Genomic DNA, 57,671 nt, shown 5'->3' on the forward strand with positions numbered 1-57,671 from the left:
GAAAGTTGAGGGTTCTCTTGTGTTTTCAGAAATTATGAGTATGTCAGTTTTCTGGTTGTGGCAGCTGACGTGTATTCATCGGGAGTAGCTGATGGAAGCGTGATGTGGGGATATATCTGCACCGGAGGGAAAATCAACTTTCTTGCCTTCAGTATCTTTAGAATCTTTTCTGAAAAAATCCTTAAAACCTGTGAGTCTTTCGAATAATTCATCGGGTTTTTCAGGTGGCTTTAAACGCTTCTTTTTGGATTGGTCAAAAATACCGCTGGTGTTTGCAGGTAATGCATGGGGTAACTTCAGGTGGCAGACGGCCTCATCAGATGAAATAGCAGCAATGTTTTTACTTATAAGGTCGCGATACTCCCTGGCATAATCAGTTGCCGCCCCAGCTGCTTGAGACAAATGAATGGGAGCCCGAGCGGGGGATATACCTACGCTAAAGGGACCAAAATTGGCTTGCCCGCTTGCAATATCTTGCCCGCTCTCAGTAGGTTGAGGACCTGTACTGAAACAATTAGTAGGATCAGCGCAGAGGCTGATATTATTGAAATCCATTACAACTATCCTGAAAATTAATCGTTATTCTAAAAACCATGACTCTGCATGACGATGCCAGGAGTGTGACATAGCTGGTAGCACACCCAACTTTATTGCGTCCATATCTGCCTTTCCTTATCAGTATTTACGTTGTTAAGGTTATCTGATATCAGATTCTGTATGAAATTCTGAATCATAGATATTTCCACTGATAGTTAGAGCACTAAAGTTCTTAATAGTTTCCCTCTTTTATAAATTTTCATTAAGAGATTACACAGATAAAAAAGGACAGCTCTCAAGAGAACTGGCCTTTCTGTAACATTAGCTGTTAAATCATAGGTTTAGCCACCAAAATCATCCAGCAGGATGTTTTCAGGCTCTACGCCCTATTTCATAAACTGCCCCGAATCTCGCGCACGACCACATGGATGGAGGAAATAGAGCAATCCTGTGAACTTGATACCCGCAAACAACAGCAAGTGTATCAAGGCATGTCTGGTCAGGTGCTGAACTCTCCTTTTCCTGTTTACAATAGTCAATCATATATACACCAAAATGAAACAGGCATTCTTAAATCGTTGAGTGAATACAACATTGTATCTCTGGCAGACTTCAATGCAGAAAACTCTTTTGGAACGGATATTCCTGAGATACCAAAATCAGCTCTTGATAAATATGTGCCCTGAAATTCTGATGATGAAGTCATTAATAATGGGATATCATCAATATCAAATTTCCCCTTTGATCAGCAGGGATGCTTATCGGTTAGTGAGCCTGACCCAATACCTTTCAGGCATTTGTGTCCAGATGGTCAGTTAACTCATCCTCATGCCGTTCTGTTTAACCGACAGGATTTATCACCTGTTACTTTTGTTAACCCAATAAACCTGGACCAAACAAAAAGTGATACGCAAACGATCCCACGGAAAGAAGTTGCTGATAGTTTTCTTTTTAAGCACCAAAGAAAGCGAATGCAAGACGCCGAAAAAAGAAAAATGATAAATCAGCGAAAAAGGGAACGTTATAGAGAAATGATGAAAGATCCTGAAAAAAGAGAGTTGACAAAGCAACGCCAAAGGAACGAATGCAAGACCCCGAAAAAAGAAAACTGAAAAATCAGCGCCAAAAATGGCGGTTTAGAGAAATAATGAATGATCCCGAAAAAAGAAATCTGAGAAATCAGCGCCAAAGGGGGCGAAGGCATGACCTCAAAAAAAGAAAACTGAATGCCAAAGAGTATCCCAGGACAGAGATCACTGTGTTGTATCTGAAACGCGGGCACTCCTTCCCTGAAATAACCTGGTCTTTATTTGTTCAATACATCGCTTTATTGAACCTTGGTTCAAAAGCTGGTTAACCGGGATTTCAATGACCTCAAATCCTGCTTTTTGCAGCAGTGCGATTTTAAGCAGAGTCGAACCATCTCTGGTTTTGAAATCACCACCCACGTAATGTGACGGTCCCTGAACTTCAATCACAATGTTGTGATCTGGCAGTAGCAGGTCAACCGGAGGCAGTGAGTTCAGACTTTGTTCTTCTTCAATCTTCAAAGAGGGAATGCATGATTGCAGTTGATTGCGGACGATGATTTGAGGCTTTGAAATGATTATCTGGTAATGGGGGACCACCGGACACGCTCTCCCAAGCCAACTTGCGGCCATGGTAATGATGGATTGTTCCTCTTCATTGTCTGGAGGGGAGGTATTTTCCAGGCGAGTAAACAGGTCATCCATGTGCGTTTCAAGCACACTATTTTTATTGGCATTGCATTCCAGAGACAACCTGGCACAGCATACCATTACTCCCCAGAGAGACATTGATATCTCTTGATGAGAGAGCTGAGGGTGTTTACTGGTTCGGCAGACAAGGGATTCAAACGTGGATGTAACCACGTTCAACTCCACAAATTCCCCCAGTTTCGCCGTGGCCCACAGCAGATTGGCGAGACCCAGGGCATTAAATTGGTCTTTCTGTGCGTTCACCCGGGGCAACAGCGCGGCCACGGCCTCATTGAGCCCTGGTATCAGCTCCTGTCCATTATCCAACAGTTTCGCCATGGCCCACAGCAGGTTGGCTATGCCTTGGGAGTTAAATTGGTCTTTCTGTGTGTTCACATGGGGCAACAGTGCGGCCACGGCCTCGTTGAACTCCGGTGTCCGCTTATGCCCATTGTCCACCAGTTTCGCCATGGTCCACAGCAGGTTGGCGATATTTTGAGGAATAAATTGGTCATTCTGCGCGCTCACGAGGGGCAACAGTGCGGCCACGGCCTCGTTGAACTCCGGTGTCTGCTCCTGCCCGTTGTCTACCAGTTTCGCCATGGCCCACATCAGGTTGGCGATACCCTGGGCATTGAATTGGTCTTTCTGTGTGTTCACCCGGGGCAATAGCGCAGCCAAGGCCTCTTTGCGTTCTGGTGTCCGCTCCTGCCCGTTGTCCACCAGCTTCGCCAGGGCCCACAGCAGGTTGGTAATACTCTGGGCATTAAACTGGTCATTATGTGCGTTCACGGAGGGCAACAGCGTGGCTTCAGCCTCGTTGAGTTCTGGTGTCCGCTCCTGACCGATGTCCACCAGTTTCGCCATGGCCCACAGCAGGTTGGCGATACCCTGAGCACTAAATTGGCCTTTCTGTGCGCTCACGTAGGGCAAAAGCGCGGCCACGGCATCGTTGAGCCCTGGTGTCCGCTCCTGCCCGTTGTCCACCAGTTTCGCCATAGCCCACAGCAAGTTGGCAATTTCCTGCCGTGTAAAGTGAGCTTTCTGTGCGTTGATGGTGGGCAAAAGCGCGGCCACGGCATCGTTGAGCCCTGGTGTCCGCTCCTGCCCGTTGTCCACCAGTTTTGCCATGGCCCACAGCAGGTTGGCGATATGCTGAGGAATAAATTGGTCTTTCTGTGCGTTTACCAGGGGCAACAGCGCGGCCACGGCATCGTTGAGCCCTGGTGTCCGCTCCTGCCCGTCAGACACCAGTTTCGCCAGGGCCCACAGCAGGTTGGCAATCTGCTGAGGAGTCAATTGGTCTTTCTGTGCGTTCACGTGGGGCAGCAGCACGGCTACGGCCTCATTTAGCTCCGGTGTCTGTTCCTGCCCGTTGTTCACCAGCTTCGCCATGGCCCACAGCAGGTTGGCGATCTGCTGAGGAATAAATTGGTCTTTCTGTGCATTCACGCGGAGCAACAGCCCGGCCACGGCCTCCCTGATATCTGGTGTCTGCTTCTGCCCGTTGTCCACCAGCTTCGCCATGGCCCACAGCAGGTTGGCGATACCCTGTGGTTTAAAGTTGGCTTTCTGTGCGTTCACGAAGGGCAATAGCGCGGCCACAGCCTCGTTGAGTTCTGGTGTTCGCTTCTGTCCGTTGTCCACCAGTTTCGCCAGGGCCCACAGCAGGTTGGCAATTTCCTGTGATTTAAAGTTAGCTGTCTGTGCGTTCACGTTGGGCAACAGTGCGGCCAAAGCTTTGTTGAGTGCTGGTGTCAGCTCCTGCCCGTTTTCCACCAGTTTCGCCAGGGCCCACACCAGGTTGGCGATACCCTGGGCATTGAATTGGTCTTTCTGTGTGTTCACGTGGGGCAATAGCGCGGCCACGGCCTCTTTGAGCCTTGGTGCCCGCTTCTGACCGTTGTTCACCAGTTTCGCCATGGACCACAGCAGGTTGGCGATATCCTGCGCATTAAATTGGTCTTTCTGTACCTTCACGCAGGGCAACAGCGCAGCCACGGCCCCTTTGAGCTCTGGTGTCTGCTCCTGTCCGTTGTCCACCAGTTTTGCCATGGACCACAGCAGGTTGGCGATACCCTGTGGCTTAAAGTTAGCTTTCTGTGCCGTCACGCAGGGCAACAGCGCGGCCACGGCCTCTTTGAGCCTTGGTGCTTGCTCCTGCCCGTTTTCCACCAGTTTCGCCATGGTCCACAGCAGGCTGGAAATTTCCTGTGGTTTGAAGTTAGCTGTCTGTGCGTTCACGAGGGGCAACAGCGCGGCAACGACCCGTTTGATCTCTGATGCCCACTCCTGCCCGTTGTTCTCCAGTTTCACCATGGCCCACAGCAGGTTGGCGATACCCTGAGGTTTAAAGTTAGCTTCCTCTGTCACGTGGGGCAGCAGCGCGGCCACGGCCTCTTTAAACTCTGGTGTTCGCTTCAGCCCGTTGTCCAGCAGTTTCACCATCGCCCACAGTATGTTGGCGATATTCTGAGGAATAAATTGGTCATTCTGTGCGCTCACGTGGGGCAACAGCGCGGTAACAGCCTGTTTGAGCTCTGGTGTCAGCTCCTGCCCATTGTCCACCAGTTTCGCCATGGCCCACACCAGGTTGGCGATTCCACGGGCATCAATATCCCTGGCTTCAGGTTTTTGGTTGCACTTGAATATTACTACATCAAGTAGCGCTGACAATAAGACAGCTTGAGTACGTTTAAAACGCTCATCCATGGGTTTATGAGGGGTAAAAACACCTGCTGAGGTCAATGAATGAAATGTTGTCGTCAGGCTCAGCCAATTCCAGCTCCGCGTTACTGTAAAATTTTGCAGCAGACGTATCAGCTGGCTTTGTTCATCCCGATTTAAAGGTCTTTTAACAACTGACGTGTATTTTTTAATTGAACTGGCGTATCGACCATGATTTCTCCCGTCATAACGATGACCGAAATGATCAGATTTACTCACCAGATCAGCCATTATTTCCTGTTTGATGAGGGCATTAAAATCTTGAGCAGGGTTTACCGAACGGCACTGTAGATGTTGAGAAGAGCGTACACCAGAAGAATGGCAAAATTCATTACCCCCCGTGCGGGGGGGATTATTCCATTGTCTGACTGTGGCATGTCTATATCGCCCATGCCTTGAAGAAGCGGCATGGCCATCCGGTCGGTTGTAATCATTGTTTGATCTTGCACATTTACCACTGATACCACCAGAACTTCTATCCATAATTATATTTCATTAATTCATGAAAATATAAAAAGCAGACTGTTGTGCGGTTCATAAGTTCATTTTGCTGAAGTGTTTATCAGCTACCCTGGCAACGGTCCTGCCACATAGGCAGGTGTCGAATCAGCGTTTTTTTCTTTTTTTCCCAGGCTTGGGACCAAGCGGGTCTGGCAAAAGATCATATTCTTTTTTCAGGTATTCTTGCAGCTGAGTCCGGTGATGATCCTTCGCCCGATTTATCAGGGGAATGTAGTCACCACGGGTTCGGATGTAACCGCCCTCCTGGAGCAATTCCTGAACCAGTTTGATGCTTCCGCCCATGGCAGCTGCCGAGATGAGGGTTTCATGCTTTGTGCTGTTTTTTTCAAAGGTTGCCCCTGCACGGCGCAAGTCATTGACCAACTCGTAGTGACCGGCCGAGGCCGCTGCCCAGATCGGGGTAAGGCTGCCGACACTGTTGGCATTCACATCCGCACCCAGTTCGAGCAAGTACTTGACCAGATTGCGGTCACCGGCCAGGGCCGCAGCAAGAATCGGGGTCCCATAGCCGGTACTGTTGGCATTCAGATCCGCACCCTGTTCGAGCAAGTACTTAACCAGCTCATGGTCTCCAGCTCGGGCCGCAACCCAGATCGGAGTATCGTATCCTGAACTGAATGCATTGACGTTAGCACCCTTTGCAACCAGAAAACTCACAATATCAGGGTGGCCTTTTTTGGCCGCAATCCAGATCGGGGTGTTACGGCCTGTTTTGCAACCGTCAAGGTCAGCACCGTTCTCAACCAGTAATGCCACTATATCAAGGTGTTTCGAACTGGCTGCCAGGTAAAGGGGAATGTTAAAGCTTTTCATAGAGCCGTTGACGTTTACACCGTGTTCAATAAAGTACTTCACTACGTCAATGTGCCCCCCAACGATGGCTGCATCGATCGGGGTGTCGCAGTTTATGCAGATATCTTCACTGACGCCTGCCTGATGCAGGTAACTTACAACGTCAACATGGCCATATTTGGCTGCTTCCATGATCGGTGATGCAAAAAGCTTGTCGGTCCTTGCGCCTTTCTCATGGAGGTAGCGCACCAGCTCAAGATGACCCTCCCCGGCTGCTGCGGCAATGGGACATTCATGTACCTTCCAGTTCATATTGATATCCGCGCCCTGATCAAGCAATGCTTCCACGGCCTCCTTGTTGCCAGTTCGGGCCGCCTCAACCAGTTGCTTGCTCAGCTTTTTCTGTTGCTCGCTCAACGCTTTGGAGGTGGTCAGGGTGGACGACATCATGGGCTCGACAATTTTTTCCGGTACGATCATCTTTCTTGTTTTTTTACCCGTTGCGGGCTGGCTGGAATGTTCAACCGGGTGTGGTGTTTCGCGTTTTGCTGCCGTTTTTTTGCGTTTGTTTTTTTTGTCATTGGCTTGAGCAGGTGCCGGAGATGAAGAGCTGGCAGCAGTAGTGTGTTCACCTCTGATATTCATGGTCTTGAAACCTCTGTTTGTATTTACTTACACAAGACAATCAAATTTTGTTTTTTATCCCGGTCAAGCAAAAAAAAGCCTGTCGCTCGGCAGATCCCAAGGATTTATTGAAGAGTGATCTTTGTTAAGACATAGCTCATGGAGGTAACCCTAATCATAAATCTTGAATCGCTTCAAAAGATAAAACCAAGCCAGTTTCGGCTTCCCTTGTTTTGCGTTAAGAACAAAGACCCCAGCTTTCATTTTGCCTTACTTCTTGAAGACCAGGCTACATAGGGTTTACCGGGTTCGTAATATTTACCTTTTTCCCAAACTCCATCCCATACCTTATAGACCTTGGGCAGCTGGTATTTCATTTCCTCATAATTACTGAACAACTTCAGAAAACGTTCCAGTTCCTCTGTCTTGTAAGTGCGCAAAAGATGGGCTATTGATCTTCCACTTTCAACGGATTCAGCGATGTGCTCTGGTAATGGTTTGTCAGGATGGACTGACAGATGCTCAGGAAAGTAAGCCAGTGTCGCTTGATCATCCAAATATTGCAGTGCCTGATAGAGATGTCCTGTTTCCAGTCCTCTCTCGGATTGAGCCAGTATCCGGGACAACTCAGAAGCAGCAAGACTGAGTTCATTTGCCGATACCCTGAAGTCTACTTTGGTTTTTTTGCCAATATGACTTAGCTCATCCGGTGACAATCCCATGGTAAGACCAATCAAATACCAGTTGTGGCTCAATGGCAAACACCTCAAAAAATCCAGCGTCAGCGGTTTCGAACCGGTCATCTCCGGGTCTGTGCCATCATTGTGCACATCCTGCCAGAAGAGCGGTTTGAGGACGGGAGGCTTTTCAGGACTGGAGACGCAAAACCAGGGATAACGTTTTATTTTTCCAGCGATCAAATCCTCTAATCTCTCAACACAGTTGCTGGACTTAACAGCTTGCGACGAAGCATACGCAACATGTTCCGAAGTAAGTTGGGGCAGACAACGGAATGCTGCATGCAGTAATTTTGTGATATACAGGTAGCCGGGTTCTTTTTTACAAATTCTATAGAGAATTTTCTGGATTATGTGCAGCGGCAACCCAAGTGCACGACCGAAAGATTCAGCATCCACTCCTATCATTCCAAGATCATAGGCATAATGGTGAATCTGATTTCTCAAACTCAAACTGTGTTGTTCAGAAAAATTAAAACGAGGTGGAAACCCTTTCAGGGATTCAATTAACTGGTGTGCAGTATTGATGGCCATAATTTCAGGATTGCTCAATATTTTTACCAGCTCATTTACGGTCATTCGCCCCTCTTTGGTATCCAGAATTTTTTTCAGTAGCAGGGGGGTTGACAGACACTTGTCAACAATAATGGAGCGTTGTCGCAAATCCTTATCCTTCATCAGTTCCGGGTATCCAGCGCAATAAGCCACGGTTGCGGTCGGGACAGAGCGGAGGTATTCATCACCAATGAAGATTTTGTGCAACTTGAAAAAATCCAGTTCATGATTCAGTGCAGCATTGTCGTCAACAGCCCGGACACCGGCAGGCCATTCACCGCAGAACTGTCTTTGATCAACGGCAATACCAAAGATGTCACAGTACCGTGCAACCAGATCGGGCCTTGAGATCCCCCCCAGCATGGTCAGCAATTTGCCATGGGGTATGGTAAGTTTTTCCCGGGCCAGTCCATGCTGCTGTGAATACCAGGACAAATAATCAAATTTTTGTGTTGAGTGCTCAAGGTTGTGTTGTATATTTTTTTTATTGATTTCCGCTATGGGTAAGCCCAGATATATAGCAAACAGAAGGTGATGACAGGGTGTTAGTTCCTGCTTGATTTGCGGCGGCAACTGAGACCAGGAAACAAGATCATCAAGGTGTGGTTCAGGTAATGAGGCAGGTTCAGAAGTGGGTTTTACACTCCTTGCCAATATTGCCATATCTATTACGGTCGATGTCGACTCCGGTCTCATATCTATATCTATCACAGTTGATGCCAACTCCGGGGCTATATCTGTTACGGTTGATCCCGACACCGGGGCTGGGTGGGTAGCTTCGGCAAGAGTGACCGGCTTTCCGTTAAAAGCAAACTCAGGATCTTTAGTGGTTACATCCTTTTTTGGTTGATGAACTTGTGCGAGACAGCCGGGCTTATCAAGTTGGGGAGGCCGTTGATTATTGGTTAAATTGATCATCTTTCAGCTCCTCTGACAGTAATGTTTTAACGTTGCTTTGCTCTGCCCCGGCTAATGGATGGACAGATAAAGACTGATGCAATCAGCAGGCATGAAAACTGGTGGGCAATTGAAGTCTAATAACCAGAACCAGCTGAACAACCATGAATTAAGACAAAAAAAGTGACAAACCGTTCATTAATTGCTCACAGCTCCGGACTTGAAGGTCTCCCTTATCCGGCTCTTCCTATCCAACCGCTGACACAGCCCGGTCTTTCCCTGGCGATAATCCCTGCAAGCCAAAATATCTCTGCTACGCTTCTCTTGCCTTCCCATGGTCATCCACCATTAGTCAGGAGATCTGATGAATACTGCTATTTCGCCAGCCCCTGCCGTCCCTTTCGTTTTAAATAATTCCTGCCCCGTGTGCCAGCAGACATTTGCTGATCAACAAGAAATCACCGTTGCCACTTGTCAGCATCGATATCATGAACAGTGCATCACTCCCTGGCTGAACAACTCTAAAGGGATTGCCCAGCGCAGTGTCGATGTTGTGCAGCAGGTACCTGGCCATGGCAGTGCAGCTGAACCACTGCTTGACCAGGCCGCTGTTCTCGATGCACCCCTGCAATGCTGTCGTTCCGGGGATATGGAGGCGTTGTCTGGCTGGCTGGATCGGGAGCCGATGCTGGCCCGTCAGAGCTTTTACTCAGCATTTTACGGCGGCCATGTCACGCTGCTGCACATTGCTGCCCAGACGGGCAATGAGGCGTGTGTACAGATGCTTGTTAACCATAATTCCAATGTCAATGCCGTCTCCTCTGCCGGCGTGACACCCCTGCACTTTGCCGCAGGATATGGCCACGAGCAGTGTGTCAAAACATTGATCAATAATGGTGCCAATATGAATATCCGGGACAGTATGGGCAGAAGCCCCCTGCACAGTGCTGCCCTGCATGGTCAAGTGACGTGTGTGGAGCGTTTTCTTGAATTCAGGGCGGCTGGCAATGAAATTGACCTGTTTGACACTACCCCCCTGCATCTCGCAGCTATGATGGGGCATGATGCCTGTGTGGCAGCCATACTCTTCACCGGGCGCAGAGAGAAGCACGGTGAGAGGAGTGAGAGGAGTTGGGTGAAGTATGAAGAGAATATAGATGCCACCTGTGATCACCATCATACGGCACTGCACCTTGCCGTTCTTAATGGTCATGGCAAGTGTGCACAAATCCTGCTCGATCATGGTGCCAATGTGAACGCCATTCTGGACAAGGGCAAGACACTCCTGCATGTTCTCACCCGCAGTGGCCCCATCGATTTCTTGCAAGTGCTCCTTGATCAAGGGCTGGATGTCAATGCCAAAGACGACAATGGGCAGACAGCCCTGCACATTGCCGCCCTTGGTGGCGGTGTGAATTTTATGGAACTGTTGCTCAATCGCAATGTCAGCCTGCTTGACGCCAGGGACAACGACGGCTCTACTCCCCTGCACCTGGCAGCCCTGGCTGGCAAGGCCCGGTGCGTGGAATTACTGCTGAACCGGCAGGCAAACGTCAACTGCCGCAACAACAGGAACCTGTCACCCCTGAGCAACGCTGCCCATCAAGGGTATCCAGAGTGTATAAAACTTTTACTGGCTCATGGTGCCGGGTTTCTTGAAGCCAGCACCATCCTTGGCTGGTCGCCACTGCACAGTGCCGCCGACCATGGACACGTTGAATGTGTGGAGCTTTTGCTTGGTGCCGGGCACAACGTCAATGCGGTCAACCGTGACGGTATAACCGCTCTGCACCGGGCCACCCAGACTCCCCAGCGGAATTCTGTGGACATCCTGATCAGGCATGGTGCCAATATCCATGCCCTCACAGAGGGCCACAATACCCCCCTCCATAATACGACCCTGTTCGACAGTGTGGAGTATCTGCAGACCTTGATCAGGCTGGGGGCTGATATCAATGCCAGGACTCTTTATGGCTTGACGCCTCTGCATATTGCTGCCCGGGAAGGGAGTGTGAAATGTATGAAAGTCTTGCTTGAGCATCAGGCGCTGATCATAAGCTCCCAACGCGGTGGGGGATGGACGCCCCAGCATTTTGCCAGCAAACATGGTCACAGCGAATGCCTTCGGTTGCTGTTGATGGACAAAAGGGCGAGCATTAATCCAAAGGATGGGATGGGCCATACCCCCCTGCACATCGCTGCCCAGTTTGGCAGGATTTCCTGTATGACTGTGCTGTTGAATCACAAAGACTCGGTGTATATCAATGCCAGGAGTAATAAGAAATTGAGCCCCTTGCATATAGCCGCACAGTTGGGCCAGTTGGAAAGTGTCGAGCTTCTTTTGGCTTACAAAGCGGATATCAACTTCAAGAATAAACGTGGCCAGACTCCCCTGCACCTGGCCACCATAAGCGATCAGAGGCATTGTGTGCAGGTTCTGGTCGACAACAATGCCGATATCACTACCCTGGATGACAACAACTACTCACCCCTATGCCACGCTGTCCGCCTTGGTTATACCGCATGCATGGAGCTGTTGCTTGATGCGATGGAAAAGACTGGAATTTCCCTCAGTCAGTTGCAGGGAGGGATATCTCTTTTGCATATCGCTGCCCAGTGTGGCCAGATCGACTGTGCCCAGATCCTGGTTAACAAAGGGATAGATGTTAATAACAGGTCGGCTGCAGGCTTTACGCCCCTGCACATGGCCATAAAGAAAGACAAGGTAGAAAGTGCACAATTCCTGCTCTGTAACGGGGCAAATATCCATGCGACCACCAGCACAGACGAGACGGTGCTGCATGTTGCGGTTAAGAGAAATGCCGTTGGGTCTTTGCCCGTCCTGATCGATAGCGGCGCTGATATCCATGCCAGGGATTGCCATGGCCAGACACCCCTGGAACTGGCCAGGAAGAAACAACGTAAGCAGCTGATCTTGATGCTCGAAAAGGCAGAACAATCCCTGGGCCGAAATCCTGACCATGATGAATGGCAATTGTCGTGCATTGCTGATTGCTCGCGCTCCCGGGAATCCGTTGTGGATGAAGTGCTTTCAGGCCATTCCCAACCACAAGGCCATCAGCCGGGTGATTTCTGTCAGTTCTTGTTGACTGAGTGAGCCGATGGTTTTGCCGATTCTGTCTGCTTTTATAGTGGTGATTTTATCAATCATCACTTGAGAGGTTTTGTTGAGCCCGTTTTCTTTACATTCAAACAGGGTGTAGCGGAATAGGGGCACATCCCTCAACTCTCCTGTGATTGGCAAAAGAGTGACCGAAGGGTGTTCTGGAAACAGGTTGGATTGGATGATTAAGGCTGGCCTGGGTTTGCCACAGTCTCCCTTGATTGAGACGGTAACGATGTCGCCGCGCTTCACGCCCAGCCCTCATCGTCGCTGGTTTGTTCAATCCAGTCCATGGTGTCGCGTTCCAGTTTATCGGACTTGAGCATGGCAGATTGTCGCTGACACTCCAGACCGAAGCCCTTGATCCGTGTATCAGGAACCCAGATCTGTAAAGGGCGCAAACCAGCCTGACGCAGTGTTTCTCTGTGACTTTCTACGCGTTCCCGGGTGGTTTTGGGCTGGTTCGTGTTGGTAGACATAACGCCTCCGTGGCTAAGTTTTCATAATGGTGATTATGTTACATGTAACGTAGCAGGCAGGGCATTAATGTCAAGTTACTGAAAAAGACGAACCACCGAAACGTCCGGATCACGGCTGGCACCGGCATCCCTCAGAGCCTGCAGATACTCATCCCACATCGTTTCTTTGTTATGACACAGCTCATGGAGGTAACCCCAGTCATAAATCCCACTGTTATGCCCATCATCAAACACCAGCTTGATGGCGTATTGGCCAACCATTTCCACGCCGGTGATGGCCACATTCAGTTTACCGGTCTGCAAAACAGGGTTGCCATGACCACGAACCTCGGCAGAAGGGCTTAATACCCGGAGAAACTCCGCTTCCAGCTGGAACGTGTCATGACCAAACTGAATCTCCAGGGTTTTGGAGCGTTTATGCAGTTTAATGGCGGAAGGAATTGGGGTAGTCATTTCGGGCGGGGGTTCCACTCATATAAAAGAGTAAGAGAGTGAAAGGAGTGACCAACTGACCACTCCCTATCCAACATCAGAGAATATAACGACTCAGGTCTTCATCCTGAACCAGTTCACCCAGGTGTTTATCAACATAAGCCGCATCAATCTTCAGTGGCGCGCCATCCTGGGCAGAGGCCAGATCTGCTGCACCAAAGGACACTTCTTCCAGCAGACGTTCCATCACTGTATGCAGACGGCGGGCACCGATATTCTCAGTACGCTCATTCACCTGCCAGGAAACCTCTGCCAGGCGGCGAATGGCATCCTCGGCAAACTCGATATTGAGAGACTCTGTGGCCATCAGCGCCTGGTATTGTTCCGTCAGAGATGCATCCGGCTCGGTCAGAATGCGCATAAAGTCTTCAGAAGAGAGCGCTTTCAGTTCAACACGGATGGGCAGACGTCCTTGCAGCTCCGGAATCAGATCAGAAGGCTTGGCCAGGTGGAACGCACCGGAGGCAATAAACAGAATGTGATCTGTCTTCACCATGCCGTATTTGGTAGAAACGGTACAACCTTCGATTAATGGCAGCAGGTCACGCTGCACACCTTCACGGGAGACATCGGCATTGGAAGCCGCGGAGCGCCTGGCCACTTTGTCAATTTCGTCAATAAAGACGATACCGTTCTGCTCAACAGCGTCAACCGCCTTGGTCTTGAGCTCGTCTTCATTAACCAGCTTGGCCGCTTCCTCTTCCTGAACCAGACGCATGGCATCCTTGACTTTCAGCTTCCGCTTTTTGGATTTGCCGGTATTCAGGTTCGAGAACATGTTCTGCAGCTGGCTGGTCATCTCTTCCATGCCCGGAGGAGCCATGATTTCAACACCCATGGCCGCTTCACGCACATCAATCTCAATCTCTTTATCGTCCAGGTCACCTTCACGGAGTTTTTTGCGGAACACCTGACGGGTTGAGTTGTCCTGAGGCTGAGACGACTCTTCACCAAAAGAACGGGGAGGCGGCAGCAGGGCATCCAGAATGCGCTCTTCAGCGGCATCCAGCGCACGGTGACGAACGCGCTCCATCTCCATCTCACGGAGCATTTTGATGGCAGCATCCATCAGGTCACGGACAATGGACTCGACATCGCGGCCCACATAACCCACTTCGGTAAACTTGGTGGCTTCCACCTTGATAAACGGTGCATTGGCCAGTTTGGCCAGACGCCGGGCAATCTCGGTTTTACCAACGCCGGTGGGGCCGATCATCAAAATATTTTTCGGGCTGATCTCGTTACGCAGATCTTCATTCAACTGCATTCTGCGCCAGCGGTTCCGAAGGGCAATCGCTACAGCGCGTTTGGCCTCGTCCTGGCCAATAATATGTTTGTCCAGCTCATGGACAATTTCACGGGGTGTCATATCTGACATATCAGAAACTCGTTAGATCGCTATTGTTTCAAGCTGCAGGAAGCTCTTCGATGACTTGGTTTGAGTTGGTGTAGACACAGATATCTGCGGCGATACCCAGACTCTTTTCAACGATATCCCGGGCACCCATTTCTGTGTTATGAAACAGTGCCTTGGCAGCTGCCTGGGCATAAAAACCACCGGAACCGATGGCCAGGATGCCATCTTCCGTCTCCATGACATCGCCATTACCGGTGATGATCAGGGAGGCCGTGGCATCAGCAACAATCAGCATGGCTTCCAGACGTTGCAGGGCCCGCTCGGTTCGCCACTCTTTGGCCAGCTCAACCGCTGATTTGGTCAGTCGTCCCTGGTGTTTTTCCAGCTGGGCTTCAAAACGCTCAAACAGGGTGAAGGCATCAGCGGTACCACCGGCAAACCCGGCAATCACTTTACCTTTATACAGTCGGCGTACTTTGTGGGCGTTGCCCTTGATTACGGCATCACCCAGCGAAACCTGGCCATCACCACCGATCACCACACTGCCGCCACGACGTACCGACAGAATAGTTGTGCCACGATACTGTTCCAAGGCTCGCTCCTTAATAAAAAACGGATAACAGGGCCTTATATGGGGCAGGGAAATAAATTATCAAGAGGGGCGGAAGAGAAAACCCGCCCGCAATGGTGCTTTTTCTATTTCAACTGTAACAAAAGACTATCAATGTTTTTGCTGGCCAGCACTTCCTGGGCATTGTGCAGTGAGGCCCGGTCGGCAAATGGTCCCAGCTGCACCCGATGCCAGGTTTCCCCTGTGCCAACACTGACTTTCTCGACTTTGGGACTCAAACCTTCCAGCAGCAATTGCACCCTGAGTCGCTCGGCATCCTTGTCGCTGCGGAAGGAACCGGCCTGCAGCAGATATTTTTTAGCGCTGGCGGCCGGTTTCTGATCCGGCTTACTCTCTGGTTTTCTGGCAGAGACTGGTTCCGGTTTCAGTTCCGGCTCCGCAATGGATACCGTCACTTCCGACTCAGGCAGCAGGGTATAAAAATCAAACACCGGCTGATTATCTTTTTTCTGTTCATCCCCGGACGATGACTGGACCTGCCCGGCGACGCTGCGCACATCTTTGGCAGAGGGCGTCAGCCCTGCCAGAAAAGCAGCAAACACACCAATAACCAGACCTGCCAGCAACCAGGCCCAGTTGGGCAGAGACACACCGGCAGATTTACCGGCATTGGTCGATTTACTGGCTCCCCGCCTGCTATTGTTTGATCTGGATGTCATATCTCTCAACTTATCTATTGTCAGGTCTGTGTTTGTCCGGCTGTTTATGAACACACCCGGATAAAGATACCATTATCTCCAGCCTTACTGGTATAAGTTCAAGCACAGCGATTGCTTCTATTGAGACACATGGCCTTTTTCGATAGCATTCCCGCCATTTAAATTCCAGCGAGTTTTAACCAAGGACTCATGCATGAATATTCTCAAGCTGCTTGAAGACAAAGTCATCAAAGCGCTTATTGCTGCGGGTGCTCCAGAGGGGACCCCGGCCATGGTTCGTCCCGGCGCACGGGCGAACTTTGGTGATTACCAGTGCAACGCCGTGATGGCTGCGGCCAAAAAAATGGGGATGAACCCACGGGAACTGGCACAAAAAGTGATCGACAATCTGGATCTTGATGGCATTGCCAGCAAGGTTGACATTGCCGGACCCGGTTTCATCAACATTCATCTCGCCCCCCAGTGGCTGGCCAGCAGTCTTCAGTCTGCCGTCCACGATCCCCGGGCTGGAGTTGCACAGACCGACAACAGGCAAACCGTGGTGGTTGATTACTCAGCGCCGAACGTTGCCAAAGAGATGCACGTTGGCCACCTGCGCTCCACCATTATCGGTGACTCAACCGCCAGAACCCTGGAGTTTCTCGGACACAAGGTAATCCGCCAGAACCACCTGGGGGACTGGGGTACGCAATTTGGCATGCTGATCGCCCACCTGGAAGAACTGGAGAAAGAGAACCAGGAAGCCATGAGCATGGAGCTTTCTGACCTGGAAACGTTCTATCGCGAAGCCAAGAAGCATTTTGATGACAACCCGGACTTCGCCACCCGCGCCAGAAGCTATGTGGTTCGCCTGCAGGCCGGCGACGAGTACTGCCTGAAACTGTGGAAAAAACTGGTGGATACCACCCTGTCACACAACCAGGATACCTACGACCGCCTGAATGTCTCACTGACCACTGCTGATGTGATGGGGGAAAGCGCCTATAACGACAGCCTGCCCGTGATCATTCAGCTGCTGGATGAACAGGGACTGTTGAGCGAAGACAGCGGTGCCAGGGTTGTCTTTCTGGATGAGTTCAAAAACAAGGATGGCGACCCAATGGGCGTCATCGTCGAGAAGTCCGGAGGTGGTTTCCTTTACACGACCACCGACCTGGCGGCGATCCGTCACCGCTGCCATACCCTGAACGCCGATCGCGTTCTCTATTACGTAGATGCACGCCAGGGACAGCATTTCGACCAGGTATTCACCATTGCCCGCAAGGCAGGATTTGCGTCTGACCACGCGTCACTGGAACACCACGCCTTTGGCATGATGCTGGGCAAAGATAGCAAACCGTTCAAGACCCGAGCCGGCACCACCATCAAGCTGGCAGACCTTCTGGACGAGGCGGAAGAACGCGCAGCCGCCCTGATTGCCAGCAAATCCGGCGACCTTTCAGAAGAGCAGAAGGTAAATGTGATCCGCTCTGTGGCCATTGGCTCGGTAAAATATGCGGACCTTTCCAAAAACCGGACCAGCGACTATGTTTTTGACTGGGATAACATGCTGGCCTTTGAGGGCAATACCGCACCTTACCTGCTCTATGCCTACACCCGGATCATGAGCATCTTCCGCAAGGCCGGTATCAGCGAGTCTGACCTCACTGGTGATATCCTGATTGAGAACGATGCTGAACGGGAGCTGGCCCTGCTGCTGTGCCGCTTCAGCGAAACCATTGAATCCGTTGCCAGAGAAGGCCTGCCACATCAGCTGTGCGCCTATCTGTACGACATCTCCGGTGCCTTTATGAAATTCTATGAAGCATGCCCGGTGAACAAGGAAGGCGTTTCTGAAGACCTGCGTAACAGCCGCCTGCAGATCTGCGCCCTGACCGCCAGAACCCTGAAGCTGGGTCTTGGCCTGCTGGGCATTGAAACCGTCGAGCAGATGTAATAATACCCGCCTGACACCCAATGTCAGGCCCTCTATCGCCTTATTTGCAATTATTTTGCCCAATTAGCCAACATTGGCGGAACTTTTCCGAAACCTCATAGTCTAGAACAATAGTTCAAAAGAATTTTAATAAGGAGGTTAACCATGATTGGTTCTGCCATACCAGGTGGAATAGCCCGATTAACCAAGAGGTTTATCAGTTATTCCGAGCCCGTGTCTCGACCTTTAGCCATGTTCGTAGCTGGACGTATTGGCGGAGGTATAACTGTACAGTTTGGCCCCAGGGCTGTTAAAGCTGTTGTCGACTATACAGTTACTGGCTATTTTGCAAAGCAGCTTTGCTGTCTAACAGCAAATGCGTTTTTTGGCCCATACTATTACCCTGCCGGCCAGGTGATATTTTCCGGCCTTGCAGCAGTAAGCCCGGGGCCTGTAGCGATTGCCGATAAAATTACTCCATACTTCTACCATCAGCGTTATCTGGCCGAGCTTGACAAAAGCGACTTTGACCCGACGCGATTGGAAGCTGAAGATGTGGAACTTGAAGGAGTGGAAGAGGGCTATGTAAATTACACCTACGAGCCACTCCCTGTTGATGAGTCTACTTACTGTTTCTTCAACAAGGAAGATGCTGAAGGCATGCCACCCTTGCTTCCCCTCAATGGCAAGCCTGAGTTTGAAATGGAGGTATTCAAAACGGTCGAAACAGATGCTGCCGAGGATGATAATGCTGCACTGTAGCCAAAATATGGATCATCAGCCTATTACCAGGCTTGATGATCCATTCCGTTTTTCGGTATTTGACGCTAAGACTCCAGCAGAAACGTCACCGGCCCATCATTGAGCAGAGAGACTTTCATATCTGCACCAAAGCGGCCGGTGGCAACATTGTGATGCAGAGCTTCAGCCCGCTCAACAAAGTAGTGATATAGCTTTTCTCCCTGCTCAGGAGAGGCCCCGGCGCTGAAACCCGGGCGCAATCCTTTACGGGTATCCGCAACCAGAGTGAACTGGGAAACAATAAGCAGGCCGCCCCTCACATCGCGCAAACCAAGGTTCATCCTGCCCTGATCATCACTGAAAATTCGATATTTCAACACTTTTTCCAGCAGTTTATCCGCCAGAGCCAGGTCATCTCCTTTTTCGACACCCAGCAACAGAAGAATGCCGGAACCGATTTCTCCGACCGTTTCCCCATCTACCACCACGCTGGCATGACTGACCCGCTGAATCAAACCTTTCATCGATGCATCTCGAGTTGTTTTTCCAATACGCTCTGCTTTTATGGAGCCAATCTTCGGGCAAAATCATCCGTTGCCCTAACCAGTGCATCCACAATACCCGGCTCACAGGAAGCGTGACCCGCATCCCGGATAATCTGCAAATCTGCCTGCGACCAGTGATCCACAAGCGCCTGCGCATTATCCAGCGGACAGATCATGTCATAACGCCCATGCACGATCACGCCGGGAATGGCTGATATCAGATTCATCTTCTCTATAATCTGATTCGGGTTAATGAAGGACTTATGTTTAAAGTAATGACACTCTATCCGCGAAAGAGATAAGGCCAGGTGTGGATCAGCAAAATGATCCACCAGTTCATGGTTGGGTCGCAGGGTTGCCGTATTACCCTCCCACAAAGACCAGTGCTTGGCAGCATTCATTCTGGCCAGTTCATCCTCGCCAAACAGCCGCTGATAGTAAGCTTCCAGAAGATCGCCTCGTTCACCTTCCGGTATCAGCTCAAGGAAGTGTGCCCAATGATCCGGAAATACTCTGCTGGCTCCCTCTTTATAAAGCCAGTCAAGATCCTGTTGCCGGGAAAGAAAAACTCCCCTGAGAACCAGTCCTGACACACGCTTCGGGTGCGCCTGGGCATACAGCAACGAAAGTGTTGAGCCCCAGGAGCCGCCAAATACCAGCCACCGCTCAACTCCCAGGTTTTCACGAATCAACTCCATGTCTTCAATCAGTGCAGTGGTATTATTGTGCTCCAGTTCAGCATGGGGTCTGGAGCGGCCACTCCCCCTCTGATCAAAAAGAATAATCCGATACTTTTCCGGATCAAAAAAACGGCGATCCTGCTCTGTACAACCGGCACCCGGTCCACCATGCACGAAAAGAACCGGTAGCCCATCCTGAGAACCACACTCTTCAATGTATATCTCATGAATATCATCAACTTGCAGGTGCCGGTTAGCGTAGGGTTTGATGGCAGGATACAGGGTGCGCATGGAAAATCCTTTCAGGAAAACACCAGAACAATGCTTAACCTTAACCTTAAACGGTTATTGCGGCAAAGGGCACGTCGTCACTTTTAAAAACATCACTTGAACTAATTCGGCGGCAACCTGTCTGAGACTTAGAACATAAACATCCTCTACTGATAACACCACGCCATTCAGCTACGTACACCGACCTCTCTGGAGAGGGTAATAAAACAGCAACAGCCCGAAGAATATGAAATACCAACCTGGAAAAGTAATTAAAACAATTGTGGTCTTTTTGATCATCCTAATGGCAATTCCCGCCAGAGCATCCCGGTACTTCTCTGATGATGATCAAATAATGATTCAGCAATGGGTAGCCAGGACGGGCTTTAAGATTTACTCAACCAATCCTGAAACCCAACAGAATGATCGCAGGCAATATACCCTGACGGCTTTACAAGCCCTGCATACCTGTCGACCCGAACAATTTTATCGCTATCTTTCACAACTGCTTATTTCGGCAGGCAGAACGGCAGATGGTGAGCTGCACCAACTGCTTCAGCCAGCATTGAATCTAAATAAAAAAGAGAAAAACGTCTTTGAAACGTTCATCCTTGAGCAGAGCAAAGATGACCTTGCGGCCTGGTTAAGCCATCACACGGAACTGGATAAGCATCTCGCCCGTGATGACGAACTCTATAACAACCTGTTTGAACTATTAACCAGAACCACCATTAGCAACACCAGGGTTTGCCCAGAAATGTTAATGCTGGAGAACTTCAAGGGGGTTAAGGAGAAGCGGCATGCGGTTTTGCAATGCATCGCCCTGTCAGCGAATCTGTATATTGTTGATATCGATATCAGCCACAACCGAATAGCCACCAGCAAAATACTGGGTACAGGGCCCGTCAGCACCGATCTGACGTCCTCGCCAGCAGTGGTTCTGGACAATAGTGAAGACCTGTTTGCAACCATTCCTGAACTCTACGACAACCCGCACATCAACCCGGTCATATTACTCACCTCACCGTTGGAATACGGTTTTCTGGTCTCTCACCGACTGAGCCAGAAAAGCAACAGGCCCCCGGTATCTCCCCTGACAACGGCCGACATTGAACAAATGCGACAGCGCTACAAGGCAGATAAAAACAAACGGGTTAAACATGAAAAGAAAAGACACTTTTTAGCGGAGGGAAAACGTAACCCTCACTTTCTGGAAGGCTGGATAGCATCACCGGGTTATACCTTTGTGGCATGCCTTGTTATTGCAGCAATTATAACTCAGCTAACGACCACGGTCCCATACCCCGGCAACCCCTGGTTAGGGCCATAAAAAAACCCCACACTAAGTGGGGCTTTGCATACAGTATTTCAGTTATTCGCCAGTATTACTTCGAACGACTTGCGCGCTTACGCTCATGTTCCTTCAGGAACTTTTTGCGAATACGGATGTAGTTGGGCGTCACCTCAACCAGCTCATCATCATCAATAAACTCCAGAGCCTGCTCCAGAGAGTGACGAACCGGTGGCGTCAGAATGATATTCTCATCGGTACCCGCGGCACGAACGTTAGTCAGCTGTTTGGCTTTGGTTGGGTTTACCGTCAAATCATTATCGCGACTGTGCAGACCGATAATCTGGCCTTCATAGACATCAACGTTAGGGTTAATGAACAGACGGCCACGCTCCTGCAAGCTGAACAACGCATAGGCCAACACCTTGCCATTCACCATGGAGATAAGAACACCGTTGTTGCGCTGGCCGACTTCCCCACCCTTGACTTCACCATAATGATCAAAAATGGAGGTCAGGATACCGCTGCCTGACGTTATGGTCAGGAACTGGGAACGGAAACCGATCAAGCCACGAGCCGGCATAATGAAGTCAAGACGCACACGTCCTTTACCATCCGGTACCATATCCTTCAGTTCAGCACGACGCAGGCCAAGCTCTTCCATGACTGGTCCCTGGTGCTGTTCTTCAATGTCCACCACCACGTGCTCAAAGGGCTCCTGCTTAACGCCGTCAATTTCCTTGACCACTACCTGTGGACGGGAAACCGCCAGCTCAAACCCTTCCCGACGCATGGTTTCAATCAGAACAGACAGGTGCAGTTCACCACGGCCAGACACCTTGAACTTATCCGCATCATCGCCCTGCTCAACACGCAACGCTACGTTGGAGATCAGTTCGCGATCAAGACGCTCACGGATATTACGGGAGGTAACGAATTTGCCATCCTGACCAGCAAACGGAGAGTCATTCACCTGGAAGGTCATGCTGACTGTTGGCTCATCAACCGTCAGCGGTGGCAGCATTTCCGGACGTTCAGGATCACAGATCGTGTCAGAAATGTTCAGCTTATCAATACCGGTAATACAGACAATGTCACCGGCACGGGCTTTGGCCACTTCAACACGCTCAAGCCCCAGATGCCCCATGACCTGCTGCACTTTGGCCTTACGCTGCTTGTTGTCACGATCCACCAGCACAATCTGCTGACCAGGCTTCAGTACACCACGGGTAATACGGCCAATACCGATAACACCAACATAGCTGTTGTAATCCAGGGCACTGATCTGCATCTGTAAAGGACCGTCAACATTGACCGGTGGCGCAGGCACACGCTCAGTAATCATCTCAAACAGCGGTGTCATATCTTCAGCCAGATTGTCCGGGTCATGACCGGCAACACCGTTCAGTGCGGAGGCGTAAATCACCGGGAAGTCCAGCTGCTCATCCGTAGCGCCCAGACGATCAAACAGATCAAATACCTGATCCATAACCCAGTCAGGGCGAGCACCCGGACGATCAACCTTGTTGATAACCACAATCGGTCTCAGGCCCTGCTCAAAGGCCTTCTGGGTAACAAAGCGGGTCTGTGGCATCGGACCATCAACGGCATCCACCAGCAGCAGAACCGAGTCAACCATGGAGAGCACCCGCTCAACTTCACCACCGAAGTCAGCGTGTCCCGGGGTATCAACGATATTGATATGGAAATCTTGCCACTCAATCGCGGTGTTCTTGGCCAGGATGGTAATACCACGCTCTTTTTCCTGGTCATTGGAGTCCATGATACGCTCAGCGCCCTGGTCCTTACGACCCAGAGTACCTGACTGCTGCAGCAGCTTATCCACCAGCGTAGTCTTGCCGTGGTCTACGTGGGCGATAATGGCAACGTTTCTTAACTTATTAATTTCCAAAACTTATTCCGCCTTTCAAAATCTTTAAATTTTTTTCGTACACATATTTGTACACACTTTTAAATCTGTCTGCTCCAGGAGGCCGAGCAACTAAAATGGCGGCAATCCTACCACTCCGCCACTCATACGCAAGTTTTATACACCCTTATATCTGCCCGCCTTACCGGCATTTAAGTGCACGGGTATACGTATATGACCAGATATAACCGAGTTACCACGTTGACATTGCGACGGAAACCAGCCGAAGGGATTTGCTAACGCTCAAAGCCATAAAGTCGTTGATCGTGAGATGCCTGATCCGTTTCCTATACTTCAGGAGATACCCAACAGCGCACATGGATGAAGCCAATGAGTAAGGTCGATGAGAGCACCCCAAGTCAGCCAGCCATCCCACCAAACAACAACAATCCTAAGAAGACTCAAAACACCAGTACAGGCCGAATTTCCCAAATAGCAGATGCTGAGCCAACAATTGGCAAAGCTGGACATGCATTATCCAATGAGCGGACAGATTTTGGTCTGGAGAAACGCCAAATCACCCTGTCTTCACCCCATAAGATCACTGACCTCAAACAGAATAAACAAGAGAAGGATCAGCTTATAATTCTCGAGGAGAAAATCCAGACCTCAACTAAAAAGCTCACCGACACGACCCACAATAGTTCAGAGCAGTGTCAGCAAATCAAGGCCCTCATCAACGCCTATATGGATGAACTCGAGATGCTGGACGATCCACCCTGCACGACCCGGCAACTGGCTTTGTTTCGAGACTACCTGCAAGAGCAATTGGTTCTCATGCCCAATGTCTACAAAGGCATTCTCCTCTCCAGCCCAAATACCAACAAGCGCTTTCTCAGTGAAATGGCGACCAAAATCAACGATAAGATTATTGCTACTATGCAGGCTCCAGACCATATTTTTGAGGATCTGGCCATACCGGCTGAGATTGAAAGAGAGGTGCGAATCCCCAGTGACAGTTGCCATGAAAGCGATATGCTCGCCATGAAAGCCGATTTAGATATACAAGGTCAACTTGTCATCCCCAACCAGATCGGTGTCGATTTGATCAGAAACACTGTACGTATTCACAACAACAATGGAGTCAACTTTGACAATAGTGCTCTATGCGCTGAATACCGCCATAAGATGGATCATAATGAGACGGATGCCGCCAACGAAGTTCGTCAGGCGTTAGAAGGCAAGATTATCAGTAGCCTTGATGGGCTACCGATCGAAACAAAGATGCAGATACTCAGCCACATCAACCAGACCGAGCTTAATCATATGCTCTACTGTCTCCAGGGTACTCTGTTTAACATGATGCCCGATTGGGGGCTGCTAACCCAACAAAACCCAGAGCTGGCTATCGATGTGATACGTAACGACAACAGCACTGACATCACCTACCGCATGAACGCTATTCCAACCCTTGCGGGGGGGGCAGGAACTACTGATGGAGAGCCTCTCAAATATGACAGTCAATCTCGCATCTCGCTCAGTCGTACTGCCACTATCGATAATGATGGCCATGTTGATTATGGAAAAATTGAGGTGCGGTTCTATCTCCATAAGGTGAAAGAGGAATCCAGTGCCAAGTCTTGAATCTTGCATGTGCTCCAAAAGGGAAACCAGCAAAAAGAAAGACCCTGGCTTTCCCACTTGAACTTCCCCGCCAGACTTTCGCAGGACTGAACTTAAACCTTTCAGCTCAAACAACTTCCATCAGGCAAACGCTCCAACCACTCCTGACCACTAATGGGCAACTAAACCGGGACAACACTTCGCAATCTCTTCCGGAAACTTCTCTGCGCTTGCCCTGCACCTCGAGCATTTTCATTGTGCAGGGTGACGCAAAAATTCAGATTACAAACCCTCAACACCATCTATGCTGGTCATGAGAATTTGTGGAGACCCTGTTCTTTAAAGGGAGCAAAGACTGCCGATGCAAAACATTGATAGTTTCGCTCGCAACGGGATGAGCTGGGGAAGCCTGCATACTATGGCCAAAAAAATTACCACAAATACACCAACTCAATATCCAGCTCAAGAAAATAAACCCAGGCCGGCCAACGATAACACTCGAGGGGTGTTTGCCAATACCCGGCAGGTTTCCCCGATCACTGAGCGCAGTGATACCCATATTGGCAAGGGTGTTAACAGTGACAGAACTGCGAGCCGACTGGATAAAGATTCACAAAAAAGCCTCAGTAACTCATTGATCACTCTGGCTGACCCTGTGCAGGAACATACTTCCCGGGACAAAGTAATCACCGGCCTGCAACGGGTTGCAGCACACTCCCTCCAGGGCATCCCCTATGATCTTCTGAGCCAGCTGAAAGAGGCCGCTGATCACCGCGGTGCAGCACTGTTTACCCGACCTGTGGAGCCAGTCTGTCGCACCTTGATTGATGAAGGGTGGCCCACCAAACATTTCAGAATCAAGGCAAAAAGCAGTAACTGGGGGGCTCAGGCAGGTACCATTCCGGTGCTTCAGCAGTACAGCAAACTGGCCCTGGACAGGGACAGTAAAATAGAAAAATACAGCAAGCAGGCAGAAAAGTGCCTGAAAGGGGTAGATCGCCACGGCAATCCGTACGCCGAGGCTGTGCCATTAAGAATCAGCCAGAACCGCCTTGAGGAGCTTGAACGCAATGGCTATCTGTATCAGCGAAATGAGCAGGTCAATGAACACGGTGATCCGTGTCTCTATTTCAAGACACGGGCCTGCAATCGCAGTGACGGGCCTGAACATACCCAGCTATTGATAAGAGAACCCGATGGCCAATGGGCTGTGTACGACGCTGATCATATATCCCCAGCACCTGTTATGGTGATTGCGCAGCCGGCAACAGAGCCAGGCGACACGGCACAGCCCATGACCGCAGATATTGATCCACTGATGGAGGTTTTTCCCCTGGAGAAACTGGATCTGGAGCGTTTAGACCGATTACCCATACCTTTAGTCTCAGACCAGGTTGTCACCCGGCAGGTTGACAAGTATCGAGCGAGACTGAAGAAATCCTTTGCTGCCGGGGAAATATCCAAAGAGGTGTTGCAGGAGAAACTGGCTGGCTATGATCAGTTGGAAAAAAAACTGCAGAACGATTTTTATTCGGTAAAAGATGAATCCGGGCAAACCCTCTTCAGGGAGGACTCGGATATGGGCAATGTGTCAAACCGAACCCGGAATATGGTTAGCTATTACGAACGGGCATTGGGCAGAAAACACCGGGTTATTCACCATAATGTTGATGTTCACAGTCTGGCCACTGATGAGCAGGCCAATTATCCCATTACCGCTTTTCTGCCAGCCTCATTAAATATGGCAGAAGGGATTTGCATGATTTTCAATGAGGAGCAGTTTCACTCTGTGCTGGGTGAGCTGATGAATCGAGGTTATGCAGTCCAGCAAAATCCACTCTGGAAAACCCGTCCGAAAAATCACAATTTTCTCAATGCCAAGGCCCGTGTGGCAGCCAGTATGAAAGCTTCGTTAATCGACCCTGAAGAGTTTGTCAGGGGTCTTGAGCAAATGGCCCGGGCAGATGATCTCGATGAAGATTACCGGGCAGCGCTGATCTCTGAACAGGAGGACTATCTGAAAGGTGACGCTCATGAGCGCCGTGATTCCGCTATCAGCTTCAATAGCAGTCTCGACTCCGTTGACCAGGGATCAGAGGGGGACTCATCAACAGCGGATCTTTCCGATTTCAGCGACAGTGATTCTGAAGATGATGATTCCGGCTTTGGTCCTTAGGACCTGCACCTCCCGGCGATCACTGCGGCCAGAGCAGGCTGAACTCAGGCAACCTTGAAGCCTTGCGGTCAAAGGTCAGGGTTGTTACACATTGTTGTTTGTTATGATGCCCGATCATGGCATCCGCAAAATCATAACCCTGTTGATAATCATCAAGAGCTTTCAGGGTTTCCGGACAATGATCAGTTACGCACTTTTGCAGGTGCAAAACAGCTCTGAGTTTCTGACATTGCTGTTCGGGGTCTACCCTGTAAAAATGACTGAGCACCCACACAGTTTCTATCAACACCAGAGGGCTGATGTAAAACTTCTGGCAACCGGTGAGGAAGTTGAGAACCTGTTGATACTGAGGCTCGTCATCTCGAACCAGATAGCGAATAAGGATATTCGTGTCAATACCGTCCATTACTACTTGCCTTTGTGCTGGTCATGTTGATTGATCCAGGTTTCAGAAGCACCCGCCTTAATGGCTTTTTCCATATCGTCCAGCGATGCCCTGCGACCATTGGTGTGCTGGGCCAGGCAACCACCAAGGGCTTCAATATCGTCAGACATGGGGGTCAGGATGATGACTCCGTCTTTTTCTTGAAAGAGCACTTTATCACCGGGTTGCAACTGATATTTTTCCCGAATAGCACTGGGAATGGTGACCTGCCCTTTGCTGGTGATTGAGCTGGTTGACATGGCTGAGGTCTCTGGTTCGAGTATTACAAAAGGTAATACCTGATCAGCAGCTTGTCAAAACGGACGGGTTAAGTCGTACATTCCGGTTTTAAGCCCGTCCTTTTTCCGCAACCGAATAAGCAAACCTGCTATTTTTCCTGAAGCGCTTCCGCAAACGCCTGGTAAAAAGGCTTTTTAAATGGCTGATATCGCTGTTATGCTCGCCGGTTCATTTTTATTTTAATGAAAATGCCGCCAGAACGTGCTTCCCAGCCAGACTTTTCTTTTAATCGGAAGCGGCACTTACGCTCATGGCAACGTCTGTCCAGAGCCGGAAATGATCCTATACCATGTCAGAACAGAACCCTAATCCTGGCAGTCTGCAGATTTACCTTCGACTGCTGACTTACGTAAAACCCTACACAGGCTATTTTGCCCTGAGTCTCCTTGGCCTGGCTATCTTTGCCCTGACCCAGCCCGGTTTCGCCAAGCTGCTTGAATACTTTGTCCAGGCGCTGGAAGGCGAAGAGGTCACCCTGCTGCAGAACCAGACATGGCTGCCCAACTCAGCCATTTCATCACTCTGGCTGATCCCGTCACTGATGGTCATTATCGCCATCGTTCGGGGCATCGGCTCTTATCTGGGTAATTACTACATCTCCAAGGTCGCGAACTTTGTTATCCATGACCTGAGAACCGAGATGTTCGAACGCATGATCAACCTGCCCAATGCATTCTTTGATAACAACAACTCCGGCCACCTGATTGCCCGTATTACCTATAACGTCAGCCTGGTGACTGCCGCGGCTACCGATGCCATTCGTGTTGCCGTCCGGGAAGGCCTGACCGTTGTCTTCCTGCTCAGTTTCCTGTTTTACACCAGCTGGAAGATGACCCTGATCTTTATTGCCGCACTGCCAATCATCGCCATGGTGGTTGCCTATGCCAGCAAACGTTTCCGCAGGATCAGCAGAAATATGCAAAATTCCATGGGAGACCTGACCCATGTCACCTCGGAAACCATTAATGGCTATCGGGAGGTCAGGGGGTTTGGTGGTGAAGGTTATGAATGTGATCGCTTCCGGTCTTCCAGTGCCGCCAATACCCGCCAGAACCTTAAGCTGGCCAAAGCGGGCTCCGTCCATACGCCGGTTCTGCAATTTATTGTCTCCATAGCCCTTGCCCTTTTGCTGTTTATGGTTCTGTTTGTCAAAGGTGACTCAACTACAGCAATCCTGGTGGGTTATGTAACAGCGGCCGCCCTGCTGCCCAAGCCGATCCGCCAGCTCAGCGAAGTGAACGCCAGTATCCAGAAGGGCATCGCGGCGGCAGAAAGTATTTTCGCCATGGTGGATGAAACACCAGAAGCCAATCATGGCCAGTACACCTGCGACCGGGTAACCGGTTGCGTTGAATTCAGGCAGATTGGTTTTGCTTATCCAGGCGCGGAATCACCCGCACTGCAAGACATCAGCTTCACCATTCAACCCGGACAAACCTACGCCCTGGTGGGGCGATCCGGTTCCGGCAAAAGCACCCTCGCCAATCTTGTTCCCAGGTTCTATAACCATACCGAAGGCGATATCCTGATTGACGGAGTTCCCCTGAATGACTTTGAATTGAAAAACCTGCGCAGCCATATTGCCCTGGTCAGCCAGAACATCACCCTGTTCAATGATACCGTTGCCAGAAATATTGCCTACGGTGCCCTGGGGGATACCGCCGATCAGGAAGATATCCGCCTGGCTGCCGAAGCGGCCCATGCCACAGAGTTCATCAAAGACATGTCGGACGGTATGCACACAATTGTTGGCGAAGACGGCGTTCTCCTGTCCGGCGGCCAGCGTCAGCGTCTGGCCATTGCCCGTGCGGTGCTTAAAGATGCGCCCATCCTGATTCTGGATGAAGCAACCTCAGCCCTGGACACAGAATCCGAGCGCCACATTCAGGCAGCCCTGGACAGCATCATGAAAGGCCGTACCACCCTGGTGATTGCTCATCGCCTGTCAACCATTGAGAATGCCGATTGCATCCTGGTAATGGAGCATGGCCGAATTATTGAACGAGGAACCCATACTGAACTGCTGGCGAAAGGTGAACATTACGCCAAACTGCACAAGATGCAGTTTCAGGATGAACCGCCTGTTACCGTAGAACACGTTTAAATATTACTCAGGAAGAAAATGGAACTTTTGCTCCCTTTTTCAATCTTACTTAGTACATCATTCCAATAAGTTTGATGTGTAAAATCTCCGTTCACCCCGGGTGCCCTTCGGCTCAGCTCAGGATGAACGGAGCTTGGGAGCCATTGATAGAAGGAACTCATCAATTAAATTCAAACCATGTACTGGTCGTATCTTGAGCTTAAACAGGCATTTCCAATGGAAACATATCCAAGCACCAACCCGGCAAACGTCTCGGCAGCGCCTGCCAATCAGCTAACCCGGCCTTTAGCACCCGCTTCTGATAGCTCCAAATGTGTTTTTTCTCCTCACCGAACAGTGGCAACATGTCAGACGCATACATCCAGCCAGTCCGGCTCCAATGACATAACATCCACCAGAACCACTGACATTGAAGCAAGAGCTGTGCTTCCCGGTAGCGCCGACACAACAATACTTGCATCTTCTGGCTCTGGTTCTTCTATATCGCTAAAAGGCCCTCAAAATAATGACATTGCGAAAAGCTCTCTGCCCAATGAGTTGCAAGCATGTATTCGGGAGTGGCAAGTAATCTCGACGAACTACCCACGAAATTTAATGTTTCAGGAACTCATCAAGTTCATGACCAAATGCAAAAGAGCATTAATACTCCGATCAATTCAACTGGGCAGGTTTGACAGGGAAAATCCAGCACACATTGCCGAGGCTTTTCTGTCAGGTACGTTGAATATGGCAACCCGCAGAGTCTCCAACATGCCAAAGCACATTTTAATGCCAGAATTATTTCCACCTGATAATACTAACGTACTAATAATGTTCAGCGAACATAGCACCTATAAACTATCGATCGCTTTCAGACATAAAAAAGTAAGTGAAATAATTACTGAGACTATCTCCCACCAGGATGCTAAGTTTTTTATACCTGATGACCCTTTTAAAACATGTCATACCACTGCGGATTTTATTGGGGCATTGCTCTCCACAATTTGTACTTTTTATGATCATCCTGCGACCTCAAAACGTGTTCAGGCTCAAACTGACTCAACTTGCCCTGATACCAGTGATGATAATTGTGACATTGCCATACTCTTCAAGACATTGGGATTATGGAAAAGTCAGGATAAAACCCTTGTTATTCCCTGCATAAAAACACAATCCAGCCACATCCCGCCATTCAAATTAATCGCCGCATTCTCAAAGTCGCTGGCTGAAAGCCACCCCTACCATGCGTTGTTCAAAAGGCCCAGGCTGAATCCGGCAAGGCTAACTTATTGCCCAAAACCAAAAGGAGTTCAATCGGATAACCTTGAAAAATTTCAAAAGAGAACCTTAAAATCTCTGCTGAATAGCTTGAGCGAGCAATCGGCAAAATCATCAAAACCAAAAGAACCCCAATCATCTGCATCAGCTCAACCATCACCAGCCGTAGCCCCTGCCAGTTCCTATAAATTAGAAAATCCCTCAGAAAAAACACTATCCCTTGCCAAACAAATCGCTTTGCTGATCGAACGCAATGATGCAGCTAAGCTCAAAACATTACTTGAACATAACCCTCAATACGCCACTGAGCTTAAAGACTCCCAGAATAATAAACTGCAAAAATACCTGTCTAAATGCCAGGATATCCAGGCTGACAATGATGAGGCGAGTGTCGAGGAGTACGACGACCATCTGACGTCACAGGATTAATATTATTTCTCACTTACGCAGCAGAAAACATCTATGGTAAAGTCGCCAATTTACCGTAAAACAGCTGCACTGCCCCCGATCCGGAAACACGAAACAAGGCGTATAAGGTGCACCAGCACACGCTGTACAGCCTTTGCCAAAATATCCGTCAACTGACTTTAAGGTGCATATTGCACGGCTGTGGTATGGTAAGTAGTTAACCAACTGCCATTAAGCTGACTGGACCTCATTGATGAAATTGACGATTCCCCGTTTTGATCTGGCCAAAGTCCTGGTAATTGGCGATATCATGCTGGATCGATACTGGCATGGTGCCACCTCCCGGATTTCACCGGAAGCTCCGGTGCCTGTAGTTAAAGTCGGACAGATAGAAGACCGTCCGGGCGGAGCGGGCAACGTTGCCCTTAACATTGCCACACTGGGCGCACCGGCATGGGTTATCGCGGCAACTGGTGACGATGAATCCGCCGACGTCCTTCAGACCCGACTGGAGGCCGCTGGCATTTACTGCTGCTTTGCCCGAATCCCCGGTGCGCCAACCATTACCAAATTACGGGTCATTTCCCAGCATCAACAATTGATTCGCCTGGATCATGAAGAAAGCTTTGATGGTCTGAGTCCCGATGTGATTGAAGAAAAGGCCGCCCAGCTTATCCATAACCTGAGCGCCATTGTCCTTTCTGATTACGGCAAGGGAACTCTGCAGGGCTGTCAGCAACTGATTCGCCTGGCCCGATCCCATAATATTCCCGTTCTCGTGGACCCCAAAGGCAGCAGCTTTGAGCGTTACCGTGGTGCCACGGTGATAACGCCCAATCTGAAAGAGTTTGAGACAATTGCTGGCCCCTGCCGCAGCGAAGAAGAGCTGGTCAGCAAAGGTCAACAACTGTTAAAAGACCTTGAGCTGGGAGCACTGCTTATTACCCGCAGTGAACACGGCATGACCCTGATCCGGGAAAATGAACCTGAAGTCCACTACCCGGCAAGGGCAAGAGAAGTTTTCGATGTAACAGGTGCAGGCGACACGGTTATCTCGGTACTGGCCGCCTCCCTGGCCGCTGGCTGTGACATGCCCCAGGCTGCCGGTCTGGCCAATATTGCCGCCGGCATTGTTGTGGCCAAGCTAGGCACCGCCAGCGTCTCCATGCCCGAACTGAGACGTGAAGTGAACCGGGAGCTGGGTGCTGAAAGAGGTGCGGTATCTGCCGAGCAATTGATGGTTGCGGTTGAAGATGCCCGGGCTCACGGCGAAAAGATCGTTTTTACCAACGGTTGTTTTGATATCCTCCATGCTGGCCATGTTGGCTACCTGGAGCAGGCACGCAAGCAGGGGGACAGGCTGATTCTTGCCATTAATGGCGATGATTCTGTCACCCGCCTGAAAGGTGAAGGACGCCCGATTAACCCGGTGGACCGCCGAATGGCAGTACTTGCTGGCCTGGAAGCGGTGGACTGGGTTGTCAGTTTTGATGAAGATACCCCGGAAAATCTGATTCAGGCAATCAAGCCGGATGTACTGGTAAAAGGTGGCGACTACTCACTGGATGAAGTGGTCGGTGCTCCGATTGTTCATGAATACGGTGGTGAAGTGAAAGTGCTGGCCTTCCTGGAGAACTGCTCAACCACTGCCATTGTCGATAAAATCCGCGATGAAAAAGAAGCACAACCTGCCTGATGATTGCCTGGCCATAACCGCTGTGGCCAGCCCCTGATCTGAATTATCTGCCGGGCATCAACCGGCAGAGTAGTAGCCTGTCGGACTTAACAACATCTACAGGTTATGACAGATCAAATAACACGTACTCATTAACCAGACCTATCAAGGGCCGATATATTGATCAGGCCCATGCTTGACACATTTACCGTGACTCCTTGATAACATTGGTGAGAAAACACTGATGAATTAAATCGCTTCCACCTCTTCCCACAATTTCCGCAGTCGTTTGTCCGATACCGGAAAACGAGTGCCCAGCTGCTGGGCAAACAGGGAAACCCGGTACTCTTCAATCATCCAATAGAATTGCTGAAGATTTGGATCGATCACCTTATGCTGATAATGAGCCTCTCGGCGTTTATCATATTTCTGCTGCAGAGCGGTCAGCTCTTCCGTCCAGGCGCGATCACGGTTTACCTTGGCTGGCAATTTCTCCAACCTGACCTCAATCGCCTTGAAATAACGAGGATAATGGCTAAGCCACTCCATACCCGCTGACGTCATAAACCCCGGCTGTAACAGTCTTTGCACATGCTGCTTGATATCTGCCAGGGCCAGGGCCCGGTCAAAACTGATCTTACCTTTCAGTTGTCGGCTAATCCCCTGGGCAATACGAAAGATCTCATTAAGAATGGGATCAATCTTCTCGGCAAAAGGCACAATGTCGCCTTTGGGCTGCTCCAGCAATGCCATGAATGATTCACGTTTTTTGGGCAGCTCACTGTCCTTATTCAGATAGACGCCGCTGATAATCAAACTCTGCAAATCATCTTCAAGCTGGTTCTGCTTCATCAGATTAGTGGCCAGCAACCTGGTTTCTTTCAATCTGGCCACTTTACTCAAGGCAAACTTAAGCTGGGTGGACAGCCTGATCCTGAGCAATCGCGTCAACCCTTTGCGGTTTTCAAAGTCGGCCATCGCCGGACTTTCAAACGTAAGGTGGTGCAAATCAGGCTTCTGTCGTTCAGCCCCCTTGCACCACTTCCCACAGCCCGCACCGTTACAGATATCCGCAGGAATCAGGGCATCGTAAGTAGTTAACCAACTACTTAACCCGGATATTTTATAAACGTGCTCGCGCTCTCGCTTGTCCTTTGCCGCTCTATGGAATTGTCTTTTAATAAGTTCCCGATTTCCGTTCACCCTGAGCTTGTCGAAGGGTCGTGCCACCGAACTTCGACAAGCTCAGTCCGAACGGAGTCAGGCAATGAAAATAGGGAAGTTATTTCCAGACAACTCCTAAGTCAGTGCCATTGGCCCATAGCCCCCCATTCACCGTTGGCTGAACGACAGGTTGGGATATCAAAGCTGTTGCCTTGCAAAATCAGGCAAGGATAGACAAGGCTCAGGCGGTGAAAAGAACCGTTTGAATTATTTATAATGGATAATATGCAAAAATCTTATAATTAAGACGGTGATAGTTTTCAGGGGAAAAAAAATTGTTCTCTGATATCAATGACTCAGTCCATAATGTCCCCCTCGACCGCTCATCGTAGACGGATCAAGTAGACGGATCAAAGCATCGCCCCCGAATTCATCAGACAGAAATAAAATCGCAATAAAATCGTAACTTTACAGAAATTTTTCTTTCATTTTTGCTAATTACTATAACGGTCTCAATCTAATGAACAGAACGTTCATCCACATAAGTAAGGTAATACAAGCAAAATGAAGAACGCAGCACTGACTACAACCATTCTGACCGCACTGGCATCAACCCCTGCTTTTGCTGTAACTGTTTATGATGAAGACGGGACTTTGCTAAAAGTCGGGGGTCGTGCAGAAGCCCGTTTTAATATCTCTGACGAAAATAAAAGTGCCGACACTGACTCTTTCAAAGATAAGTCCCGCGCCCGCGTAAAGATAACCGGAAAAACCCAGATCTCCGAAGAGCTGTATGGCTTTGGTAAATATGAGACTCAGTTTGACGACAAGTCTGAACTAACCAATCGTTACTACTTTGCAGGTTTAGGCACTTCTTTTGGAGAGTTTTCCTACGGCAAACAAGACTCGGCTCAGGTACTGCTGACTGATATCACTGATATTATGGCAACATTTGGTGCCGAAGCAGCAGATATCGTTGATGGCAACAAAGACAAACGCGAAAATACCTTCCTTTATTCCGGAGAGTTTGATGCCCTGACCATTCAGGCCAACTATACCGCAGCGGATGAAGATAACACCAAAGATACCGAAAGCTACGGTATTGCTGCCCTCTACAATATTGGCTCAGTTGATATTGGTGCCGGTTATGTTTCCCAAACCAGCGGGGTCAACGACGACGACCAGGCTAATCTTGTCGTCCAATACTCTATTGACGACATTACCCTGGGTGCCCTGTACACCTTGGGTAGCAACGCTGACAATGATATTACCGGCTACGAAATATCAGCTAAATACAAACCAGTAAAGAAACTTACCCTGGCCAGTGTTTACAACTATCAGGAAGTAGACCCCAAGGCTGGTGCAACAGTAGACACAATTGACGAGTTTGCCATTGAGGCAGTTTACAAGTTCAATGGCAACCTGCGAACCTACGCCGGTTACAGATTCCAGCAGATTGATAACACGGATGACGAGTTACAGGCCGGTATCCGCTACGACTTCTGATTTCACTGATACTCCCTCCGGGACATCCCGAGGGAGTAACCTTGCTTAAATATCCTCAACCTGTTCCCACAGTTTACGAAGACGTTTGTCTGATACCGGAAAACGGGTTCCCAGTTGCTGGGCAAACAGGGAAACCCGGTACTCTTCGATCATCCAGTAAAATAATTGCAGGTTCGGATCAACAATCTTCTGCTGAAGATGCGCATCAAGCCGTTTTTCATATTTTTGCTGTAGTACAGCCAGCTCTTCCGTCCACGCTCTATCTTTGTTTACCTGGGCGGGCAGTTTCTCCAGTCTGGCTTCAATCCCTCTAAAATATCGGGGGTAGTGGCTCAACCACTCCCTACCGGCATCAGCCATAAAGCCGGGGCGTAACAGCCTTTGTAAATGCTGTTTGATATCAGCCAGCGACAATGCCCGATCAAAGCTGATCTTTCCTTTCAATTGACGACTCACCCCCTGGGCAATACGAAAAATCTCATTAACAATGGGATCGATCTTCTCGGCAAAAGGCACAATGTCGCCTTTATGCCGCTCAAGCAATGCCAGAAATGACTCCCGGTTTCTGGGCAACCCGTTGTCATCATTCAGATAGACGCCGCTGATAATCAAACTCTGTAAATCATCTTCCAGCTGACTCTGATGCACCAGATTGGTCGCCAGCAACCGGGTTTCCTTCAATCGGGTCATTTTACTCAAGGCAAACTTCAGCTGGGTGGACAGCCTGATCCTGAGCAATCGCGTCAACCCTTTGCGGTTTTCAACGTCCGCCATCGCCGCACTCTCAAACAGTTGAACCGCCACGGAATCACGCTGGTCGACCAGGGCCGGGTATGACTTCAATACCAGCCCCCCGGCTTTCCGGGTAATCTCATGGGGCAGCTCGCCACAGGTCCAGTCCAGCAGACCTTCCTGTTCCAGATGACTTTTCGCCAGCTTTCGGATGGTATCCTGCACATGGTCAGAGAACTGTTGTCTGAGCTGATTTAAATCACGCCCCTGGCCAATAACATCGCCATCTTCATTCACCACCCGGATATTCATTAGCAAATGTCCATCCAGGCTATCTGTATTCCAGTGCTCTTCGAGAATACGCACACCGGACATACGGGTCAGCTGTCGCCCAAGCATGTCGGTCAGCGGCTCGTCACAGGCAGAGAGTGATTCCAAAGCACCGTTGACAAAATCAGGCACAGGGACAAAGTTCTTACGCACCGGCTTGGGCATGGATCGAACCAGGGCCACACACTTGTCGAACAGCATACCGGGCACCAGCCACTCCAGACGATGCCTGGGCAGCAACCTTAATGCCTCTACCGGCACGGTCAGGGTGACGCCATCATCCGGCTCATCCGGGGCAAAGTGATAACTGAGCGGCAGCTCCAACCCCTCCCAGCGGAAGCGATCCGGGTATCTGTTGACGGTGATATGCTCTGCTTCATGCTGCATCAGATACTCTTTGGTAAGGTGGAGCAAATCAGGCTTCTGTCGTTCAGCCCCTTTGCGCCACTGCTCAAAGCCCGCACCGTTACAGATATCCGCAGGAATCAGGGCATCGTAAAAGTGGTAGAGCGTGTCACTGTCCACCAGAATATCCCGGCGGCGGGACTTCGCTTCCAGCTCATCCACTTCGTCAATCAATGCCAGGTTATGCTTCTGAAATGCCCCTTTGGAATCAAAGTGCCCTTCAACCAGGGCTTCACGGATAAAGATCTCCCGGGCAACCACCGGATCTATCAGGCCATAATTCACCCGACGACGGCCGACAATGATCAATCCATACAGTGTGACCTGCTCAAACGCCACCACCTGGGCACGTTTCTTCTCCCAGTGGGGTTCAAAATAGTTCCGCTTCACCAGATGCGTTGCCAGCGGCTCAATCCATTGGGGCTCCAGTTTGGCATTGGTTCGGGCAAAGAGCCGGGAAGTTTCCACCAGCTCTGCCGCCATCGCCCATTTGGGCTTGCGCTTATAAAGCGTCGATGCCGGAAACAGATAGAAGCGCCGGTTTCTGGCCCCCATATAATCCGCTTCATCATCTTTACTGCCCAACTGGGACAAAAGGCCGGATAGCAGTGACTTATGAACATCGCCATAGCTGGCAGGGCTGTCATTCAAGCGGAATTGCAGGTCTTTACAGGCCAGTGTCAGCTGTCGATGGAGGTCGCGCCACTCGCGCATGCGCATAAAAGACAGGTACTGTTTATTGCAGTATTTGCGCAGCTGATTCTGGGACAGTGCCTGCCGCTGTTCCTCATAGGCTTCCCAGAGATTCACGTATGTCATGAAGTCCGAGTCATCGTGATAAAACTCACGGTGTCGCTGATCGGCCGCCTGCTGTTTGTCCTGCGGGCGTTCCCTGGGATCCTGTGCCGCCAGGGCACTGACAATAATCAACACTTCATGCAGGGCATTATTGTTATTCGCCTCAATCAGCATCCGTCCAAGGCGTGGATCTACCGGCAGCTGCCCCAGCTGTCGGCCAATCGGGGTAATACGCCGGTCTTTACCCACCGCCACCAGCTCCTGCAGCAGCTTGAAGCCATCATTAATGGCTTTGCCATCCGGTGGATCAACAAACGGAAACGCGGCGATATCGCCCAGCCCCATCCGCAACATCTGCAAGATCACCGCCGCCAGGTTGGTTCTGAGAATCTCCGGATCGGTAAACTCCGGACGGGAAAGAAAATCCTCCTCAGAGTAAAGGCGAATACAGATACCTTCGGCAACACGACCACAGCGCCCTTTACGCTGATTGGCCGATGCCTGCGACACAGCCTCAACCGGCAGCCGCTGGACTTTTGACCGGACACTGTAGCGGCTGATACGGGCAGTACCGGGGTCAATCACATAGCGAATGCCCGGCACCGTTAACGAGGTTTCGGCGACGTTGGTGGACAAAATAACACGACGACCGGAGTGTTCCTGGAAGATCCGGTTCTGCTCAGCGGCAGAAAGGCGGGCATACAGTGGCAGAATGTCAGTATGGGGCAGTTTGGCATCCCGGAGAAACTGGTGAGTTTCCCGGATATCCCGTTCACCGCTGAGAAACACCAGCACATCGCCCAGTGGTTTGCCCTTTCCTGCGCGTTCAAGGCTGTCAATCTCTTCCAGTGCGCCCAGAATCCCCTGCTGTAATCGCTGGTCGGCATCACGCCCTTCCAGCTCAAGATCTTCCAGTGGACGATATAATGTCTCTACCGGATAGGTTCTGCCCGAGACTTCGATCACCGGTGCCTGATCAAAGTGCTTTGAAAACCGCTCGACGTCTATGGTAGCCGACGTGATGATGACTTTCAGGTCTGGTCGTTTAGGCAGAATCAGCTTGATATAGCCCAGAAGAAAATCAATATTCAGGCTGCGCTCATGGGCTTCATCAATGATCAGGGTGTCATAGCGGTTAAGAAAACGGTCATTCTGGATCTCGGCCAGCAGAATACCGTCAGTCATCAACTTGATCAGGGTAGTTTCGGTGGAGTGATCGGTGAAACGCACCTGGTAACCAACCTGCTCCCCCAGCACGCCCCCAAGCTCTTCAGCAATGCGATTGGCAACGGAACGGGCGGCCAGTCGCCGGGGCTGGGTATGGGCAATCGTACCAAAAATACCACGACCCGCTTCAAGACAGATTTTTGGCAGCTGGGTTGTCTTGCCTGAGCCTGTTTCACCGGCGATCACCACTACCTGGTGCTCACGGATAGCCCTGGCGATATCCTCTTTCCGGTCAATCACCGGTAGCGCCTGCTCATAACGGACGTCAGGAAGAGCCGCTTGTCGCTGCTCTACCAGCAACAGCGATGACGCTATTTTTTTCTGAATCCGCTCCAGACCTGCCTCATCATCCCGTTTCAGCCGACGCAATTGACCACGCAAGCGGTAACGATCGCGTATCATGCATTGATTGATGGACTGGCGCAGTTGCTTATCGGAAAAGCCGGACACCCAGGTACTCCCGTTTATATGGAATCAGTGATGATTATATAAGTTTGACAAGCGGCCTGAATGGCCGCCTGAGAGGAATTCCAGGACCTGTTGACGTTTCGTTGCGTGCTCAGCGCAACGAAACGTCAACAGGCCCTAACCACTCATTAAATTTGCCGGGCTGCCAGCTCTTCATCACGCAAATGACGACGGAGGATCTTACCCACATTGGTCGTGGGCAGCTCATCTCTGAACTCAACCATTTTGGGTACTTTATAGCCCGTCAGGTTTTGCCGGAAAAAGTGAATCACTTCTTCTTTGGTCAGTTCCGGATTACTGGACACCACAAACACCTTGATCGCCTCTCCCGAGCGTTTATCGGGCACCCCGATCACGGCACACTTAGAGACATCAGGGTGGGCAGAGAGCACCTCCTCCAGTTCATTCGGGTACACATTGAAACCGGAGATACAGATCATGTCCTTTTTGCGATCGACAATGGTGACATAACCTTCCTCGTCTATTCGGGCAATGTCGCCGGTTCTCAGCCAGCCATCCAGCATCGCTTCTTCAGTGGCCTGCTCACTCTGCCAGTAGCCCTTCATCACCTGAGGGCCTTTTATGCAGAGTTCACCCACTTCACCAATGGGCAGATCCTGATCTTCAGCATCAACCACCTTCAATTCACAGGACGGCACTGGCAGACCAATGGTACCCAGCTTGATTTTACCCAGTGGGTTAATCGTCACCACTGGTGAAGTTTCTGTCATACCATAACCTTCACAGATACAACTGCCGGTCAGGTTCTCCCATCGCTCCGCAGTATCCAGTTGCAGCGCCATACCACCGGAAATGGTGTTTTTCAGATAGGAGAAATCAAGACGACGGAAGGCTTCCTGGTTCATTAGCCCGACAAAGAGAGTATTCAGACCAATAAACATACTGAAAGGCTTACCGGTCAAATCCCTGATAAAGGATTTCATATCCCTCGGGTTGGTAATAAGCATGTTATGCTCACCCATCAAGATAGCCACCATACAATGCACGGTAAAAGCAAAAATATGATAAAGCGGCAATGGCGCAATAATCAGCTCCTCGCCTTCGCGCAAATTACCCCCAACAAGCGCCTTGACCTGGAACATATTGCTGAGAATATTGCGGTGAGTCAGCATGGCACCTTTAGCGACACCTGTCGTACCACCGGTATACTGCAAGATGGCAACATCATCATTTTCCCGGCGAATATCCGTGCAATGGTGCAAGGCTCCCCGACTGAGAACAGTGGTAAATGACACCGCCGATGGCAGCGAATAATCCGGCACCATTTTCTTAACGTGTTTGACCACCAGATTCACCAGTGTCCGCTTAAGGGTGGGTAGCATATCGCCGACCTGCGTCACCACAACATGCTTGATGGCCGTTTTGGGAACCACCTTCTCAGCCATGTGCGCCATGTTGGCCAACACCACCAGCGCCTTGGCACCGGAATCGCGGAACTGGTGCTCCATCTCACGTTCGGTATAGAGCGGATTGGTGTTTACCACAATCAATCCCGCACGCAGTGCACCAAAGACCGCCACAGGAAACTGCATGACATTGGGCAGCATAATGGCTATACGATCACCGGGGCGCAAATCGGTGTGATTTTGCAGATAACTGCAAAAATGCCCACTGAGCTCATAAAGACGGGAATAGCTCAGCTCATGCCCCATGTTGCTGAATGCCGGTTTGCTGGCAAACTTACGGGTGCTGTACTCCAGTACATCAATAATTGAGCGATACTGACCAACATCAATCGTTGCAGGAATACCTTGCGGGTACTTGTCTTTCCAGAAACCGGTGGTCATGGAGTACGCCTCCCACATCCATGATGGAGCTGTATAGAATAAAAACTGGCTCGCAAACTGTTCAACCTGTCTTGCAGACTATCGCATTGGAAAATTTTTTGAGGTTATCAGTTTTCTGCTGCTCCTGATAGACGACCTGCGGTAAATACTTCTAACCTGCTTTCAACGAAGGCCTGAACAATAGTATTCACAAGAGAAAAGCCAATGGACAGAATAAGCGGCAATCACCTGCTAACGGGCACTTACACGCCACCATCTGATAGCCATAAAGCACAACCACTGAAGACAGCACAACCACAGTCTTCAAGCCCCATAAATTCATCACTGAGCACCCATCTTTCTGAGCGATTGATATCGGTACCTCTTCTTCAGCCAGTAGTGAGTCAGCGATGGCCTGTGTCATCGCTCCAGAGAAAACGGGCAACGCCCCTTTGCAGCAAGAGTACGCCTCGTTTATCCGGGGATCCTGACATGACCAAACCCGTTAAGGAATTTATACGTCTTTGGCAGCATATTACCGAAACCAGAGCAATTAAGGTTTTTATTGGCAGCCTTCTTTCGCCAAATAGAATGAGCAAATTTCTGAACCAGTTAAATGAGCTGACATTATCCCGGGATGAGCAACTGCAAACCCTGACAAATTACTACCTGATAACATTCGGTGACAACCCGGGCAGCGCTATTCAACGCTTTACAGATGACAGAAAGTCAGTGGAACACCATTTAACAACCCAGGACCATCCCGCCCGGAGTATAACAACGATGACCACGATTTTTGATCAGGTCGAAGCCTGTATTAATAGCAGCCTGGGTATTAAAAGACATTTAACCAACCTGTCACAAAACCACTACTCAATGTCAATGGACGATTTGGAGCACCAAGAGTTGGATGAGTGCAACCTGCACCTGAAAACAGAATATCAAAAAGATCTCGAAATCTCCTCCAACACGAAATTAAGTGACATTTTTTCCAATGATTTATTAAGAGGCATGAATATTGACATTTACTCTCCGTCAGACCGCCCCCTGCTTAGCATTTACAGCAATACAAAAACCTGCTCATTCAAGGAAAGGGAGGAGAGTGGTGTTATTATCGACCAAATGACCTTTGACACAGGGAACCTTACAGACCGTGATACTCGTGAACAGCTATTCCAATCCCTGATTGAAGCAAAACTTGACAAGATCCTGTGCTCTCATAAACAGGTACACATTTTAACTTTTCTCTGTAGCCAACGATCTGCCAATATTTTCCACAATTTATTGAATCTGTATTTCATTGGTAAAAACCTCAGTTTGTCTATGCCTGAAAGACAAATAAGAACGGAAACAAGAGTTCTTGATAACGGTGATGTGTCAGTGAGGACGATTTTATCACTGCAAAAATACAAGCTGATCGATAACCGCTCCGGTGATGCCACCTCTTTTGATATTGAACAGATGATTGAGGTAGAAGCACTGTCCGTGATCACTACGGACAACCTTCAGCCAAACTTTGATAAAATAAACGTGAAAATACTCGAGCCAGTTTCCATTCAATTCAGATGTTAAGCATAATGAATCTAAAAGCCTATTCAAGGACGCTGTAAGTAGTTGGCCAAATGGAATCGTATATTTCTGGCTAAGTGGGCAGTTGCTATACAAGGCGCAACGTAGGGAGCATAGCCGTAGCTATGTGACCGGAGTTGCAACGCCGCAGAGTGACTGACAACTTAGTCAGAAATATATGATTTCATTTGGTTAACTACTTATGACCCACTCGGAATCACCACCTTCACTGGTAACCATCAACAGCCAGTCAGGCCACCACCGTATTCCGGTTTACCAGTGGCTGGCGAAAAAAAGTCCAAAGGCTGTGCTCCATATCAGTCATGGCATGGCTGAGCACAGTGCCCGCTACCAAGAGCTGGCGGAGCAGCTGACCAGAAGAGGGTTTCATGTCTATGCCCATGATCATCGCGGGCATGGTGCCACCATCAACAAAGATAAAACGTCCAGCCAGGGGCATTTTGGTGACCATGATGGGTGGAATAATGTGGTTCAGGACCTGAAACGGGTCGTTGACCACACCCTTGCCCAGCACCCGACTCTCCCCTGCTTTCTTCTGGGTCACAGCATGGGCAGTTCTATCCTGCAAAGCTATCTGGGCAGGCATAACCCCAATATATCCGGTGCCATTCTCTCTGGGTCAAACTTGGTGGCAAAGCCATTGCTGATGCTGGCCCGGCTGGTCGCCAAAATTGAAACCCTGCGCCAGGGAGTGATGGGGCACAGCCCTGTCATCCACCAACTGACATTTGCCGGATACAACAACCGCTTTAAACCCAATACGACAGAGTTTGACTGGTTAAGCCGCAACCCTGAATCGGTTATGCGATATGTCAAGGATCCCCTTTGCGGTTTTCGCTGCAGCAACCAGCTCTGGCATGACCTGTTCGGGGGGGCTGCAGGAAATCAGTTCAACAAGCCTGTTAAAGAAAATCAACCATCAGCTGCCAGTGCTGATCATAGGGGGAGACCAAGACCCTGTCAGCGCACCGGATGGCTTAAAAAACCTGCAAACGGCATGGATCAGTTCTGGGCACAACAATACAACATTGACACTATACCCAGGTGCCAGACACGAATTATTTCATCAAACCAACCATCAGGAAGTGATTGATCAACTGTGCACCTGGCTTGAAAAGCACAGCTAACAATATCCATAAGTCGCCGATTTCTGAACTATGGACAAATCTTCAGGTATCGGCGGACCAGCGCAGAACCAGTTTATTTCCAATCTGATGGGGTGAGTGACAAACAATTACCGCTATTACAGAAGCAAATTGAGAAAACAGTAATCCGGGCCCTGCAGTCAAATCACACTCGATTCAGAAACCTGCCATCAGGTAATAAAGCGTTGAAGATCGACTCTATTGCCATTTCAGACAGGATCCCCTGGTTTATCAAAAAGAAGCTGCACGGAATGACCACAAAAGCAACATCTGTCCACAAAAGGTGCGATAATCATTGCCAATGAAAATATACGCTCAGACCGTTCTGACAAAACAGTTACCCATACTTTAACAAAGCAATAGAGCCTGTACTTATGCGCAAGCTGGAAAACATCCCATTTGAAGCATTAACCATTGGCACCAGGGCCAGCCTGACACGCACACTGACCGACGAAGACCTCCTGCTGTTTGCCAAAGTATCCGGCGATACTAATCCCGTCCACCTGGACGAGGCATTTGCCGCAACCACCCAGTTCGAAGGTCGTATTGCCCACGGCATGTGGACCGCCTCTCTGATTTCCTGTGCCCTGGCGACAAAACTGCCGGGCCCCGGTGGTATCTATCTGGGCCAGGAGCTAAAATTCCTGCGCCCGGTAAAAGTCGGTGATACGGTAACGGTTGAGCTGGAAATTCTGGAAATCAATGAACAACGAAAGCGTGCAACCGTCTCGACCAATGTGATCAACCAGAATGGTAAAACCGTTGTGAAAGGCAAAGCGGAAATCATGCCGTCCTCTGGAAAGGTCGTTGTTGATGAATATCCGCTGCCCGAAGTAGTATTATTGAAGCGAGCCGAATAGCAACATCGACTGAAAGCCCTGCCTGACAAGCCTTCTGCTGTCAGGCTTCCCCAGAATAATAGACTGGCACGCTCTACCCGACAGCAGTGCCCATAAATGGAGAATAACAGGCAGTTATGACTATCGCCCCTTTTCACCCCCCGAAACGTACCCTGATGGGCCCCGGCCCCTCAGATGTTCACCCCAGAATTACCGAAGCCCTGGCGCGACCCACCATTGGGCATCTTGACCCTGAGTTCATCCGGATGATGGATGAATTGAAGTCACTGATTCAATATGCCTTCAAGACCAGCAACCGGCTGACACTGCCCATTTCCGCACCCGGTTCGGCAGGAATGGAAGCCTGTTTTGCCAACCTGGTCGAAGAAGGCGACAAGGTCATTGTATGCATAAACGGTGTCTTTGGCGGCCGGATGAAAGAAAACGTCATACGCATGGGCGGTACCGCGATTACCGTCGATTCCGACTGGGGGCGTGCAGTGGACCCGAAAGCCGTGGAAGAAACACTGAACGCCCACCCCGATGCCAAAGTTCTGGCTTTTGTTCATGCCGAGACCTCTACCGGTGCACGTTCGGATGCAAAAACACTGTGTCAGCTGGCCAGAAAGCATAACTGCCTGACCATTGTCGACACCGTAACTTCGCTGGCCGGCTCAGAGCTGGAAGTCGATGGATGGGGAGTCGATGCCGTTTATTCCGGTTCCCAGAAGTGCCTGTCCTGTGTTCCCGGCTTGTCACCGGTCAGCTTCAGCGAAGCCGCTGTGGAGAAAATCCAGGCCAGAAAAACACCGGTACGCAGCTGGTTTCTCGATATGAACCTGGTTATGGGCTATTGGGGGGGTGATGGCAAAAGAGCCTATCATCATACGGCACCCGTCAACCAATTATACGCCTTGCACGAAGCGCTCTACCTGTTGCAGGAAGAGGGGCTGGACAACAGCTGGCAGCGGCACCAGCGGCATCATCAGGCACTGGTTGCCGGACTGGCCGCCATGGGACTGGAAATGCTGGTTCCTGAAGAGGAGCGACTGGCCCAGCTGAATGCCGTGGTTATACCGGAGGGTGTCGATGACCTTGCGGTTCGACAGCAACTATTGGCGGAATATAACCTGGAGATTGGTGCAGGTCTCGGCGCATTTGTCGGCAAAGTGTGGCGGATCGGCCTGATGGGGTATGCCGCTAATCAAACCAATGTATTGCACTGTCTCTCAGCGTTGGAATCTGCGCTGCTGAGACAGGGCCACAGGTTCACACCCGGCGAAGCGGTAAAAGCCGCCATCTCTGTTTATCAATAGAAAGAAAGGCTCAAATGGCAAACCCTTTGAGCCTGCCATTAAGACGTATTGGCTATATTCCCAAAGGAGCTGGAGTTGCTGCGCGGCCGCAAGAGCGCCCGGCAACGCCAGATCCTCTGGGTAGGGAAGAACACGCTTAATCATAAAATAAGACAGGTAATCCCATGCCCAATAGAATCCCCCTGTTTATCGATGGCGAATTCATCACCAGTGAAAGCTCACAGTTTATTCCTGTCACCGCTGGACGGCAGTGACTGCACGGCTGCCGGACTTCCGGAAGGCAACTGGGTCGGGCCAACACTGTTTACTGATGTTACTACGGAGATGGCCATCTACCGGGAAGAGATCTTCTGAAATAACCTTTCAAAGGCTGGCTTTTGCCAGCCTTTGCTCTCCTCCAGAACCAGCATTTTGCCCAAAATGCTACATCAGCATATCTCTTTAAACAAAGCAGAGGTAAAATTCTGGCCCACAAATTTTCCCGTAGCGCCAACAATCAACACCTAAACTGGAACAGCGTCTGATGTTCCTTTCGGAGACTTCCGATGTTCAGAAACCTTGTCTGGATATTAGTGTTTTTTTCCTTCAACACCTTTGCCGACATCACCGCTCCCCAGCCACCGTTACCAACGGAGCTGATTGATGCTCATGCTGCGGTAATAACGGATATTAAAGCCACCGGCAAGCGCGTGCATCAGATGGAAGCCAGCTGGGAGGCAACCACATCAGAAATGAGCCGCGACCTGATTCAGCAACAGATCGTCTCCGATATTCGCACGACCACGCAACGGGTAAATAACTTCCTGGACCAGGTTAAGGCCGTTAATACAACAGCCGCCGTGCAACTGGGCGAGGAGGTGGTGAACGCGGAAAACCGTTTTTTTGAAGCCCGACTGACCCCCGCCTCATCCGACCTGCGTAAAATGTTTGAACAATACGAACAGGCTGAAACGGACGAGCAATTACTGGTGCTGTTCCATATCAATGACTTTTACGCCTATATCAACTGGCTACAGAGCGAAAGACTGGATAACCTGAATTTACTGAAAAGCTGGCAGGTTGATACCACCGCATTACAGCAGAAACTTGACCATGAGATCACCCGCTATGCCGAGTTTATGGCTACCTACCTGCGCAGCAATAACCGTCAGAAAGAACTGTTACAGACCGAGCTGAAATCCCTTCCTGCGGATTCCCGAAGCTCTCTGGAAAGTAAAATTGCCACCCAGGATCGCCTGGTGCGCAGCGCGGTCACCAACCTGAGGCAGATCGTGATGATGATGGAAGAACAGGGACTGCCGGTGGATCATTACAATGAACTGATCTTCAAGGCAACCGGCAATCTGGCCGAAGCCGTGGTTAACATTGATACGCTGCGCACGGTAATTGTTGGGCTATGGGACGACCTGACGCACTGGTTCAAAGCCAATCTGGGTGGCATCCTCTCCCGCCTGTTCCTGTTTGCCGCTCTGATGGCGGCAGCGATAGTGTTAGCGCGTCTGGTTCGGCGGGGCATATCCCGTGCCGTCACCCATAAAAAAGCCCGTTTCAGTACACTGGTTCAGGAATTTTTTATCAATGTTGGTGGTAACCTGGTGATCATCTTTGGCCTCCTGTTCGCCCTGGCACAGGTGGGTCTGGACCTGACACCGGTACTGACCGGTCTCGGTGTTGCCGGTATTGTCATCGGTTTTGCCCTGCAGGATACCCTGTCCAACTTCGCCTCCGGAATGATGATCCTGATCTACCGCCCTTTTGATGTGGGTGACTTTGTTGAGGCGGGCGGTGTTGCCGGTAAAGTCGGCAAGATGAGCCTGGTCAACACCACCATTCGCACCTTCGATAACCAGGTCTTTATGGTGCCTAATGCCAAGATCTGGGGAGAAACCATCAAAAACATCACCTCAGAACGGATCCGCCGGGTGGATATGGTCTTCGGGGTTGCCTACGGCGACAATGTTGAGCAGGTAGAAGGGATTCTCGAAGATATTGTCAGCAGCCATCCGAAAATCCTGAAAACGCCAGAGCATGTTATTCGTCTGCATGTCCTCAATGAGTCATCCGTGGATTTTGTCGTTCGTCCCTGGGTAAAAACAGACGACTACTGGGATGTATACTGGGATATTACCCGTGAAGTAAAAGTCCGGTTTGATCGGGAAGGCATCACCATTCCATTCCCGCAACGGGAACTGCACTTTTATAAAGCACCAGCCGAACTGCCGGGCGAGCGGGTAACCGTACAACGATCAGATATCGGGCTGCGTACGGTGGGCGAAGGGGAAGACGGGCGTACTTAAAAGACTTTTTTTGCACCACAAAGGCACAAAGGACACAAAGGAGAGCAACAGAAGGTAAGGAATTGCCCTTAAATAATTTCGACATTTTGAACTCGATCTCCGTTCATCCTGAGCTTGTCGAAGGGTGATTGGCACAATACATGAGGCCGGAGTTCACGCCCTTCGACAGGCTCAGGACGAACGTAGTTTTGAAGCTCAGAAATGTGCAAATTATTCCGGGCCAATTCCTTACCATCAAAATGCCGTTACTTTGTGTCCTGATGTCTTTGTGGTTAACAGTTCTTTCTTTTAAGCCTTTTCACAGCACTTCTTGTGCTTTTTGCCGCTGCCACATGGACACGGGTCATTGCGGCCAACTTTGGTCACCTTGACCGGAGCGGGCTTTTCCAGCGCCTTTTGCCAGATCTCGCGAATATCGTGACACATCACCGCCATCTCCCGGGCCACCGCTGGCATTGCCTGCAGCATCTTATTCACATCCGGGCCATCTTTCTTTTTGGCTTTTTCCAGCAGGCTTTCTGCACGACTCCAGACGTTCAGCAGCACCATGCAACTGGACCAGGACTCTTCCATAGGCTGAACCCCGGGATGCTTCAGCACCTGGATCCAGACATCCATCAGCAATTGACAGCCCTGCCCATAACCTGTCGCCCATTCCTGCAGGCGGGAAAATTCTGAACAATACACATCTTCAGCCCGGCACTCTTCCGGCAGTACCTCAAAACCACCCGTGATGGTCTTTCTGGTTTTATCCAGCAGGTTAAACAGGATATGGCGGATATCATCTTCCTGCTGTGGGGATTCAAACGGCGGTGTGTTAGTCGCCAGTGCCAGGGTCATCCAACGATCCGGCGGAACATTAACCGGTGAGTTGGCAATGGCAAACATCAGGCCTTTGATGGCTGGCAGCGTCATAACCTGACCGCTTTTCCCGCCAGGGCGTGATGCCAGATAGGCAGATAATACGGTTTCCTGCTGCTGATCAAACTCGCAATTGGCCAGGGATGCTTTTCCAGAACTAGCGCTCAACTCAATCTCCTCTCTCCATTTCAGGACAGATACAAAAAAAGGCGCAAATCATCGCATCATCAACAGAGTCCATCAATATCCCTGCCACAAAGATGACGTAAATTTTATAATTGTTTTTCATAAACGGCCGTTTGCCTGTTTAGAGGACAACGACCTGTATTTCCTGGTGGTTGATGACAGTTCAGCCAGTTTCTGCAAATGGCGTTTGGTTTTCTGGTGCTTTATTAGATAACTCTTTAGTTTAAAGCTCTTTTCGCACAACTCACACTTAAAGGTACCATCCTCACCGGCATGCATGAGACTATGTTTTCTCAGGCTATTGGCGAGTCTGAAGCGCTTTTTGCAAACCTTGCACGTATAGGGCCTCTCGCCGGTATGGATGCGGGTATGTTGTGTCAGGCCAGTGGCCATACTGAAGCTCATGTCACACACCTCGCACTTATAGGGCCTTTCGCCGGTATGGATGCGGGTATGTTTTTTCAGGTCACTTCTTTGGGTAAAGCGCTTGTCACAATGATCGCACTTATAGGGTTTCACGCCATTATGGCGGCGGGTATGTATTTTCAGGTTACTGGAATGAGTGAAGCTCCTTTTGCATAACTGACACTTATAGGGCTTTACGCCCTTGTGTATACGCATGTGATTTGTCAGATTCACCTTTCGATTAAAGCGCTTCTCACATTGACGGCACTGAAAAGACTTCGTGACAGTGTGCAAGACCTTTGTTGAATTTTCTATCTGAGCACCCGGTTCATTCATTTTTATTTCTGTGAAAATATCACCATTTCCGGATTTATCACAATTTTCGAGGTGCGAAGATGGTGGACGTTTATTTACCTCACTATCTGCGGACGTATGGTAAAGATCATCAGGCTTAGGAAATAGCGGAGGGGTCTTCTTAATTTTTGGCCAAATGGGTGAATCAAAAACACCGTATCGTTCGATCACTTTAGCAATATAGCCAGAATCAACCGACTCAATCACTTTAACTTTTTTATCACAGAAGATCCCATTTTTTACTCCAATTTCTTTTGCATCACATATTGTTGTTTCAGTGAGCCAGTTAAAATCCTCAGGGGAAAAAAAAAGGTAATGAGAAAATGGGTCCATTTTTGTACTTTATTACCTAATTGTTTTCGATAGATCTGCCATTTGACCAATTTTCCAAGAAAAAATTCCTTCATTCCAAATTTTTTAACATTTGTCACAACCAGGCATAAGGACTTGCCAGGAACCTGTTTGCTCTTTACAGGGCGGCCAAGTAAAACAATTACATTTACCCTCTGAGATAACCGACAGTTCTCCATAATTTTTGACCGATCTAACGGGGCTCCCGGACAGGCAAAGCAGGTTTTACCGTTTGCCTGTCCAGAGGACAGCGACTGGGAGCCTGTCGGACTTAGCGTCCGTAGCGAGGATTGCGAGAAATTGAGGATAAAAATTTCTGCTTCTGAGGAGAATAGCGAGGCTATTTGACGAAGAAGTAGGAATTTTTAGACCAATTTATCGCAACCGCAGTAGGACAGTCTTAAGTCCGACAGGCTCCTAGTATTTCCTGATGGTCAGGTTGATGACAGTTCAGCCAGTGTCTGCAAGTGGCGTTTAGATTTCTGGTGCTTTGTTAGATCATTTTTTATTGCATAGCTTATTTCGCACACCTCACACTTAAAGGGCTTCTCACTGGAGTGGAGGCGGCGGTTGTGGTCAGTCAGGCCACTTTTCTGGATATAGCTTTTATCGCACAACTGACACTTATAGGGTCTCACGCCGGCATGGATACGGGTATGCAATTTCAGGCCACGGGCTTCACTGAAACTCTCTTTGCACACCCCACACTTAAAGGGCCTCGCGCTGGAATGGGTGCTGGCATGTCTTTTCAGGCCAGCGCTTTGGGCAAAGCCCTTGTCGCATAGCTCACACTTATAGGGTTTCTCGCCAGTATGGGCGCGGGTATGTATTTTCAGGCTAAAGGCATACCCGAAGCTCTTTTCGCATACATTACACTTAAAGGGCTTTTCGCCAGTGTGTACACGACTATGTTCTTCCAGATCCCACTTTCGTTTATAGCGCTTGTCACATTGATTACACTGAAAATACTTCTTGACAGTGTGCAAGACCTTTGTTGAATTTTCTATCTGAGCATCCGGTTCATTCAGTTTTGTTTCTATGGAAATATCAATATTGCCAGATTTATTACAATTTTCGTGGTTCGAAAATAGTGGGCGTTTATTTCCTTCGCTATTAGCAGACGTAGAGACAATATCATCAAACTTAGGAAACATTGGAGAAGTCTTCTCCATTACTGAGCGAATGGGCGAATCAAAAATATCTTTTCGTTTGATCATTTCAGTAACATAGCCAGAACCAGCCGATTCAGTTGCTTTAACTTTTTTATCATAAAAAAGTCCACTGCTTATTCCAATCTCTTTTGTATCACATGGTGTTTCAGTGAGCCAACCAAAAGTATCAGGGGGAAAAAAAAGGTAATTAGAAAATGGATTCATTTTTTTGTACTTTATTACTAAATTGTTTTCATTAGATTCAGTGTTTGACCACTTTTCCAAGAAAAAATTCCTCCATTCCAAAATTTTTTAACATTTTATTCAATACCGACTCTGAACCAGGAAAGCGTTGCCGAATGGCGATGAAGTGCGCTTGCCATGCTGCACCTGTTTTGCACAGTCGCAGTCATTTTCCTCTTGATATGAAAATATTTCGGCATATACCTGCAAAATGCTATTTCCAGTAGGCCCATCGTGTTTAACCACACAGTATGCAAGGCTTTCCCTGTCAGTAACTCCTGACTTCCGAATGAAAACCGTGCTTTCCCCAGCAGATTTACGTTTTGTCAATATTGCAGAATCAAACAGTTTAGTAGATCATAGCCGCCGCAAAACACCACACCATATAGTGCCAACCAGGCACGCATACCACTACCTGTAGATATTCCTCCCGAAAAGGCGCAATATCTCATTACTCTATTTGTCCGGAGACCCACCATGACTGAGATCATCAAACGCGATGGTTCACGCCAGCCTTTTGATGCACCACGCATCGTAAAAGCCGTTGCCAGCGCCCTCAATGATGCTCAGATCAAAGACCATGACTTTGCTGAGTACGTTGCGAAAAAAGTAGCCAGCACCGTGGAAGGTCTGGAACTGGTGGATATCTATGATATTCAGGATCAGGTAGAGCACCTGATGATGAGCAGCGAATACCATAACGCTGCCCGCAAATACATTGAATATCGTCAGATCCGGGATATTGAACGTGAGTCTCGTAATGCCCTGAGCCGGGACATTCTGAGCATTATCAACCAGGATAATGAAGAGCTGCTCAACGAAAACGCCAACAAAGACAGTAAAATCATCCCCACCCAACGGGACCTTCTGGCCGGTGTGGTCGCCAGGCACTACGCCAAACAGCATATTCTGCCAAAGCATATTACTGCGGCCCATGACCGTGGCGAAATCCATTACCACGACCTGGACTACGCGCCCTTCTTCCCAATGTTCAACTGCATGTTGATCGATATTGAAGGAATGATGACCAACGGTTTCCGCATGGGTAATGCGGAAATTGAAACGCCCAAATCAATCACTACCGCAGCGGCCATCACAGCCCAGATCATTGCCCAGGTTTCCAGCCATATCTATGGCGGCACCAGTATCAATGAGATTGACCGTATTCACGCACCTTACGTACGCAAAACCTTTGAAAAGCACCTGCAGCAAGGTATGCGCTGGATCCATGATGAAGGGAAAGCCCGTGAATACGCTATGGAAATGACCGAAAAGGATTGCTATGACGCCTACCAGGCACTGGAGTATGAGGTAAATACCCTGCACACCGCCAATGGTCAGACGCCGTTTGTCACCTTTGGCTTTGGTCTGGGTACCAGTTGGGAAGAGCGCCTGGTGCAGCAGTCCATTCTGAAAAACCGGATTCGCGGTCTGGGCAGAAACTGCAAGACACCGGTCTTTCCAAAACTGGTCTTTGCCATCAGAAAAGGGGTGAACTTCAGCCCTGAAGATCCGAACTACGACATCAAGCAGCTGGCACTGGAGTGTGCCAGCAAACGGATGTACCCGGACATTCTCAACTATGACAAGCTGGTTGAAGTGACCGGAAGCTTTAAAACACCCATGGGCTGTCGTTCATTCCTGGGGGTTTATGAAGAAGACGGCAAGATGATTCACGATGGCCGTAATAACCTGGGGGTCGTCTCACTCAACCTGCCCCGCATAGCAATTGAAAGTAAATGCAGTGAAGAGACCTTCTACCAGCTGCTGGAACAGCGTCTGCAGCTGGCGAAAGAAGCCCTGATGACCCGGATCCAGCGTCTGGACAGTGTCCGTGCACGGGTAGCGCCGATTCTTTATGTGGAAGGTGCCTGTGGTGTTCGCCTGAAGCCCGATGACAAGATCAGCGATATTTTCAAAAATGGCCGCGCCTCCATCTCCCTTGGCTATATCGGTATCCATGAGACGATCAATGCCCTTTATGGTGGCAAAAATGGTTCTGGTGATCTGTACGACAGTGAAGAGCTGCGCCAGAAAGCCGTTGCCATTGTGGAAACCATGCGTGCCGCGGTGAATAAGTGGAAACAGGAAACCGGCTACGGTTTCAGCCTCTACTCAACCCCGAGTGAAAGCCTGTGTGACCGTTTCTGCCGTCTGGACAAAAAGAAATTTGGTGTTATTCAAGGCGTGACTGAAAAAGGCTACTACACCAACTCTTTCCATCTGGATGTGGAAAAGAAGGTCAACCCATACGACAAGGTCGACTTTGAACAGGTATACCCCAAACACGCCAGCGGTGGCTTCATCTGTTACGGTGAGTACCCGAACATGGTCAACAACCTGAAGGCTCTGGAAAACGTTTGGGACTACACCTACGACAAGGTCCCATACTACGGCACCAATACACCCAATGACTCCTGCTACAGCTGTGATTATGAAGGTGAGTTCAACGCCACCAGCCGTGGTTTTGAGTGCCCGCAGTGCAAAAACCGTGACTCCGACAAGATGTCCGTTACCCGTCGTGTTTGTGGCTACCTGGGTCAACCGAACAGCCGCCCGTTTATTAAAGGTAAGCAGGAAGAAGTGGTTCGTCGGGTGAAGCACCTCTGATACGGCTGCCTGTTCCCACGCTCTGCGTGGGAACAGGCACCACAGGTACCATGGAAAAGCAAAGAGCATGAACTATCTCCAGTACTATCCAATCGATGTGGTCAATGGTGAAGGCACCCGCTGCACCCTGTTTGTCAGTGGCTGTGAACACCGCTGCCAAGGCTGCCATAACGCCACCACCTGGGATGCCCACAAGGGAACCCCTTTTGACCAGGCCATGGAAGACCGGATTATTGCCGACCTTGGGGATTCCCGCATCAAACGGGATGGGCTGTCGCTGTCCGGCGGAGACCCACTGTTTCCCGGCAATCTATCCGGCATACTGAAGCTGGTTCAGCGGGTAAAAGCCGAATATCCGCAGAAAAATATCTGGCTCTGGACTGGCTACACGCTGGAAGAGCTCAGCCAGGCTCAACAAAACGTTGTGCAATACATTGATGTGCTGATTGATGGACGTTTTGAGCTGGATAAGAGAGATCTGTCACTGCCCTGGCGGGGTAGCAGCAATCAGAGAATAATTGATATTAATACTCCGAGACAGATTACTTAAAGAAAATGGAACTTTGGGATCAAAATTTAGTCTATTGGTAGTAAATCAAGAATTTAAATACCAAAATATGTTTCCCAATTCCAGTTTAAATATCGCTTCTAACAATATTGCTCCTGACAGTATTGCTTCTAACAGTACTGCTTCTAACAATATTGGACGATCTAATGAAGACTCGAATACTGATGCCCTGGCTTCATGGCTGGATCGTACCTTACAGGCCGTTTTTGAGGCTGACCCCAACATACCCAGAACCATAACTTATGAAATGAGAGCAACTGATGGTGCCTACCTGCGCGGAACCCGCCATTTATTAAATCCTGTTGCTCCCATGCCAGAATCTACTGCTGCACAAAACCCGGAACCTGTTCCACAACAAGAAACGTCGGATGCAAGTAAGGCTCAACCACCCACCGATGCACAATGCTCTGTCTGCCTGAGTGATTTTCAAAGTGCACCAGAAGCAGCATTTATCCCCGGATGTGAAACAGCAACGTGGATTCACTCTGACTGCCTGGCACAGCACACTCAATATCGAATCGCAGACCCCATAACAAATGATGAAACAAATGGCGTTGGCATAGCCTGCCCAACGTGCGATTCGTCCAAACACCACTCCATACCCGTCGACAAGCTTGCTCAACAGATATCATCCCCGGAATGTTTGCAGATGCTGCAAGATTTCCACCTGCAATCACAACTCCGAATTTTTGCCCGGGATCCGTTTTCCCCATTGCTTGGCCCTGTAGTGACAAAAAATGCTACATGCCGAGACTGCAATGAACAGTATTTTGTCAATCTGAGAGAGCCTGAACAGGCTGTAATCAGCTGCTCTGGACAAATTTACAAACGCAATATTGGTTACGTACCCTGTACTCGCAAGTTTTGCGCAAACTGTGAAGAAAAGCCCCATTTCAATAAGAGTTGTGATGAAGCACATATCATAAATCAGGAACAGCGGCTTTCTGATTTGAATGCAAAACTGCAGGTCTACCAGATGGCCCAGGCGGATGACAGTAAATTCAGGCCATGCCCGAAATGTGATAACCTCATTGAGAGATCTTCAGGCTGTAATCACATTCGACGGTCAGGCCTCCATGCACGTCAGAATGCAGCCGCAGATGCCAGTTTTTGTGACCATGACATTTGCTTTGAGTGCCTTAAAGATTGGAATGAGGCAGAACGTATTCAAAAACGAGGCATATTCAAAGTAAAATGCCATGATTTTTACCATTGTAATGACGCCGGGAACCGTCAACATCTTTACGCCAGAAAAATTGCGGATTTAAACCAGGACATTCAAATTCTGAGAGGGAGGAGAGCTCCACAACCCCCCTTACACAGATTAAACAGATTTTTCTCTGGCAACAGATCCTCCGCTGGCAGTTGATTTATTCTGCCAGATTTAACCAACCGCCAGCCAGATACCCACCCCCATCATCAGAGAACCGGCAACCCGGTTCAACACCCGGACATTACCGCTTTTCTGCAGAAAATGTCGCAGCGTTCTGCCACCGGCTGCGTATATATTCAGGCAGATAAATTCAATAACCAGAATAATGGCCACCAGAATAATCAGCTGTGGAGTCAGCGGCTGATCTGCTGAAATAAAGGGTGGTAGCAATGAGATAAAGAATGCCCATCCTTTGGGATTCGCTACCGCAGTAAAAAACCCCTGAATCATAAGCTCTCTGGCACCCGTCTCTTTTGGTTGCAGCCCCTCATGAGGAATGGCCATTTTCCCCCTGGACAACCACATCTGCCCCCCGAGGTAAAACAGATACACCCCCCCCAGCCATTTAAACACCGTAAAAGCGGCTGGATAGTTCAGCATCACCGCAGCCACACCGACCACGGCAAGCACGGCAATAAGCCCAACGCCCAACAGTTCTCCCAACATCATCCACAGCGCCCGGCGAATACCCACAGTCATACCCAGCGTCATGGCCAGGGTCATGCACATGCCCGGGGTGGCAGACACAAATAAAAACGTAGGAACAAACAGAACCAGCAGGGATAAATTGACCATATTTAACTCAATTCCAAAGGCATCCATTTGCCCAACGGCTTATCGTCTTAAAATAGCTATCCATCGTCCGATATTCAGCAAGCTTGCCAGTGCCGCAGCAACATAGGTCATTGCCGCGGCTTTCAGGACCTTTCTCGCCCCCGGTAGATCGTCTCTGGCAAGATACCCTTCCTCCAGAATTGGCAGGGCCTTGTTAAAAC

42 protein-coding genes and 1 pseudogene (1 of these 43 running past the window's edge) are annotated in these 57,671 nt (G+C 49.7%); 20 read left to right on the forward strand and 23 right to left on the reverse strand.

From position 1 onward, the window contains the following. Positions 1-75 precede the first annotated feature (75 nt). Positions 76-555 (reverse strand): hypothetical protein, encoded by a 480-nt coding sequence (locus ACO6VE_RS01980; protein ID WP_422459442.1) that lies wholly within the window; start codon positions 553-555, stop codon positions 76-78. A gap of 410 nt (positions 556-965) precedes the next feature. Here ACO6VE_RS01980 and ACO6VE_RS01985 point away from each other — a divergent pair, with 410 nt between their 5' ends. Both ACO6VE_RS01985 and ACO6VE_RS01990 read left to right on the forward strand, forming a co-directional pair. After that, positions 966-1,223, forward strand: a complete 258-nt coding sequence (locus ACO6VE_RS01985) for a hypothetical protein (protein WP_422459444.1) — start codon at positions 966-968, stop codon at positions 1,221-1,223. 285 nt (positions 1,224-1,508) lie between these two features. Next, a complete protein-coding gene (locus ACO6VE_RS01990) occupies positions 1,509-1,649 on the forward strand; it encodes a hypothetical protein (protein WP_422459446.1) in 141 nt (46 codons plus the stop codon). 141 nt (positions 1,650-1,790) lie between these two features. Here the strand turns inward: ACO6VE_RS01990 and ACO6VE_RS01995 are convergent, their stop codons facing one another. The 3 genes from ACO6VE_RS01995 to ACO6VE_RS02005 form a co-directional block, all read right to left on the reverse strand. Further along, positions 1,791-5,465: a DUF1601 domain-containing protein gene (locus ACO6VE_RS01995; RefSeq protein ID WP_422459448.1), complete on the reverse strand. Its 3,675-nt coding sequence runs from the start codon at positions 5,463-5,465 to the stop codon at positions 1,791-1,793. 123 nt (positions 5,466-5,588) lie between these two features. Next, positions 5,589-6,941 carry an ankyrin repeat domain-containing protein gene (locus ACO6VE_RS02000; RefSeq protein ID WP_422459450.1) on the reverse strand — a complete coding sequence of 451 codons (1,353 nt, stop codon included), beginning with the start codon at positions 6,939-6,941 and terminating at the stop codon, positions 5,589-5,591. A gap of 239 nt (positions 6,942-7,180) precedes the next feature. Then, positions 7,181-9,130: a hypothetical protein gene (locus ACO6VE_RS02005; protein WP_422459452.1), complete on the reverse strand. Its 1,950-nt coding sequence runs from the start codon at positions 9,128-9,130 to the stop codon at positions 7,181-7,183. A gap of 343 nt (positions 9,131-9,473) precedes the next feature. On the opposite strand from ACO6VE_RS02005, the gene ACO6VE_RS02010 reads away from it, so the two are divergent. Then, positions 9,474-12,227: an ankyrin repeat domain-containing protein gene (locus tag ACO6VE_RS02010; protein ID WP_422459454.1), complete on the forward strand. Its 2,754-nt coding sequence runs from the start codon at positions 9,474-9,476 to the stop codon at positions 12,225-12,227. On the opposite strand, the gene ACO6VE_RS02015 is transcribed toward ACO6VE_RS02010, so the two are convergent. The 6 genes from ACO6VE_RS02015 to ACO6VE_RS02040 all read right to left on the reverse strand — a co-directional run bounded on the left by ACO6VE_RS02015 (position 12,162) and on the right by ACO6VE_RS02040 (position 15,851). After that, positions 12,162-12,485: a type II toxin-antitoxin system PemK/MazF family toxin gene (locus ACO6VE_RS02015; RefSeq protein WP_422459456.1), complete on the reverse strand. Its 324-nt coding sequence runs from the start codon at positions 12,483-12,485 to the stop codon at positions 12,162-12,164. The genes ACO6VE_RS02010 and ACO6VE_RS02015 overlap by 66 nt on opposite strands. Continuing rightward, the gene (locus ACO6VE_RS02020; protein WP_209275231.1) at positions 12,482-12,712 is read right to left on the reverse strand and encodes an antitoxin MazE family protein; all 231 of its coding nucleotides are present in this window, start codon (positions 12,710-12,712) and stop codon (positions 12,482-12,484) included. The genes ACO6VE_RS02015 and ACO6VE_RS02020 overlap by 4 nt, the downstream gene beginning before the upstream one ends. Before the next feature lie 75 nt (positions 12,713-12,787). Continuing rightward, positions 12,788-13,165, reverse strand: a complete 378-nt coding sequence (locus tag ACO6VE_RS02025) for a gamma-butyrobetaine hydroxylase-like domain-containing protein (RefSeq protein ID WP_422459458.1) — start codon at positions 13,163-13,165, stop codon at positions 12,788-12,790. A gap of 76 nt (positions 13,166-13,241) precedes the next feature. Then, positions 13,242-14,582: an HslU--HslV peptidase ATPase subunit gene (gene hslU, locus ACO6VE_RS02030; protein ID WP_422459460.1), complete on the reverse strand. Its 1,341-nt coding sequence runs from the start codon at positions 14,580-14,582 to the stop codon at positions 13,242-13,244. Positions 14,583-14,610: 28 nt separating this feature from the next. Further along, on the reverse strand, positions 14,611-15,153 hold the full coding sequence (hslV, locus tag ACO6VE_RS02035; RefSeq protein WP_422446439.1) for an ATP-dependent protease subunit HslV: 543 nt from the start codon (positions 15,151-15,153) through the stop codon (positions 14,611-14,613). Between the two features lie 104 nt (positions 15,154-15,257). Then, entirely contained in the window at positions 15,258-15,851 is a 594-nt protein-coding gene (locus tag ACO6VE_RS02040) for an SPOR domain-containing protein (protein WP_422446441.1), read from the reverse strand. A 193-nt stretch (positions 15,852-16,044) separates the two neighbouring features. Between ACO6VE_RS02040 and argS the strand changes: the two genes are divergently transcribed. Then, positions 16,045-17,787 carry an arginine--tRNA ligase gene (gene argS / locus ACO6VE_RS02045; protein WP_422459462.1) on the forward strand — a complete coding sequence of 581 codons (1,743 nt, stop codon included), beginning with the start codon at positions 16,045-16,047 and terminating at the stop codon, positions 17,785-17,787. Positions 17,788-17,931: 144 nt separating this feature from the next. Further along, the gene (locus ACO6VE_RS02050) at positions 17,932-18,528 is read left to right on the forward strand and encodes a hypothetical protein (RefSeq protein WP_422446445.1); all 597 of its coding nucleotides are present in this window, start codon (positions 17,932-17,934) and stop codon (positions 18,526-18,528) included. A 65-nt stretch (positions 18,529-18,593) separates the two neighbouring features. Here the strand turns inward: ACO6VE_RS02050 and dtd are convergent, their stop codons facing one another. Then, positions 18,594-19,031 (reverse strand): D-aminoacyl-tRNA deacylase, encoded by a 438-nt coding sequence (gene dtd, locus ACO6VE_RS02055; protein ID WP_422446447.1) that lies wholly within the window; start codon positions 19,029-19,031, stop codon positions 18,594-18,596. 38 nt (positions 19,032-19,069) lie between these two features. Then, positions 19,070-20,023, reverse strand: a complete 954-nt coding sequence (pip, locus tag ACO6VE_RS02060) for a prolyl aminopeptidase (protein WP_422446449.1) — start codon at positions 20,021-20,023, stop codon at positions 19,070-19,072. Positions 20,024-20,306: 283 nt separating this feature from the next. Between pip and ACO6VE_RS02065 the strand changes: the two genes are divergently transcribed. Then, entirely contained in the window at positions 20,307-21,332 is a 1,026-nt protein-coding gene (locus ACO6VE_RS02065) for a hypothetical protein (protein WP_422459464.1), read from the forward strand. Positions 21,333-21,387: 55 nt separating this feature from the next. Here the strand turns inward: ACO6VE_RS02065 and typA are convergent, their stop codons facing one another. Further along, positions 21,388-23,205, reverse strand: coding sequence for a translational GTPase TypA (typA, locus tag ACO6VE_RS02070; RefSeq protein WP_422446452.1), 1,818 nt, complete (start codon positions 23,203-23,205; stop codon positions 21,388-21,390). 348 nt (positions 23,206-23,553) lie between these two features. On the opposite strand from typA, the gene ACO6VE_RS02075 reads away from it, so the two are divergent. Beyond that, a complete protein-coding gene (locus ACO6VE_RS02075; RefSeq protein WP_422459466.1) occupies positions 23,554-24,807 on the forward strand; it encodes a hypothetical protein in 1,254 nt (417 codons plus the stop codon). Between the two features lie 340 nt (positions 24,808-25,147). Beyond that, complete coding sequence (locus ACO6VE_RS02080; protein WP_422459468.1) at positions 25,148-26,962, forward strand: anthrax toxin-like adenylyl cyclase domain-containing protein; 1,815 nt, start codon at positions 25,148-25,150, stop codon at positions 26,960-26,962. A 19-nt stretch (positions 26,963-26,981) separates the two neighbouring features. Here ACO6VE_RS02080 and ACO6VE_RS02085 read toward each other — a convergent pair whose 3' ends face one another. Together ACO6VE_RS02085 and ACO6VE_RS02090 are read right to left on the reverse strand one after the other, a co-directional pair. After that, positions 26,982-27,368, reverse strand: coding sequence for a PIN domain-containing protein (locus tag ACO6VE_RS02085; RefSeq protein WP_269673177.1), 387 nt, complete (start codon positions 27,366-27,368; stop codon positions 26,982-26,984). 2 nt (positions 27,369-27,370) lie between these two features. After that, positions 27,371-27,646, reverse strand: coding sequence for an AbrB/MazE/SpoVT family DNA-binding domain-containing protein (locus tag ACO6VE_RS02090; protein ID WP_422446459.1), 276 nt, complete (start codon positions 27,644-27,646; stop codon positions 27,371-27,373). 329 nt (positions 27,647-27,975) lie between these two features. Here ACO6VE_RS02090 and msbA point away from each other — a divergent pair, with 329 nt between their 5' ends. The 3 genes from msbA to hldE all read left to right on the forward strand — a co-directional run bounded on the left by msbA (position 27,976) and on the right by hldE (position 33,151). Then, entirely contained in the window at positions 27,976-29,790 is a 1,815-nt protein-coding gene (msbA, locus tag ACO6VE_RS02095; RefSeq protein WP_422459470.1) for a lipid A export permease/ATP-binding protein MsbA, read from the forward strand. A 216-nt stretch (positions 29,791-30,006) separates the two neighbouring features. Beyond that, complete coding sequence (locus ACO6VE_RS02100; protein ID WP_422459472.1) at positions 30,007-31,476, forward strand: hypothetical protein; 1,470 nt, start codon at positions 30,007-30,009, stop codon at positions 31,474-31,476. A gap of 232 nt (positions 31,477-31,708) precedes the next feature. After that, the gene (hldE, locus tag ACO6VE_RS02105) at positions 31,709-33,151 is read left to right on the forward strand and encodes a bifunctional D-glycero-beta-D-manno-heptose-7-phosphate kinase/D-glycero-beta-D-manno-heptose 1-phosphate adenylyltransferase HldE (protein WP_422446465.1); all 1,443 of its coding nucleotides are present in this window, start codon (positions 31,709-31,711) and stop codon (positions 33,149-33,151) included. Positions 33,152-33,379: 228 nt separating this feature from the next. On the opposite strand, the gene ACO6VE_RS02110 is transcribed toward hldE, so the two are convergent. After that, positions 33,380-34,360, reverse strand: a complete 981-nt coding sequence (locus ACO6VE_RS02110) for a DUF3418 domain-containing protein (RefSeq protein ID WP_422446467.1) — start codon at positions 34,358-34,360, stop codon at positions 33,380-33,382. Between the two features lie 498 nt (positions 34,361-34,858). On the opposite strand from ACO6VE_RS02110, the gene ACO6VE_RS02115 reads away from it, so the two are divergent. Then, a complete protein-coding gene (locus tag ACO6VE_RS02115; RefSeq protein WP_422446469.1) occupies positions 34,859-35,800 on the forward strand; it encodes a porin in 942 nt (313 codons plus the stop codon). 45 nt (positions 35,801-35,845) lie between these two features. Here ACO6VE_RS02115 and hrpA read toward each other — a convergent pair whose 3' ends face one another. Both hrpA and ACO6VE_RS02125 read right to left on the reverse strand, forming a co-directional pair. Further along, on the reverse strand, positions 35,846-39,742 hold the full coding sequence (gene hrpA / locus ACO6VE_RS02120; protein ID WP_422459474.1) for an ATP-dependent RNA helicase HrpA: 3,897 nt from the start codon (positions 39,740-39,742) through the stop codon (positions 35,846-35,848). Between the two features lie 146 nt (positions 39,743-39,888). Next, positions 39,889-41,568: an AMP-binding protein gene (locus tag ACO6VE_RS02125; protein WP_422446473.1), complete on the reverse strand. Its 1,680-nt coding sequence runs from the start codon at positions 41,566-41,568 to the stop codon at positions 39,889-39,891. Positions 41,569-41,772: 204 nt separating this feature from the next. On the opposite strand from ACO6VE_RS02125, the gene ACO6VE_RS02130 reads away from it, so the two are divergent. The 6 genes and pseudogenes from ACO6VE_RS02130 to ACO6VE_RS02155 all read left to right on the forward strand — a co-directional run bounded on the left by ACO6VE_RS02130 (position 41,773) and on the right by ACO6VE_RS02155 (position 48,734). After that, positions 41,773-43,119 carry a hypothetical protein gene (locus tag ACO6VE_RS02130; protein WP_422446475.1) on the forward strand — a complete coding sequence of 449 codons (1,347 nt, stop codon included), beginning with the start codon at positions 41,773-41,775 and terminating at the stop codon, positions 43,117-43,119. Between the two features lie 199 nt (positions 43,120-43,318). Next, positions 43,319-44,230, forward strand: coding sequence for an alpha/beta hydrolase (locus ACO6VE_RS02135; protein WP_422459476.1), 912 nt, complete (start codon positions 43,319-43,321; stop codon positions 44,228-44,230). 426 nt (positions 44,231-44,656) lie between these two features. Continuing rightward, positions 44,657-45,142, forward strand: a complete 486-nt coding sequence (locus tag ACO6VE_RS02140; protein WP_422446479.1) for a MaoC family dehydratase — start codon at positions 44,657-44,659, stop codon at positions 45,140-45,142. A gap of 116 nt (positions 45,143-45,258) precedes the next feature. Then, entirely contained in the window at positions 45,259-46,437 is a 1,179-nt protein-coding gene (locus ACO6VE_RS02145) for a pyridoxal-phosphate-dependent aminotransferase family protein (protein WP_422459478.1), read from the forward strand. A 240-nt stretch (positions 46,438-46,677) separates the two neighbouring features. Further along, positions 46,678-46,788 (forward strand): annotated as a pseudogene (locus ACO6VE_RS02150) (aldehyde dehydrogenase family protein); the annotation flags it as partial. A 194-nt stretch (positions 46,789-46,982) separates the two neighbouring features. Further along, complete coding sequence (locus ACO6VE_RS02155; RefSeq protein WP_422446483.1) at positions 46,983-48,734, forward strand: mechanosensitive ion channel family protein; 1,752 nt, start codon at positions 46,983-46,985, stop codon at positions 48,732-48,734. 288 nt (positions 48,735-49,022) lie between these two features. On the opposite strand, the gene ACO6VE_RS02160 is transcribed toward ACO6VE_RS02155, so the two are convergent. The 3 genes from ACO6VE_RS02160 to ACO6VE_RS02170 all read right to left on the reverse strand — a co-directional run bounded on the left by ACO6VE_RS02160 (position 49,023) and on the right by ACO6VE_RS02170 (position 52,327). Beyond that, on the reverse strand, positions 49,023-49,763 hold the full coding sequence (locus tag ACO6VE_RS02160; RefSeq protein WP_422459480.1) for a UPF0149 family protein: 741 nt from the start codon (positions 49,761-49,763) through the stop codon (positions 49,023-49,025). A 117-nt stretch (positions 49,764-49,880) separates the two neighbouring features. Beyond that, positions 49,881-50,873, reverse strand: coding sequence for a C2H2-type zinc finger protein (locus ACO6VE_RS02165; RefSeq protein ID WP_422446487.1), 993 nt, complete (start codon positions 50,871-50,873; stop codon positions 49,881-49,883). 452 nt (positions 50,874-51,325) lie between these two features. Beyond that, positions 51,326-52,327 (reverse strand): C2H2-type zinc finger protein, encoded by a 1,002-nt coding sequence (locus ACO6VE_RS02170; RefSeq protein ID WP_422459482.1) that lies wholly within the window; start codon positions 52,325-52,327, stop codon positions 51,326-51,328. Between the two features lie 435 nt (positions 52,328-52,762). On the opposite strand from ACO6VE_RS02170, the gene nrdD reads away from it, so the two are divergent. Both nrdD and nrdG read left to right on the forward strand, forming a co-directional pair. Then, positions 52,763-54,895 carry an anaerobic ribonucleoside-triphosphate reductase gene (gene nrdD, locus ACO6VE_RS02175; RefSeq protein WP_422446491.1) on the forward strand — a complete coding sequence of 711 codons (2,133 nt, stop codon included), beginning with the start codon at positions 52,763-52,765 and terminating at the stop codon, positions 54,893-54,895. Positions 54,896-54,962: 67 nt separating this feature from the next. Beyond that, entirely contained in the window at positions 54,963-55,445 is a 483-nt protein-coding gene (gene nrdG, locus ACO6VE_RS02180; protein WP_422459484.1) for an anaerobic ribonucleoside-triphosphate reductase-activating protein, read from the forward strand. Positions 55,446-56,847: 1,402 nt separating this feature from the next. On the opposite strand, the gene ACO6VE_RS02185 is transcribed toward nrdG, so the two are convergent. Together ACO6VE_RS02185 and ACO6VE_RS02190 are read right to left on the reverse strand one after the other, a co-directional pair. Beyond that, a complete protein-coding gene (locus ACO6VE_RS02185; RefSeq protein WP_422459578.1) occupies positions 56,848-57,471 on the reverse strand; it encodes a LysE family translocator in 624 nt (207 codons plus the stop codon). 39 nt (positions 57,472-57,510) lie between these two features. Further along, on the reverse strand, positions 57,511-57,671 hold the final stretch of the coding sequence (locus tag ACO6VE_RS02190) for a zinc metallopeptidase (protein ID WP_422459486.1). It continues 523 nt past the right edge of the window; only the last 161 of its 684 coding nucleotides appear in the window; the start codon falls outside the window, past its right edge; the stop codon is at positions 57,511-57,513.

Source organism: Endozoicomonas sp. ALB115 (assembly GCF_049310245.1).
In the GTDB taxonomy this organism is placed as follows: Bacteria; Pseudomonadota; Gammaproteobacteria; order Pseudomonadales; family Endozoicomonadaceae; genus Endozoicomonas.

Excerpts from the sequence above, each read along its gene's own strand:
- ACO6VE_RS02155 (WP_422446483.1), top strand. The coding sequence starts at position 46,983 with ATGTTCAGAAACCTTGTCTGGATATTAGTGTTTTTTTCCTTCAACACC.
- ACO6VE_RS02165 (WP_422446487.1), bottom strand. The coding sequence starts at position 50,873 with ATGGACCCATTTTCTCATTACCTTTTTTTTTCCCCTGAGGATTTTAAC.
- ACO6VE_RS02040 (WP_422446441.1), bottom strand. The coding sequence starts at position 15,851 with ATGACATCCAGATCAAACAATAGCAGGCGGGGAGCCAGTAAATCGACC.
- ACO6VE_RS02130 (WP_422446475.1), top strand. The coding sequence starts at position 41,773 with ATGGACAGAATAAGCGGCAATCACCTGCTAACGGGCACTTACACGCCA.
- ACO6VE_RS02080 (WP_422459468.1), top strand. The coding sequence starts at position 25,148 with ATGCAAAACATTGATAGTTTCGCTCGCAACGGGATGAGCTGGGGAAGC.
- ACO6VE_RS02005 (WP_422459452.1), bottom strand. The coding sequence starts at position 9,130 with ATGATCAATTTAACCAATAATCAACGGCCTCCCCAACTTGATAAGCCC.
- pip (WP_422446449.1), bottom strand. The coding sequence starts at position 20,023 with ATGCGCACCCTGTATCCTGCCATCAAACCCTACGCTAACCGGCACCTG.
- ACO6VE_RS01995 (WP_422459448.1), bottom strand. The coding sequence starts at position 5,465 with ATGGATAGAAGTTCTGGTGGTATCAGTGGTAAATGTGCAAGATCAAAC.
- ACO6VE_RS02100 (WP_422459472.1), top strand. The coding sequence starts at position 30,007 with ATGGAAACATATCCAAGCACCAACCCGGCAAACGTCTCGGCAGCGCCT.
- msbA (WP_422459470.1), top strand. The coding sequence starts at position 27,976 with ATGTCAGAACAGAACCCTAATCCTGGCAGTCTGCAGATTTACCTTCGA.
- ACO6VE_RS02075 (WP_422459466.1), top strand. The coding sequence starts at position 23,554 with ATGAGTAAGGTCGATGAGAGCACCCCAAGTCAGCCAGCCATCCCACCA.
- ACO6VE_RS02065 (WP_422459464.1), top strand. The coding sequence starts at position 20,307 with ATGGCAATTCCCGCCAGAGCATCCCGGTACTTCTCTGATGATGATCAA.
- nrdD (WP_422446491.1), top strand. The coding sequence starts at position 52,763 with ATGACTGAGATCATCAAACGCGATGGTTCACGCCAGCCTTTTGATGCA.
- ACO6VE_RS02020 (WP_209275231.1), bottom strand. The coding sequence starts at position 12,712 with ATGTCTACCAACACGAACCAGCCCAAAACCACCCGGGAACGCGTAGAA.
- ACO6VE_RS02145 (WP_422459478.1), top strand. The coding sequence starts at position 45,259 with ATGACTATCGCCCCTTTTCACCCCCCGAAACGTACCCTGATGGGCCCC.
- ACO6VE_RS02135 (WP_422459476.1), top strand. The coding sequence starts at position 43,319 with ATGACCCACTCGGAATCACCACCTTCACTGGTAACCATCAACAGCCAG.
- ACO6VE_RS02115 (WP_422446469.1), top strand. The coding sequence starts at position 34,859 with ATGAAGAACGCAGCACTGACTACAACCATTCTGACCGCACTGGCATCA.
- hslU (WP_422459460.1), bottom strand. The coding sequence starts at position 14,582 with ATGTCAGATATGACACCCCGTGAAATTGTCCATGAGCTGGACAAACAT.
- ACO6VE_RS02050 (WP_422446445.1), top strand. The coding sequence starts at position 17,932 with ATGATTGGTTCTGCCATACCAGGTGGAATAGCCCGATTAACCAAGAGG.
- ACO6VE_RS02125 (WP_422446473.1), bottom strand. The coding sequence starts at position 41,568 with ATGACCACCGGTTTCTGGAAAGACAAGTACCCGCAAGGTATTCCTGCA.
- ACO6VE_RS02085 (WP_269673177.1), bottom strand. The coding sequence starts at position 27,368 with ATGGACGGTATTGACACGAATATCCTTATTCGCTATCTGGTTCGAGAT.
- ACO6VE_RS02025 (WP_422459458.1), bottom strand. The coding sequence starts at position 13,165 with ATGACTACCCCAATTCCTTCCGCCATTAAACTGCATAAACGCTCCAAA.
- ACO6VE_RS01985 (WP_422459444.1), top strand. The coding sequence starts at position 966 with ATGGAGGAAATAGAGCAATCCTGTGAACTTGATACCCGCAAACAACAG.
- hldE (WP_422446465.1), top strand. The coding sequence starts at position 31,709 with ATGAAATTGACGATTCCCCGTTTTGATCTGGCCAAAGTCCTGGTAATT.
- ACO6VE_RS02010 (WP_422459454.1), top strand. The coding sequence starts at position 9,474 with ATGAATACTGCTATTTCGCCAGCCCCTGCCGTCCCTTTCGTTTTAAAT.
- ACO6VE_RS02090 (WP_422446459.1), bottom strand. The coding sequence starts at position 27,646 with ATGTCAACCAGCTCAATCACCAGCAAAGGGCAGGTCACCATTCCCAGT.
- ACO6VE_RS02185 (WP_422459578.1), bottom strand. The coding sequence starts at position 57,471 with ATGGTCAATTTATCCCTGCTGGTTCTGTTTGTTCCTACGTTTTTATTT.
- ACO6VE_RS02000 (WP_422459450.1), bottom strand. The coding sequence starts at position 6,941 with ATGAATATCAGAGGTGAACACACTACTGCTGCCAGCTCTTCATCTCCG.
- nrdG (WP_422459484.1), top strand. The coding sequence starts at position 54,963 with ATGAACTATCTCCAGTACTATCCAATCGATGTGGTCAATGGTGAAGGC.
- ACO6VE_RS01990 (WP_422459446.1), top strand. The coding sequence starts at position 1,509 with ATGCAAGACGCCGAAAAAAGAAAAATGATAAATCAGCGAAAAAGGGAA.
- ACO6VE_RS01980 (WP_422459442.1), bottom strand. The coding sequence starts at position 555 with ATGGATTTCAATAATATCAGCCTCTGCGCTGATCCTACTAATTGTTTC.
- argS (WP_422459462.1), top strand. The coding sequence starts at position 16,045 with ATGAATATTCTCAAGCTGCTTGAAGACAAAGTCATCAAAGCGCTTATT.
- ACO6VE_RS02140 (WP_422446479.1), top strand. The coding sequence starts at position 44,657 with ATGCGCAAGCTGGAAAACATCCCATTTGAAGCATTAACCATTGGCACC.
- dtd (WP_422446447.1), bottom strand. The coding sequence starts at position 19,031 with ATGAAAGGTTTGATTCAGCGGGTCAGTCATGCCAGCGTGGTGGTAGAT.